This is a genomic window from Eubacterium callanderi (genome assembly GCF_900142645.1).
In the GTDB taxonomy this organism is placed as follows: Bacteria; Bacillota; Clostridia; order Eubacteriales; family Eubacteriaceae; genus Eubacterium; species Eubacterium callanderi.
In genome coordinates this window covers 1-57,671 of sequence record NZ_FRBP01000011.1, presented here as the reverse complement: position 1 = coordinate 57,671, position 57,671 = coordinate 1, and the positions used below count along the sequence as shown (strand labels likewise).

General features: G+C 46.2%; 55 protein-coding genes and 1 other annotated feature (1 of these 56 running past the window's edge). Of the genes, 6 read left to right on the top strand and 49 right to left on the bottom strand.

Going from position 1 to position 57,671, the window contains the following annotated elements; translation table 11 throughout:
* From BUC22_RS15260 to BUC22_RS15225, 8 genes are all read right to left on the bottom strand, one after another.
* A protein-coding gene (locus BUC22_RS15260; protein ID WP_013380939.1) for an ABC-F family ATP-binding cassette domain-containing protein crosses the window boundary here: on the bottom strand, positions 1–1,176 show its 5' portion. The gene continues 423 nt to the left of window position 1, outside the view; the window shows 1,176 of its 1,599 coding nt (coding positions 1–1,176); its start codon is at positions 1,174–1,176; the stop codon falls past the left edge of the window.
* Between the two features lie 157 nt (positions 1,177–1,333).
* Positions 1,334–2,377, bottom strand: coding sequence for an RnfABCDGE type electron transport complex subunit B (locus tag BUC22_RS15255; protein WP_013380940.1), 1,044 nt, complete (start codon positions 2,375–2,377; stop codon positions 1,334–1,336).
* Positions 2,378–2,390: 13 nt separating this feature from the next.
* Positions 2,391–2,966 (bottom strand): electron transport complex subunit RsxA, encoded by a 576-nt coding sequence (gene rsxA, locus BUC22_RS15250; protein ID WP_013380941.1) that lies wholly within the window; start codon positions 2,964–2,966, stop codon positions 2,391–2,393.
* Entirely contained in the window at positions 2,963–3,589 is a 627-nt protein-coding gene (rsxE, locus tag BUC22_RS15245) for an electron transport complex subunit RsxE (protein WP_013380942.1), read from the bottom strand. Before rsxE ends, rsxA begins: the two co-directional genes overlap by 4 nt.
* Positions 3,589–4,218 carry an RnfABCDGE type electron transport complex subunit G gene (locus tag BUC22_RS15240; RefSeq protein WP_013380943.1) on the bottom strand — a complete coding sequence of 210 codons (630 nt, stop codon included), beginning with the start codon at positions 4,216–4,218 and terminating at the stop codon, positions 3,589–3,591. The genes rsxE and BUC22_RS15240 overlap by 1 nt, the downstream gene beginning before the upstream one ends.
* On the bottom strand, positions 4,211–5,191 hold the full coding sequence (locus BUC22_RS15235; protein WP_013380944.1) for an RnfABCDGE type electron transport complex subunit D: 981 nt from the start codon (positions 5,189–5,191) through the stop codon (positions 4,211–4,213). The genes BUC22_RS15240 and BUC22_RS15235 overlap by 8 nt, the downstream gene beginning before the upstream one ends.
* A 12-nt stretch (positions 5,192–5,203) precedes the next feature.
* Entirely contained in the window at positions 5,204–6,544 is a 1,341-nt protein-coding gene (rsxC, locus tag BUC22_RS15230; protein ID WP_013380945.1) for an electron transport complex subunit RsxC, read from the bottom strand.
* A 186-nt stretch (positions 6,545–6,730) separates the two neighbouring features.
* On the bottom strand, positions 6,731–8,173 hold the full coding sequence (locus tag BUC22_RS15225; protein ID WP_013380946.1) for an aminopeptidase: 1,443 nt from the start codon (positions 8,171–8,173) through the stop codon (positions 6,731–6,733).
* Between the two features lie 131 nt (positions 8,174–8,304).
* Here BUC22_RS15225 and BUC22_RS15220 point away from each other — a divergent pair, with 131 nt between their 5' ends.
* The gene (locus tag BUC22_RS15220; RefSeq protein ID WP_041690265.1) at positions 8,305–9,117 is read left to right on the top strand and encodes an MBL fold metallo-hydrolase; all 813 of its coding nucleotides are present in this window, start codon (positions 8,305–8,307) and stop codon (positions 9,115–9,117) included.
* Positions 9,118–9,141: 24 nt separating this feature from the next.
* Here BUC22_RS15220 and BUC22_RS15215 read toward each other — a convergent pair whose 3' ends face one another.
* From BUC22_RS15215 to BUC22_RS15200, 3 genes are all read right to left on the bottom strand, one after another.
* Positions 9,142–10,035 (bottom strand): methyltransferase domain-containing protein, encoded by an 894-nt coding sequence (locus BUC22_RS15215; RefSeq protein WP_013380948.1) that lies wholly within the window; start codon positions 10,033–10,035, stop codon positions 9,142–9,144.
* Positions 10,025–11,347: a methionine gamma-lyase family protein gene (locus tag BUC22_RS15205; RefSeq protein ID WP_041690267.1), complete on the bottom strand. Its 1,323-nt coding sequence runs from the start codon at positions 11,345–11,347 to the stop codon at positions 10,025–10,027. Before BUC22_RS15205 ends, BUC22_RS15215 begins: the two co-directional genes overlap by 11 nt.
* A 77-nt stretch (positions 11,348–11,424) precedes the next feature.
* Positions 11,425–13,206: an ABC transporter ATP-binding protein gene (locus BUC22_RS15200; protein ID WP_013380950.1), complete on the bottom strand. Its 1,782-nt coding sequence runs from the start codon at positions 13,204–13,206 to the stop codon at positions 11,425–11,427.
* A gap of 172 nt (positions 13,207–13,378) precedes the next feature.
* Here BUC22_RS15200 and BUC22_RS15195 point away from each other — a divergent pair, with 172 nt between their 5' ends.
* Together BUC22_RS15195 and BUC22_RS15190 are read left to right on the top strand one after the other, a co-directional pair.
* On the top strand, positions 13,379–13,741 hold the full coding sequence (locus tag BUC22_RS15195) for a demethoxyubiquinone hydroxylase family protein (protein ID WP_013380952.1): 363 nt from the start codon (positions 13,379–13,381) through the stop codon (positions 13,739–13,741).
* A gap of 12 nt (positions 13,742–13,753) precedes the next feature.
* The gene (locus BUC22_RS15190; RefSeq protein ID WP_013380953.1) at positions 13,754–14,563 is read left to right on the top strand and encodes a family 1 encapsulin nanocompartment shell protein; all 810 of its coding nucleotides are present in this window, start codon (positions 13,754–13,756) and stop codon (positions 14,561–14,563) included.
* Positions 14,564–14,640: 77 nt separating this feature from the next.
* Here the strand turns inward: BUC22_RS15190 and BUC22_RS15185 are convergent, their stop codons facing one another.
* The 12 genes from BUC22_RS15185 to hflX all read right to left on the bottom strand — a co-directional run bounded on the left by BUC22_RS15185 (position 14,641) and on the right by hflX (position 30,728).
* Positions 14,641–16,086 (bottom strand): TrkH family potassium uptake protein, encoded by a 1,446-nt coding sequence (locus BUC22_RS15185; RefSeq protein ID WP_013380954.1) that lies wholly within the window; start codon positions 16,084–16,086, stop codon positions 14,641–14,643.
* A 9-nt stretch (positions 16,087–16,095) separates the two neighbouring features.
* Positions 16,096–17,460 carry a Trk system potassium transporter TrkA gene (trkA, locus tag BUC22_RS15180; RefSeq protein ID WP_013380955.1) on the bottom strand — a complete coding sequence of 455 codons (1,365 nt, stop codon included), beginning with the start codon at positions 17,458–17,460 and terminating at the stop codon, positions 16,096–16,098.
* 193 nt (positions 17,461–17,653) lie between these two features.
* A complete protein-coding gene (gene msrA, locus BUC22_RS15175) occupies positions 17,654–18,172 on the bottom strand; it encodes a peptide-methionine (S)-S-oxide reductase MsrA (protein ID WP_050814109.1) in 519 nt (172 codons plus the stop codon).
* Between the two features lie 96 nt (positions 18,173–18,268).
* Positions 18,269–19,204, bottom strand: a complete 936-nt coding sequence (gene miaA / locus BUC22_RS15170; RefSeq protein ID WP_013380958.1) for a tRNA (adenosine(37)-N6)-dimethylallyltransferase MiaA — start codon at positions 19,202–19,204, stop codon at positions 18,269–18,271.
* Complete coding sequence (gene mutL, locus BUC22_RS15165; protein ID WP_013380959.1) at positions 19,205–21,154, bottom strand: DNA mismatch repair endonuclease MutL; 1,950 nt, start codon at positions 21,152–21,154, stop codon at positions 19,205–19,207.
* A 24-nt stretch (positions 21,155–21,178) separates the two neighbouring features.
* Complete coding sequence (gene mutS, locus BUC22_RS15160; RefSeq protein ID WP_394806801.1) at positions 21,179–23,797, bottom strand: DNA mismatch repair protein MutS; 2,619 nt, start codon at positions 23,795–23,797, stop codon at positions 21,179–21,181.
* A 191-nt stretch (positions 23,798–23,988) separates the two neighbouring features.
* Positions 23,989–25,308, bottom strand: coding sequence for a tRNA (N6-isopentenyl adenosine(37)-C2)-methylthiotransferase MiaB (gene miaB, locus BUC22_RS15155; RefSeq protein WP_013380961.1), 1,320 nt, complete (start codon positions 25,306–25,308; stop codon positions 23,989–23,991).
* An 8-nt stretch (positions 25,309–25,316) separates the two neighbouring features.
* Positions 25,317–26,813, bottom strand: a complete 1,497-nt coding sequence (locus BUC22_RS15150) for a bifunctional ADP-dependent NAD(P)H-hydrate dehydratase/NAD(P)H-hydrate epimerase (RefSeq protein WP_013380962.1) — start codon at positions 26,811–26,813, stop codon at positions 25,317–25,319.
* 194 nt (positions 26,814–27,007) lie between these two features.
* A complete protein-coding gene (locus tag BUC22_RS15145; RefSeq protein WP_013380963.1) occupies positions 27,008–27,379 on the bottom strand; it encodes a hypothetical protein in 372 nt (123 codons plus the stop codon).
* A 30-nt stretch (positions 27,380–27,409) separates the two neighbouring features.
* A complete protein-coding gene (locus tag BUC22_RS15140; protein ID WP_013380964.1) occupies positions 27,410–28,135 on the bottom strand; it encodes a YebC/PmpR family DNA-binding transcriptional regulator in 726 nt (241 codons plus the stop codon).
* Between the two features lie 127 nt (positions 28,136–28,262).
* Entirely contained in the window at positions 28,263–28,904 is a 642-nt protein-coding gene (locus tag BUC22_RS15135; RefSeq protein ID WP_013380965.1) for a YigZ family protein, read from the bottom strand.
* A gap of 12 nt (positions 28,905–28,916) precedes the next feature.
* Positions 28,917–30,728, bottom strand: a complete 1,812-nt coding sequence (gene hflX / locus BUC22_RS15130; protein WP_013380966.1) for a GTPase HflX — start codon at positions 30,726–30,728, stop codon at positions 28,917–28,919.
* Positions 30,729–30,941: 213 nt separating this feature from the next.
* Here hflX and BUC22_RS15125 point away from each other — a divergent pair, with 213 nt between their 5' ends.
* Positions 30,942–33,764 (top strand): transglycosylase domain-containing protein, encoded by a 2,823-nt coding sequence (locus BUC22_RS15125; protein WP_013380967.1) that lies wholly within the window; start codon positions 30,942–30,944, stop codon positions 33,762–33,764.
* A gap of 292 nt (positions 33,765–34,056) precedes the next feature.
* Here the strand turns inward: BUC22_RS15125 and BUC22_RS15120 are convergent, their stop codons facing one another.
* Complete coding sequence (locus tag BUC22_RS15120; protein ID WP_013380970.1) at positions 34,057–34,662, bottom strand: DUF2284 domain-containing protein; 606 nt, start codon at positions 34,660–34,662, stop codon at positions 34,057–34,059.
* 154 nt (positions 34,663–34,816) lie between these two features.
* Positions 34,817–36,355, bottom strand: coding sequence for a sodium:solute symporter family protein (locus BUC22_RS15115; protein ID WP_073383138.1), 1,539 nt, complete (start codon positions 36,353–36,355; stop codon positions 34,817–34,819).
* Between the two features lie 110 nt (positions 36,356–36,465).
* Positions 36,466–36,724, bottom strand: a binding site (T-box leader).
* A gap of 140 nt (positions 36,725–36,864) precedes the next feature.
* Between BUC22_RS15115 and BUC22_RS15110 the strand changes: the two genes are divergently transcribed.
* Positions 36,865–37,560 carry a HesA/MoeB/ThiF family protein gene (locus BUC22_RS15110; protein ID WP_013380973.1) on the top strand — a complete coding sequence of 232 codons (696 nt, stop codon included), beginning with the start codon at positions 36,865–36,867 and terminating at the stop codon, positions 37,558–37,560.
* 10 nt (positions 37,561–37,570) lie between these two features.
* Positions 37,571–38,074, top strand: a complete 504-nt coding sequence (locus BUC22_RS15105) for a MogA/MoaB family molybdenum cofactor biosynthesis protein (protein WP_013380974.1) — start codon at positions 37,571–37,573, stop codon at positions 38,072–38,074.
* A gap of 6 nt (positions 38,075–38,080) precedes the next feature.
* Here BUC22_RS15105 and BUC22_RS15100 read toward each other — a convergent pair whose 3' ends face one another.
* The 24 genes from BUC22_RS15100 to BUC22_RS14985 all read right to left on the bottom strand — a co-directional run.
* A complete protein-coding gene (locus tag BUC22_RS15100) occupies positions 38,081–38,638 on the bottom strand; it encodes a YcbK family protein (RefSeq protein ID WP_073383244.1) in 558 nt (185 codons plus the stop codon).
* A gap of 68 nt (positions 38,639–38,706) precedes the next feature.
* Positions 38,707–38,946, bottom strand: coding sequence for a DUF2922 domain-containing protein (locus BUC22_RS15095; protein ID WP_013380976.1), 240 nt, complete (start codon positions 38,944–38,946; stop codon positions 38,707–38,709).
* Positions 38,947–39,127: 181 nt separating this feature from the next.
* Entirely contained in the window at positions 39,128–39,355 is a 228-nt protein-coding gene (locus BUC22_RS15090) for a DUF1659 domain-containing protein (protein WP_013380977.1), read from the bottom strand.
* 94 nt (positions 39,356–39,449) lie between these two features.
* A complete protein-coding gene (locus BUC22_RS15085; RefSeq protein ID WP_013380978.1) occupies positions 39,450–40,061 on the bottom strand; it encodes an RNA polymerase sigma factor in 612 nt (203 codons plus the stop codon).
* A 12-nt stretch (positions 40,062–40,073) separates the two neighbouring features.
* Positions 40,074–40,286, bottom strand: a complete 213-nt coding sequence (locus tag BUC22_RS15080; protein WP_371720675.1) for a hypothetical protein — start codon at positions 40,284–40,286, stop codon at positions 40,074–40,076.
* A 129-nt stretch (positions 40,287–40,415) separates the two neighbouring features.
* Positions 40,416–40,820, bottom strand: coding sequence for a hypothetical protein (locus BUC22_RS15075; protein WP_013380980.1), 405 nt, complete (start codon positions 40,818–40,820; stop codon positions 40,416–40,418).
* An 8-nt stretch (positions 40,821–40,828) separates the two neighbouring features.
* On the bottom strand, positions 40,829–41,359 hold the full coding sequence (locus BUC22_RS15070; protein ID WP_013380981.1) for a BRO-N domain-containing protein: 531 nt from the start codon (positions 41,357–41,359) through the stop codon (positions 40,829–40,831).
* Between the two features lie 19 nt (positions 41,360–41,378).
* Positions 41,379–41,999, bottom strand: coding sequence for a hypothetical protein (locus BUC22_RS15065; protein ID WP_013380982.1), 621 nt, complete (start codon positions 41,997–41,999; stop codon positions 41,379–41,381).
* 427 nt (positions 42,000–42,426) lie between these two features.
* Positions 42,427–42,867: a hypothetical protein gene (locus tag BUC22_RS15060; RefSeq protein ID WP_073383135.1), complete on the bottom strand. Its 441-nt coding sequence runs from the start codon at positions 42,865–42,867 to the stop codon at positions 42,427–42,429.
* Between the two features lie 197 nt (positions 42,868–43,064).
* A complete protein-coding gene (locus BUC22_RS15055; RefSeq protein ID WP_013380985.1) occupies positions 43,065–44,480 on the bottom strand; it encodes an oligosaccharide flippase family protein in 1,416 nt (471 codons plus the stop codon).
* Positions 44,481–44,485: 5 nt separating this feature from the next.
* Positions 44,486–45,676 carry a DegT/DnrJ/EryC1/StrS family aminotransferase gene (locus tag BUC22_RS15050; protein WP_013380986.1) on the bottom strand — a complete coding sequence of 397 codons (1,191 nt, stop codon included), beginning with the start codon at positions 45,674–45,676 and terminating at the stop codon, positions 44,486–44,488.
* Positions 45,663–46,427, bottom strand: a complete 765-nt coding sequence (locus tag BUC22_RS15045) for a cytidylyltransferase domain-containing protein (RefSeq protein ID WP_013380987.1) — start codon at positions 46,425–46,427, stop codon at positions 45,663–45,665. Before BUC22_RS15045 ends, BUC22_RS15050 begins: the two co-directional genes overlap by 14 nt.
* A 12-nt stretch (positions 46,428–46,439) precedes the next feature.
* On the bottom strand, positions 46,440–47,336 hold the full coding sequence (locus tag BUC22_RS15040) for an aldo/keto reductase (protein WP_013380988.1): 897 nt from the start codon (positions 47,334–47,336) through the stop codon (positions 46,440–46,442).
* The gene (locus tag BUC22_RS15035; protein WP_013380989.1) at positions 47,337–47,882 is read right to left on the bottom strand and encodes a GNAT family N-acetyltransferase; all 546 of its coding nucleotides are present in this window, start codon (positions 47,880–47,882) and stop codon (positions 47,337–47,339) included.
* Complete coding sequence (locus tag BUC22_RS15030) at positions 47,876–48,946, bottom strand: N-acetylneuraminate synthase family protein (RefSeq protein WP_013380990.1); 1,071 nt, start codon at positions 48,944–48,946, stop codon at positions 47,876–47,878. The genes BUC22_RS15035 and BUC22_RS15030 overlap by 7 nt, the downstream gene beginning before the upstream one ends.
* 9 nt (positions 48,947–48,955) lie before the next feature.
* The gene (locus BUC22_RS15025; RefSeq protein WP_013380991.1) at positions 48,956–49,816 is read right to left on the bottom strand and encodes an SDR family oxidoreductase; all 861 of its coding nucleotides are present in this window, start codon (positions 49,814–49,816) and stop codon (positions 48,956–48,958) included.
* Positions 49,817–49,820: 4 nt separating this feature from the next.
* Positions 49,821–50,816, bottom strand: a complete 996-nt coding sequence (gene pseB / locus BUC22_RS15020) for a UDP-N-acetylglucosamine 4,6-dehydratase (inverting) (protein WP_041690271.1) — start codon at positions 50,814–50,816, stop codon at positions 49,821–49,823.
* 5 nt (positions 50,817–50,821) lie between these two features.
* On the bottom strand, positions 50,822–51,253 hold the full coding sequence (locus tag BUC22_RS15015; RefSeq protein WP_013380993.1) for an acyltransferase: 432 nt from the start codon (positions 51,251–51,253) through the stop codon (positions 50,822–50,824).
* 93 nt (positions 51,254–51,346) lie between these two features.
* Entirely contained in the window at positions 51,347–52,759 is a 1,413-nt protein-coding gene (locus BUC22_RS15010) for a hypothetical protein (RefSeq protein ID WP_013380995.1), read from the bottom strand.
* Positions 52,746–54,017, bottom strand: coding sequence for a hypothetical protein (locus BUC22_RS15005; RefSeq protein WP_013380996.1), 1,272 nt, complete (start codon positions 54,015–54,017; stop codon positions 52,746–52,748). Before BUC22_RS15005 ends, BUC22_RS15010 begins: the two co-directional genes overlap by 14 nt.
* Positions 54,018–54,037: 20 nt before the next feature.
* A complete protein-coding gene (locus BUC22_RS15000) occupies positions 54,038–54,937 on the bottom strand; it encodes a glycosyltransferase family 2 protein (protein WP_013380997.1) in 900 nt (299 codons plus the stop codon).
* A 6-nt stretch (positions 54,938–54,943) separates the two neighbouring features.
* Complete coding sequence (locus BUC22_RS14995) at positions 54,944–55,519, bottom strand: acyltransferase (RefSeq protein ID WP_070081244.1); 576 nt, start codon at positions 55,517–55,519, stop codon at positions 54,944–54,946.
* On the bottom strand, positions 55,520–56,494 hold the full coding sequence (locus tag BUC22_RS14990) for an SDR family oxidoreductase (protein ID WP_013380709.1): 975 nt from the start codon (positions 56,492–56,494) through the stop codon (positions 55,520–55,522).
* 3 nt (positions 56,495–56,497) lie between these two features.
* The coding region (locus BUC22_RS14985) for a nucleotide sugar dehydrogenase (RefSeq protein ID WP_073382841.1) at positions 56,498–57,671 on the bottom strand (1,174 nt) is incomplete at its 5' end.

Genomic DNA, 57,671 nt, shown 5'->3' with positions numbered 1-57,671 from the left:
GGTATTATCCTGTGGAAAATAGGAGGTCGAAACTGTTTGCCCCCACTTAAAGCTGCCCTCGTCTGGTTCCATTTCCCCCATCAGGATTTTAAACAGGGTCGTCATGGCAATCTCATTTTCAGCGACAAAACCAACCTTATCCTCTTTGTTAATTCTGAAGCTCACATTGTTTAAAACCTTCACGCCATCAATTGTTTTAGAAAGGTTTTCTACCTCTAAAATTTCTTTTCCAGGTTCACGGTCCATATTAAAGCCGACATAGGGATATTTTCTGGACGAAGCCGGCATTTCTTCAACGGCCAGTTTATCAAGCAGCTTTCTTCTGGAGGTTGCCTGCTTGGATTTTGACTTATTCGCCGAGAACCGAGCTATAAAGTTTTGCAGTTCTTTGATTTTATCCTCTTTTTTCTTGTTCTGATCCTTCAGCATTCTCTGAACAAGCTGGCTGGATTCATACCAGAAATCATAGTTCCCGACATACAGTTTAATTTTCCCAAAATCAATATCCACAATGTGGGTACATACGTTATTCAGGAAATAACGGTCATGAGACACCACAATGACGGTTCCGGGATAATCCATCAAAAACTCTTCCAGCCAGACCACTGCCTGGATGTCCAGGTTATTGGTGGGTTCGTCAAGCAGGATAATATCCGGCTTGCCAAAAAGGGCCTGGGCCAAAAGAACCTTGACCTTTTCATTCCCAGTCAGACCGCCCATCTGCGCGTCAATGATGGATGCGTCCATCCCAAGCCCTTGTACCAGACGAGAAGCGTCTGATTCGGCTTCCCAGCCACCCAGATCCGCAAATTCTCCCTCCAGCTCTCCAGCCCGGATTCCATCTTCGTCGGAGAAGTCCTCTTTTGCGTAAATGGCGTCCTTTTCCTTCATGATGCCATAAAGATGCTGATTTCCCATAATAATGGTATCTAACACCGAAAAATCATCAAAAGCGTAATGATCCTGCTTTAATACGGACATACGCAGCTCTTTAGGCATAATGACATCGCCGCTGGATGGCTCAAGATCGCCGGACAAAATTCTTAAAAAGGTGGATTTCCCCGCTCCGTTGGCACCAATAATTCCGTAACAGTTTCCCGGTGTGAATTTTATATTAACATTTGAAAACAAATTGCTTCCATCAAAATTTAAACTTAAATCAGATACTGTAATCATTCTGTGATCTCTATACTCCTCTGGTTTGAAAAATGTGGCGCTTTGGCCCATGAGTTTCTATTATAGCCTAAACCCAATGCTTTTTCCAGTTCTTTCTGCTGGAAATTATCGTCAATTCAAAAAAGGAGCGCCGGAATTTTTACGGCACTCCTCGATTCTATTTCAGATCGCTGATTTTAAACTCGACCTTATCTTTTTCATCTTCTGTCTGTTCTTCCGCGGGATCAGCTGTTTTTTCAGATTGCTCCACACTTTCCGTTGTTTCCAGAACCTCGATTTCTTCGCTGACCTCCACAAATTCTTCTTCTGGCTCAGCATCAACCTGCATGATCGCTTCCATTTCCTCATTCAGATCTTTTTCCGGTTCCAGCTCAATGACAGTAGTTTCATCGCCAATGACAATGCGCTGTTCCAGTGTGATGGCGCCTGTCGGGCATTTTTCAAAACAAGCCTGGCACTGGGTACACTTGTCATAATTGATGGAGGCCAGATTATTTTCAACCGTAATGGCTTCCGCCGGGCAAACCTTCACACAGGCTTTACAGGCAATACATCCAATATCGCAGACCGCCCGTACCAGCTTGCCTTTGTCGGTATTGCGGCAGTCCACATGTACCAGCTGGTCTCCCGGAATCAAATCGATAATTCCCTTTGGACAAGCATCCCGGCATTTACCACAGGCCGTACATTTATCAACATCTACCTCCGGCAGTCCGTTATCACCAATGGATAACGCACCAAACATACAGGCGCTGACACAGGTACCGAGCCCCATGCATCCATGCCGGCACGTCTTCACACCGCCGCTCGCGATCATCGCCTGACGGCAGTCCTGAATGCCATAATAATCTGCACGGTTGGGCGAATGGGTACAGTCTCCGTTGCAGTGAATACAGGCCACCATCGGCTCGCTGCTGCCAACGCTTTCTCCCATAATTTCGCCGATGGCCATGGCTGTGGCTGCGCCGCCTACCGGACAGGCATTAACCGCCGCCTCGCCGTTTACGATGGCCGCCGCAAGAGCATCACAGCCTGGAAACCCGCAGCCGCCGCAGTTTGCCCCCGGAAGGGCATCTCTTACCAATGGGACCCGTTCGTCGGTTTTAACCTCAAAAACCTTTGAGGCGATGGCGAGACCCGCTCCAAAAATCAATCCCATGGCACCTAAGATACCAACGGGAATCAGTAATTCCATTATCATTTCCGGCACCTCCTTACAGCATTCCGGAGAATCCCAGGAATGCTATGGCCATCAGGCCCGCTGTAACAAGCGCAATCGGGAATCCCTCAAAGGGTTTTGGAATATCAGACAGCTCCAGACGCTCACGGATACCGGCAAACAGCACGATCGCCAGCGTAAAACCAAGGGCTCCGGCAATTCCATTGAAAACTGTTTCGATAAAATTGTAGCCATACTGGATATTTAACAACGCAACCCCCAGCACCGCACAGTTGGTTGTGATCAGAGGAAGGTATACCCCCAACGCCTGATAAAGAGACGGGCTGGTCTTTTGGATAATCATTTCAACCAGCTGCACCAGGGCCGCAATAACCAGAATAAAGGCAATGGTCTGTAGGTATCCAAGACCCAACGGATCCAGAATAGCATACTGTACCACATAGGTGATCGCCGAAGCCATGGCCATTACAAAGGTAACGGCAATCCCCATCCCCACTGCTGTTTCGATTTGTTTGGAAACGCCGAGGAAAGGGCAAATACCGAGGAATTTTGACAAAATAAAGTTCTGGACAAAAATGCCGCTGACTAAAATCAGGAGTATATTGGTCATGACAGGCTATCCTCCTTATTTGATTTTTTCGCTTCTAGTTTTTCTGTAATCTTATTGATGGCGGCGATGCCAACACCCAAGGTCAGGAACGCTCCCGGCGGCAGGATAAATATAAGAACCGGTTCATAGCCTGCGCCGAAAATGCTCAGGCCAAAAATTGCACCTGCGCCGATAATCTCACGGATTGACCCCAGCACGGTCAGGGAGAGCGTAAAGCCGAGGCCCATTCCCGCACCATCTGCAAAGGACGCCAAAACAGGGTTAGAAAACGCAAAAGCTTCCGCACGTCCAAGAATAATACAGTTAACAACAATCAGAGGAATATAAATCCCTAGCGCGGCATCCAGAGCCGGCACATAGGCCTTCATCAGCATGCCGACAATGGTTACGAAGGATGCGATGATGACGACAAAAGCCGGGATACGGATTTTGTCTGGAATGATTTTCCTTAAAGCTGAAATAACAACATTTGAACCGATCAGAACAACGGTGGTCGCAAGCCCCATACCCAGACCGTTTATCGCCGAGGTCGTAACCGCCAAAGTCGGACACATCCCCAGCAGCAGGCGAAAGGTTGGGTTTTCCTTGATCAGCCCGTTTGTAAAATGTTTAAAACTACCCATTATTGTGCGCCTCCTTCCCTCGCAAGCGCTTCATAAACTTTTTCAGATGCATTGACACCTGTTGTGACGGCCTTTGAAGTAATTGTTGCACCAGTGATAGCAGTTATCTGGCTGTCGGAAGCTTCGCCGGATTTGATAACCGCGATTTCTTTTTTAGCATCTTTCCCTTTAAACTGCTCCTGAAAAGCCGGCTCGGTAGATTTCGCACCCAGACCCGGAGTTTCATTCTGACTTAAAATCGTGATGCCTGTAATTTTGCCCTTTGCATCAATACCGGTCAGTACTTCCACCTCTCCGCCATAGCCGCTCGGAGCTGTTTTTATGGTATAGCCGGCCAGCTCGCTGCCTTTATAACCAATGTAAGCTTCCTTAATAATACTGGCTTCATTTGGCGCCGCAGCGGCCGCGACCGCCTCGATATTTTCTACTGTTTCAAATTTATCGGCATCCGGCAAAACAGCCTGTCTTGCCTCTGTGTTGGCCTGCTCATTGCGCTGGTCGATCACATCGGATGTGACATAGTTCGTCATTGCGAGGCAAAGAGATGCGATCGCCGTGATCACAAAGAGAATAACGGCCAGCTTGATGACGTTTTTCCAGTCGATGGATATTTTTTCTTTATTAGCCATTCACTTCCACCTCTTTATTCTTTTTTTCCTTTTTCGGCGCGCCGTAAATACGCGGACGGGTAAACCGTTCGATGAGCGGCGCCGCCACATTCATCAGAAGGATGGAATAAGATACCCCCTCTGGATAGCCGCCGAACATTCGTATAATCATGGTTATCAAGCCGCATCCAAAGGCAAAGATTATCTGCCCCACCGGCGTGCTCGGGGATGAGACATAGTCGGTCGCCATGAAAAAGGCGCCCAGCATCAAACCGCCAGAGCAGAGCTGGAAGATCGGATCCTGACCGAATACAAGGGATAAAATGGCGACGGTCGCAAGATAAACCGCCGGAATACGCCAGCTGATAACACCGCGGACAATCAGATAGATGCCGCCGATCAGCAGCGCCAAAGCGGATATTTCCCCAATGGAGCCATAAACGCCATTGATGCCAAGAAACATATCCAGATTACTCGGCAGCGCGGTCAAATCCATACCTTCTTTTAAAATTCCCAGCGGTGTGGCCGTCGTAAAGGTGTCGGCTGCCGGGATGTAGGCTGTGCCAGTCATATGCGTTGGCCATGACGCAACCAGAAAAGCCCTGGCTGCCAAAGCCGGGTTCATAAAGTTATGTCCAAGGCCGCCAAAGCACTGCTTAACAAGGGCGATGGCAAAAACAGACCCGACAATACACATCCACCATGGTGCTGTGATGGGCAGGTTAAAGGCCAGCAGCAGGCCTGTAACAACAGCGCTCCAGTCACTGACAGTAATGGGTTTTTTCATCAGCTTTTGGATAACCGCTTCCGTCACAACACAGCTGGCGACACAGATCGCCACAATCAGAAAGGTTCTCATGCCAAATACATATCCGGCAACTGCGAGGGCCGGTAAAAGCGCGACGATAACACTCTGCATAATACTAGAGGTATTATGCTTTGCGCGAATATGTGGTGATGAGGATACAGTCAGTGTTAAATCTAATTTACTCAATTGCTCCTCCTCCTATTTCTTTTCTTTCTTTTTTAATGCTGTTACCTGACGTTTGGCCACACGGATGGACGAAACCAGTGTCCGCTTGGCGGGACAGATAAATGAGCAGCTGCCGCATTCGATGCAGTCGAGAGCATGGTATTCCTCGCACTTTTCCCAGCGTTCTTTTTCTGAGTAAGCCGCCAGGTAAAGGGGCTGCAAATGAATCGGGCATGCCTCCGCACATTTTCCACAGCGGATACAGTTAGAAGGCTCAGGGATATACGCCGCGCCCTTTGTCAGGCACAGAATTCCTGATGTTCCCTTCATCACTGGGACATCTGTGCTGAACAGGGTCACGCCCATCATTGGGCCGCCGGATATGACTTTGTAAGGCTTTTTGGCAAACCCGCCACACTGGTCAACAACCTCCTGATAGGGTGTCCCCACCTTAACCTCCATTGTCCGGGCATTTTTCACCGCATTTCCCGTACAGGTCAGCAGTCGTTTGTGCAGAGGTAAACCGGTTTCAAAGGTAATGGCAATCTGGCAGGCTGTGCCCACATTCAACACCACAACCCCCGCGTCGGCCGGTAAGCCGCCGGATGGTACCTCACGGTCTGTAACCGCCTTAATCAGCTGCTTTTCAGCCCCCTGCGGATACTTTGTTTCCAAAACCACTACCTCGATATTATCCTTCTCAGTGATGGCTTTTCTGAGCTTTTCGATGGCGTTTGGCTTGTTGCTTTCCACGCCGATATAGCCCTTGTCGACCCCGACTGCCCGCATGGCGATTCTTAACCCCTGGACAATACGCTTTGGCCGGGCCAGCATCAGATGATGATCTGCGGTCAGGTAGGGTTCACATTCCGCGCCATTAAGAATCACACTGTCCACCGTTTTGTCGGGCGGAATGCTCAGCTTAACATGCGTTGGGAAGGTAGCGCCCCCCATACCGACAATTCCTGCATCGCGGATAATGTCGATAATCTGCTTAGGCTCATACTTTCTGAAGTTGCCATAAGGCTTGATCGAAGGGTCAACCGTGTTTTTACCGTCGGACTCAATGACCACAGACATGATCATCTCCCCGTTGGGATGCGCCCGCTCCTCTACCGCGATAACCGTACCGGATACGCTTGAGTGCACAGGTGCTGAAACAAAACCGTTTGCTTCTCCAACTTTCTGGCCGAGGTAAACCATATCTCCCTTTTTCACAACCGGTGTACAGGGCGCACCGATATGAAGGGACATTGGAATTGTTACAACCTTAGGTTCGGCTGCAACTTTAACCGAGACGGATGCCGTTCTCTTTTTCCTGTAAGGCGGATGGATTCCGCCCCGGAACGTTTTTTGTTTTTCCTTTAATTCCAATTCACACACCTCTTGCTTCTTTTTTTAACTTTACGTTACATGTAATCTATTTTAACATCTTTACCATACTAAAGACAAGAAGAAATTTTATCAGTAGTGTAATAAAGATTTCTTGTTTTAAGGAAATAATAAAAGCCAAAATTTCCACTTACCAGCGGAAACTTTGACTTTCAAGATTTACGTGTCTCAGCAATGGTCGAAGAATGCTTTATAACCCTTATAGGTCATATAAACATCCGCTTTTGAACAGAGCTCAAAAGGAGAGTGCATGCTCAAAAGCGCCGGACCGCAGTCTACCACGTCCATACCGTATTCTGCCAGCATATAGGCAATGGTACCGCCGCCGCCAAGATCGACACGGCCAAGCTCGCCCATCTGCCAGGTGACGTCCGCCGCGTTAAAGCATTCGCGCAGCTTTCCTAAAAACTCAGCGTGCGCATCGTTGGAGCCAGACTTTCCTCTGGAGCCGCCATATTTTGAGATGACCAGCCCCTTGCCCGCAAAAGGCGCGTTGTACAGATCATGTGTTCCGGAGAAGTTCGGATCATAGGCTGCTGTAACGTCTGCAGATAAAAATTCCGAGTTTTTAAGGCAGCGTCTTAAGGTCAACTCCGGTTTATGGTCCTCAGTCAGATCGATAAGCTCTGCCATTTCATTTTCAAAGAATTTCGACTGCATCCCTGTACTGCCATAGCTGCCAATCTCTTCCTTGTCGGCCAGAATCGTGCACAGGGTACGCTTAGGCGGTTTCTTTTCATCCTGGTTTAAAATTGCCATGGTCGCTGTAAAGGCGCACACACGGTCGTCTTGTCCATAGCTTCCCACAAAGCTGCGGTCAAAGCCCACATCTCTCGCGGCGCCGGCTGGTACAACCTCCAGCTCTGCGCTGGCAAAGTCTTCCTCGATAATGCCATAGGCATCATTGAGCTGTCTGAGGATATTCAGCTTTACCGCATCCCCGATATCCTTGTCCTCATACGGAATACTGCCAATGATGAGGTTGAGTCCCTCGCCCTTGATCCCCTCAGCCATTTTTTTCTGATTCTGCTCCTGTGAAAGATGAGGCAGCAAATCGGTGATGCAGAAAACAGGCTCTTCATCTTTTTCACCCAAAGAAATGTTGAGGATCTCGCCATCTTTTTTAACGACCGTGCCATGAAGCGCCAACGGCATGGTTACCCACTGATATTTCTTAATTCCGCCATAGTAGTGCGTTTTAAAATAAGCCATATCAGATTCTTCATAAAGAGGCGCCGGCTTTAAATCAAGCCTTGGCGCGTCGATATGCGCGCCAATAATCGACATGCCATTTTCCAGCGCCTCCTCGCCCACAACAAACAGTAGAACGGTTTTCTTTCTGAAAATAACATAAATTTTGTCGCCGGGTACGACCTTGCCCTTGGCCTGATAATACTCCAGAGGTTTAAAACCCCTTTCTTCTGCCAGAAGCACGGTATAGGCCGCGCACAAACGCTCAGTTTTTGAAACGGTCAGATACTCTTTATAGCTTTCACAAAAATCATCGACCATTGTTTTTTCATCGTTTTCCAGCGCATGCCATGCAAGCTCAAACTTTTTAGTCAGAGATTTCTGGAGTTCTTTTGCTTTACTTTCTTTATCTTTGCTCATAAATGAACCTCCTTTTACAAGTTTTGTCTAACCCTATTTTACCTTTTGTTGAGAGTAAGGTAAAGTCCCAATTGATGAAAAAAAACTTCTATGATAAACTGGTTAAGGAAAATTTAAAAGGAAGTGACGATATGAAAACAGAAAAACTGATTGTCCTCGGCACTGGAAATGCCATGGTGACCGAGTATTATAATACCTGCTTCGCGATTAAAAATGGAAAAGAATATTTTATGGTGGACGCCGGAGGCGGAAACGGTATTCTCAGGCAATTGAAAAAAGCATCGGTCAACCCCGCGCATATTCACCATCTCTTTATCACTCATGGTCATACCGACCATGTGCTTGGCGTGGTTTGGCTCATACGGCAAATCGCCTCGATGATGCTGGATCAAAAATATAAGGGCACCTTTAAAATTTACTGTCACGATGCGCTCATTAAAACCGTAGTGACCATCTGCGACCTGACCCTTCAGAAAAAGCTCACAGCCCTTTTTGGCAGCCGTATCCTTCTGGTCCCGGTTCAAGACGGGCAGACCGAAAAAATCCTTGATTATTATGTCACCTTTTTTGACATCCACTCCACCAAGCTTAAGCAGTTCGGCTTTACCATCATGCTGAGAAACGGGCAAAAGCTGACCTGCCTTGGCGATGAACCCTTCAATCCGCTCTGCAAAAAATACGTTCTGGATACAGACTGGCTGCTCAGTGAGGCTTTCTGCCTTTACAGTGAACGGGATATTTTTGACCCCTATGAAAAGCACCACAGCACGGTCCGGGAGGCCTGTGAGCTGGCCGAGGAGATGAAAATTGCCAATCTGGTTCTCTGGCATACCGAGGAAAAAAACCTGCTAAACCGAAAGAAACGCTATAAGGCCGAGGGAAAGCAATATTTCAAAGGGAAAATCTATGTTCCGGAGGATCTTGACATTATTAAATTAAAATAAGAAAAGCGGCAGACGCCGCTCTTCTTATTTTTTGCCTTCTACACAAATCCAGTATTTTCCATCCTTTAAATGGATCTTTGTTTCTTTATAGCCTGTCTTTTCAAAAAGTGCCTTAAACTCGTCAACTGTCAGGTTCCGCAGCTCAAATTTCCTGGCCATTTCAATGTGATGTTCATCCAGATCGTCATTTAAATACATTTCTGCAATCAGCATAAAGGTGCCACCCTCTTTAAGGACACGGAAAACCTCACGCATATCTTCCTCAAGGTCTGGCCAGAAGTAGTAGCTTTCTACTGTGATGATAGCGTCAAACAGATTATCTTCAAAGGGCATTTTAGAGACAGAGCCCTGATGGATTTCCATTTTTCCGCTTTCAATATCCGCCTTATTCAGTTCCTTTGAGGCCTCAACCGATACTTCTGAATAGTCAATACCATAGAGCTTACCGCCGTCAATACGTCCTGAGAGACGTTTCAGTGCCGCTCCGCCGCCGCAGCCAACGTCAAGCACCTTATCGGTGGGCTTTAAGTTCAGTTTATCGAGCGCCCAGGCCGTCATTTCAGCATGGCTTTCATTCATACGCTCAATCATCATTTTACCCGCCTCGCCCTGGGGTTTTCTTGGGTTGCCCGCTTCGGTAACGGACATTCTCTCTTTACGTTTAGCGTCCTCATATTCAACCGCCAGCTTTTCATTCATCTCCGCGATATGTGTCTTATCTTCCTCGGTATAGCTTTCTTCATAATCCGGACTCATGATTTCAATGCTGTCCAGTTGGCTTTTCAAATTTGCCCGGACCGCTTCCAGATATTCGGCGCGCAGGCTCTGTTGTTCTTCCAGCTCTTCTGCAGTCAGGCCTTCGGCCTTTTTCTTTCTGGCTAAAAAATTAATGCGTTCTATTTTATCTTTATTGATCATATCCGACCTCCTGTAAATTTTTAATAATTCCTGCTTCCATCAAGCGCTGCAGAGTAAGCAGCAGACCGAGCTTTCCATGATAATGGGTGAGCCCGCCCTGAAAATAAGCGATGTATGGTTCGCGCATGGGGGCGTCAGCGCTGAGCTCAATGGACGAGCCCTGAATAAAAGCGCCGGCTGCCATGATAATCGGGCAGTTATAGCCCGGCATATCCCAGGGCTCTGGCGTCACAAAGGAATCCACCGGCGCAGCCTCCTGGACCGCGCGGCAGAATACCTTAACAGCCCCGGGGTCACAAAGCTTGATGCTCTGGATGATATCGCTGCGGTAATCTCCTACCCCTGGGCAGACCCCAAAGCCAAGCTTATCATAGACCGCCGCCATGAGCACAGCGGTTTTTATGGCCTGCGCGACTACTGTCGGCGCCAGAAAAAGTCCCTGGAGCAGAGTGCGGTTAATATCCAGCGTAGCGCCTGTTTCCTTGGCGACACCCGGCGCCGCCAGACGGCAGGCCGCCATATAGACATACTTTTCTTTCCCCGCAACATAGCCGCCAGTCGGAGCCAGTCCGCCGCCCGGGTTTTTGATGAGCGATCCGGCCATGAGATCTGCGCCCACGGCCACAGGCTCTTTATAATCGAGAAATTCGCCGTAGCAGTTATCCACAAACACCACCACATCCGGTTTAACGGCCTTTATCTTCGCGATAATTTCCGCCATATCCGAAATCTTAAGGGCCTTGCGCCAGCTGTATCCGGTTGAGCGCTGCATGTAGATCATTTTTGTGTTTTCATGGATACTGGACAGAACTTTTTCCTCGTCGATTTTTCCATCCTCTGTCAGCTCAATCTGCTTGTAGTTTACCCCAAAATCCTTAAGGGTACCATTTCCGGCGTCCGCTTCCTCAATGCCGATAACGGTGCGCAGGGTATCATAGGGGCTTCCTGTAATGGATAAAAGCTCATCCCCTGGCCGCAGGACACCGTAAAGGCACAGCGAAATGGCATGGGTGCCCGATGAAATATGGGGCCTCACCAGCGCGTCCTCCGCGCCAAAGATATCAGCGTAAATGGTTTCCACCACCTCGCGGCCCACATCGTCATAACCATAGCCTGTGGCCGGATGGAAGTGGCGGTCGCTCAGGTTTGCGCGCTGCATTGCCCTGATCACCTTATACTGGTGGTACTCTGCCTTTTCGTCGAGCTCTGCAAGGCGCGGTTCTATCTCTGCCTCCACCTGATCGACAAAACAGATAACATCCTTTGAAATATTAAATTCTTCTTTTAAATAAGCGTTTTTCGTGTTCTCCATATTTTCCTTCATTCTTGTACTCTGAACCAAATTCTCAGTTCAGTCTAACATATTTTTAGTTTTTTGTGTAGTCCCTTTTAGAATTCTTCATTGAGATCGCTGTCTTCTGTATAAAGCTGATAAAGGTCGTGATAAATACCGCCCCTTGCCATCAGCTCCCTGTGGGTTCCCTGCTCTACAATGCCATCCTCTGTGAGCACCAGAATAATATCGGCATTTCGAATGGTGGTCAGGCGGTGGGCGATGGTAAAGGTGGTACGGCCGACGGTCAGTTTTTCAAGGGATTGCTGCACAATCCGCTCGCTTTCATTATCCAGCGCCGAGGTGGCCTCATCAAGAATCAGGATCGGCGGATTTTTCAAAAAGACCCGCGCGATGCTGATACGCTGCTTCTGACCACCGGAAAGCTTAACGCCGCGCTCGCCAACATAGGTATCGTAGCCCTCAGGCAGGCCCATGATAAAATCGTGGGCGCCCGCCTGTTTTGCTGCTGTCTCCACCGCGTCTTTGTCCGCCCCGGGCAGACCGTACGCAATATTCTCAAAGACCGAGCCCGCAAAGAGGTAGACCTCCTGCTGTACCATACCGATTTCAGAACGCAGCGAATGCAGGGTTAAATCTTTAATGTCCTGCCCGTCAATGAGAATCCGACCAGAGGTCACATCATAAAAACGTGGGATCAGGTTACAAAGCGTACTCTTTCCGCTGCCAGAGGGGCCGATCAGGGCAATGTTTTTTCCCGGCTCCACATGCAGGTCAATGTTGGACAGCACCTCGGTATGATCGTCGGAATACATAAAACCGACATGGTCAAACCGGATATCGCCTTTTACATTTTTCAGCTTTTTGGCGCCCGGTGTGTCCACAATTTCCAAAGGCTCGTCCATAATCTCGATAAAGCGCTCGATACCCGTCATGCCCCGCTGAAACTGCTCGGTAAATTCAACAACCCGGCGGATTGAGGTGAGCAGTGTCGTGACGTAGAGCAGATAAGCCATCAGGTCACCCGGCGTAATCTTTCCGCCGATCATAAACAATGAACCAGCTACAACGACCACAATATACATCACCCCGTCAAACAGACGGGTCATGGTCTGGAACCCGGCCATATAGCGGTACATCATTTTTTTAATGTTCAGAAATCCCGCGTTGCCCTCATTAAATTTTTCTTCTTCAATGGCTTCATTGGCAAAGGATTTAACGACCCTCACTCCCAGCAGGCTGTCCTCTACCTGCGCGTTGATATCGCCAGTGACCACACGGCCCATTTTAAAGGCCCGGCGCATCCGTTTATTAAACCAGATGGAGCACAGCAGCATAATGGGAATGACCGCAAAAATAATCAGGGTGAGTGTGACATTCACATTGGCTAAAATCACGAAAGATACGGTAATTTTCAGGGCGGCGATAAAAAATTCCTCGGGACAGTGATGGGCAAACTCTGTCACGTCAAACAAATCGCTGGTAATCCTGGCCATAATCTGACCCACCTTTGTATTGCTGTAATAGGAAAAGGAGAGCTTCTGAAGGTGCTCAAACAAATCCCGCCGCATATCCGTCTCGATCCTCGCGCCCATCACATGTCCAATGTTCGCCATAAAATAGTTGGCAGCCGCGTCAATCAGCCTCAAAATCAGATAAAAAAGCCCCACATATAGAATGAGCTTGACGGACAGGCTGGCCATATCGTTCATGCCCTTGTCGGTAATAAAACGCACGATCAGCGGCAGCACCAGCTCACAGATCGTCGTCAGCGCTGCGCAGAAAAGGTCCAGCACCAGCACCCAGCGGTACTTCTTAAAATAAGGCGCAAACCTTTTGATCAGGTATCCTGTGCTTATTTGTCTTGTCTCTTCCATAGATTCTCCCTCCACTCCAGCATTAAAAAATTCCAAAGGCTGTCAGAGCCGTTGGAATTTTCAAATTAACAACAACCTGATTATAACACAAAAAACTTTTTTGATAAATGGTTATTCTTAAATAAGAGAGGGTATATATCATTGCAGATAAATTGAAAGGAGTGAACAGATTATGCCAGCATTTGGAGATCCGTTTGCAGGAAACGTAGAAAGAAAAATGACCAAGAAGGAATTAGCGCAGGCTATCCGTCTTGATCTCGCAGGAGAACTGGAAGCCATTTATTTATATGACGCCCATGTACAGGCAACTGACAATGTCGTTGCCAAGAAAGTACTGGCCGATATTCGTGATGAAGAAAAAGCCCACATTGGAGAATTAACCACTCTGATGCGTTACTTAGACCCTGAAGAAGCAAAACTTTTTGAAGATGGTGCCGAAGAAGTACATGAAATGATGGAAGAATTAGGCATCGCAACCGGAAGCAGCGACGCTCAGTCCCCTGAAGGTGCTACCATCGGCAGTCTCATTGAGTAGGAGGCGTTTTACATGGATTATTTAGCAAGAACAACTGCTCCCTTCGGAGATGACCTTTGGGAACAGATTGACAGCACTGTAGTGGAAGCCGCCAAGAAATGTATTGTCGGCCGCCGCTTTTTACCGCTTTACGGCCCTTTAGGCGCCGGAATACAGGGTGTTAATGTTGATGCCCAAACAAAAGAAGAAGAATTTGAAGATGACTTTGTGCGTACTACTGGCAGAAAATTTGTTGAGCTGCCGCAGCTCTACGCCGATTTTATGATTTTATGGCGCGATCTGGAAGCCAGCCAGAGAATGGGTACTCCCATTGATCTGTCCGCTGTCTCCAGAGCCGCACAGGCTTTAGCCAAAGCTGAAGACAAAATGATTTTCTTTGGCAACAAAGCCTTAGGCCTGGAAGGTCTTTTAAACGCTCAGGGCATTACCACCATGAAGCGTGAAGACTGGGGAACCGGCGAAAATGCCTTTTCAAACATTGCTGCCGCTGCTGCCCTTTTAGATGAAAAAGGCATCATCGGCCGTTATTCTCTGGCTATGGGTCCAGACCTGTATTACCAGCTGCAGCGTATCCAGCCAGGTACCGGAATGATGGAAATTGACCGTATCCGCGAGCTGTTAGGAGGACGTGTATTCAAGAGCAACACACTGGCAGGCAAGGCCCTTCTGGTCTGCTCCGAAGCACAGTACATGGATCTGGCCGTTGGTCAGGATATGGCCGCATCCTATCTCGAGCTGGTTGACTTGAATCATCATTTCAGAATTCTCGAAACTGTTGCGCTCCGTGTTAAAAACGGAGAAGCCATTGTCGTTTTCGAATAACTTAAATTTAGCATACTACTTTCCCTTAAAGATTAAAAAAGCATGGACTCCCCCAAGTCCATGCTTTTTATTTGTTTTTAGTTTTTCCATGTGTGTGGTGCAAACAGCATTAAAATCGGAAAGATTTCAAGGCGTCCAGCCAGCATGTTAAAACAGAGCACCAGCTTGGATACCACTGAAAAATCCGAAAAATTCTCAATGGGCCCAATGGCGTTAAAGCCCGGGCCGACATTATTAATACAGGTCGCTACCGCTGAAAAGTTTGTCAGAAAATCATACTGGTCAAGGGAAAGCACCAGCAACGAAGCCGCAAAGATCAGAATATAAACAGCCAGATAGGTGTAAACACTGGCAACCACCTGCGCTCCCAGAGGCTTGTCCTCAAATTTGACTGTTGTGACCTGGCGGGGACGGATCATTTTTTTAAGCTCATTGGCCGCTGTCTTAACAATAATCAGCCAGCGCGAAACCTTGATCCCACCGCCGGTGGAACCGGCGCAGGCGCCGACAAACATCAGGAAAAGCAGAATATATTTTGAAAAGCTCGGCCACAAGTCAAAATTGGTCGTGGCGAAGCCCGTCGTTGTGATAATAGAGGCAACCTGAAAGGATGAATACCTCAGCGTCTCCAAAACACGGTTTCCATACTGCGGCAGAAGATCAATGGTAATCAGCGCAATGGCCACTGCCACAATGCCAATAAACCAGCGAAGCTCCTCGCTTTTGAAAAAGTCTTTTCCCTTTTTAATGAACACCAGATGGTAAAGATTAAAATTCACAGCGAACATGAGCATAAAAATTGTCAGGACCACATCAATATAAGCGCTGTTGTAATAGGCAATGCTGTCATTCTTTAAAGAATATCCGCCTGTACCGGCTGTCCCCATAGCGTTGATAATGCTGTCGAACAGTGGCATACCCCCGATAACCAGCAAAATGATCAGCAGGATTGTCATTCCCAGATAAATCCCATACAGAATCCGCACTGTCGGACGCACCTTGGAAACCAGCTTTTCCACAGAGGTGCCGGGCATTTCCGCCCGCATGAGATAGATGGAATTCCCTTCTGTTTTCGGCATGATGGTCAGGACAAAAACCAGTATCCCCATGCCGCCGATCCAGTGGGTAAAGCTGCGCCAGAACAGCATGCTGTTGGGCAGGGCCTCTATGTTCGTCAAAATGGTGGAGCCGGTTGTGGTAAAACCCGAAACTGCTTCAAAAAAGCTGTCGACCAGCGAGGGGATCTGGCCGCTTAAAAAGAATGGCAGCCCACCAAAAAAGGACATGACAAGCCATGAAAGCGCCACCACCACAAACCCCTCTCGGGCATAAAAATTCCGGTATTCCGGCATTTTATTGCTGAGTATAAAGCCAAGGGATACCAGTATGAACATGGGAATAACAAACCAGACAATGGTGTCGGCCTCTCCGTAGACAAGCGCCACAATGATTGCCAGCAGCATCAGCGCCGCCTCGCTCTTCATCATATTCCCAATGACGTAAAAAACCATTCGATAATTCATATTGCCGTCCTATTCCCTGCTGTCCAGTATGTCCTTAAGATGCTTCAGGCTCTGTGTCGTGGTGACCACCACCACATTATCCCCCGTTTCCATGACAGCATCACCGTTCGGAAAAATAATGCGCCCCTTTCGGATAATACAGGCAATCAGGTTGTTTTTACGGATATTGAGCTCGCGAAGAGGGTGGCCCACAAAGCCCGAATCCCGTGTTACCGGAAATTCGATGGCCTCGGCCTGCCCGTCGACAATTTTATACAGGGTACGGATACTGTTATCCTCTGTGGTCTCCATGGCCCTTACATAGCGGACAATATGGTTGGCCGTCAGCATTTTAGGCGAGATAACACTCTCGATCCCCACATCCTGCATAATCTTGAGCAGCGGAATCCGGTTGACCTTGGTAATAATCTTTTCAACCTTCTGGGTGCCTGCGTACATGGAAAGAATAATGTTTTCCTCGTCGTTATCGGTCAGCGCCACACAGGCGTCCACATTGCGGATCCCCTCCTCGGTTAAAACCGCCTGGTCTGTCCCGTCTCCATAGACCACGGTCGCCTTTGGCAAGAGCTCACTGAGCTCCCGGCTCCTCTGCTTATTCAGCTCGATAATCTTGACATTGACCTTCAGGCTTATGAGCTGTCTGGCCAGATAATAGGCAATTTTTCCACCGCCGATGATCATCACCTTGCGGATTTTATGGCTGATAATGCCCGTTTCTCTAAAAAAGCGATCCAGCTCTTTAGAGGTTGCAGAAATAAAAATTTTATCACCGCACTGCATGACAAAATCGCCGTCCGGTATGATCACCTCACCCTTGCGCTCAACCGCGCAGATCAGGATATTGGCCTTAAAAAAGTTCGAAAGCTCAGCAATGGCCTTTCCGTTCAGCTTTGAGTTTGGCTGAATCCTCACTGCGACCAAATCTACTCTGCCCTTTGAAAAGGAGTCAACCTCCAGAGCCTGCGGCAGCCTTAAGACACGAAAAATTTCATTGGCCGCCTCAAATTCCGGATTAATGGACATACTGAGGCCCAGCTCGTCCCTCATGTAAACCAGCAGCTTTGTGTACTGTGGATTACGGACTCTCGCGATGGTGTGCTTCGCGCCCATTTTTTTGGCCAGCATGCAGCTTAAAATATTCATCTCATCGCCGGAGGTTACGGCTATAAAAAGATCGGCCGTTGCCACCCCCGCCTGCTGCAATACATCGTAAGAACCACCGTTGCCACAAATTCCCATCACATCATAGGCATTGACAACATTCTCAATAACCCGTTCATCGTTGTCGACGATAATAATATCGTGTCCTTCTCTTGCTAGCTGAACCGTCAGTGTGGTGCCGACTTTACCATTTCCCACAACGACAATTTTCATTCCATTCCTCCGTCATTTTTACGTTATTTTTATGCAATCTTTATATGATTTTCAATTTTCTTTATACTATCTTAACACAAAACAAAAAATAAACAAGGTATTGACAGCTACTACTTTTTTAATGATGATCCGAAAAAAGCCTGCCACTAAAAAAGACAGTGAAAACCATGTTCTCACTGTCTTTCTGTATTTTTTAAGAAGCCCGAAGCTCCCGATCCTGTGAATATCCCATTTTCCATTCTGGGATATGGCAGTAGCCACCGGGATTTTTATCCAAATATTTCTGGTGGTATTCCTCGGCGTCATAAAAGTTTCTCAGAGGTTTGATTTCTGTCGCGAGTGGCTTACGGCCTCCGAGCCTGCGGAAGGTCATGGTTGTCACATGCTCAATAACAGGTAAATCATCTGAATTGGTATAATAGATGCCGCTGCGGTATTGTGAGCCCACATCAGGACCCTGTCGGTTAACACTGGTGGGATCTATGACATTGTAAAAAGCAATCAGCAAAGCCTCCAGGCTGATAACGCCAGGGTCATAGACGACCTTTACGGTCTCCGCAAAGCCGGTACGGCCAGTGCAGACCTCTTTATAAGTAGGTTTTTCCTTGTTGCCGTTGGCATAGCCCACACGGGTTTCCACCACGCCGGTAATATTTTCCATGAATTTTTCCAGGCCCCAGAAGCATCCGCCGGCCAGATATATTGTTCTCAGTTTTTTCATCACTGTTCACTCCTTTCATCATTGTATCATCTCATATACCCTGAGTTAAGGATACCAAACATTCCTTAAAGATAAGTGAAGCGTGTTTCAGTGTACTGAGAAATAAACGCTCATGTCCTCTGCCATATCCACCCTTGTGTCGTAGTTTTCCACCTCAAACCAGCGGATACGCTGGTCCTTTCTAAACCACGTCAGTTGGCGTTTGGCAAAGTGGCGGGTATCCCGTTTCAGGATATGCAAAGCCTCCTCAAGGGACATTTCTCCCTTAAGATAAGGGAAAATCTCTTTATAGCCAATGGCTTTCATGGAAAGGAGCTCCTCGGTATAGCCCTGGTCTAAAAGGGACTTCACCTCGTCTATCAGCCCATCCCTCACCATGAGATCAATCCGCCGGTTGATACGCTCGTAGAGCAACGGGCGTTCCATGGATATTCCCATCAATACATAATCGTAGGGCAGCTCCTCTTTGGCAGCTTCCATGTCCAGACAGGATTTAGGCTTTCCGGTTACCTCGTAAATTTCATAGGCGCGGATCATACGCTTGACATTGTTGGGGTGCAGGGCCGCTGCTGTGACGGGGTCGACAGCTTTCAGGCGTTCATAAAACGCCTCCCTGCCCATCTCCTCCACCTCCCGCGCCAGACGCTCCCGTACCTTTTCATCTGTATCTTTTTCGCGAAAACCCCAGGGCATCGTAAGCCCATTGATGTATAATCCCGTTCCTCCTGCCACGATTGGCTGTCTGCCTCGGAATAAAATATCTTCGATTCTCCTGAGGGCTTCCTCCTTAAACCGCGCGACACTGTACTCTTCATCCGGGTCCACACAGTCGATGAGATGGTGTGGAATACCCTGCATTTCTCCCTGAGTAGGTTTGGCGGTGCCAATGGTCATCTGACGATAAATCTGCATCGAATCCGCAGAGATGATTTCGCCGTCAAGCTTTTTAGCCAGCTCGACCGCTGTGTCTGTTTTTCCGCAGGCGGTGGGTCCCACCAGCACGGCAATCTTTGGTTTTGTCATTTATACCACCCGTTTAAATAATTTTTTAAGCTCATACTCACGCAGCTTCAGGATAATCGGCCGGCCATGGGGGCAGGTATAGGGATTGTCCAGACGGCTCATTCCGTCAAGCAGCGTCTCGATTTCTTCCCGCGAAAGCTCCTGATGCCCTTTTACAGCCCCTTTGCAGGACATGGTAATAATGCGCTCAATAAGATTTCTTGGGTCCGAAACGTCCTCATAGACGCGGCCCTCAATGAACGCTTTTAAAAGCGATACATCCTGGGGTTCTCCCAAAATAATAGGCACACTGCGGACCATAAGTGTATTTTCGCCAAAAAGGTCACAGTCAAATCCATAGCGCATGAGCTCAGGCTGCAGCTCATCAAAATGGTCCGCCTCCCGCACGGAGATCTCCACAGGCTGGGGGACCATGAGGCTCTGGGCCGGAAAATCGGACTTCTGGTCAAAGCGCTCCTTCAGCTCCTGGTATAAAAAGGCCTCATGGGCTGCGTGCTGATCAAGCATAATAATCTCATCGCCCTTTTCAAGCAGAATATAGGTCGAGAAAAGCTGACCGATAATTTTTGCGTTTTTGAAATCCGGCCCTTTTCGACGCGGGTATTCTGGGGCAGGCTCGGCAACCCTTGGCGTCTCATCCGCTGTGGACTGGGTCTCGGTAAACACCGGGAGCGGCTCTGGGACGTCCGGCTCAGGGGTACGCGCCTCCATTTTTTCAACCGCCGGCACTTTCTGCGTCTGTCTCTCTGCTTCCTCCCTTACAGCTCCCTGCCGGACCGCTTTGGTTTTTGGCAGCTGAGGCACGGGCGGGCGATGTTCCTGTGCCTTACTTGTTTCATCGACCGGGGTAAAGTTTTTGCTCTCTCCTGACAGAAAGCTGACTGGCTCCTCCACAAGCTTTGTCCGGGCGGTCTCCTCAGGCAGTTCCGTCGCTGCGGTCACATCGCTCACATCCACCACCAGATTCTGCGCTTTCAGACAATCCCGTATCCCCTGCTTAAACAGAATGGAGACCAGACTTTCATTGAGAATCTGGATTTCTGTTTTTGCCGGATGAATATTGACATCCAGCATGCGGCCGGGCAGATCCATAAACACAATGCCGACCGGGTGCTTGTGCACCATCATATAACCCTCATAAGCGTCCTCAAAGGCCCGCGAAAGACTCTTGTTTTTCACAAAACGGTTATTGATAAAGAAAATCTGTTCTTCTCTGGTAGAACGTGTCAGGGTAAGGTCGCTGATATAGCCCCTCAGGCGCATGGGCGAATTTTCCACATTCAGCTCCCGGAGCCCTTTAAAAAAGTCCCGTCCATACAGGCTCTCGATCACATCCTTCAGATTTCCAGTGCCCAGCGTTTTAAATACCTCGCGTCCGTCGCTGATATAGGTAAAGCTTATCTCTGGGTGTGAAAGCGAAAGCTTTTCCAAAATATCCCTGATCAGCTTTTCCTCGTTTTTATCCTTTTGCAGATGCTTCTGGCGGGCAGGCGTGTTATAAAAGAGGTCTGTCACCATAATCTCAGTTCCGCGGTCATAGGTGCAGACACGCTGGTTAATGAAAGCTCCGCCCTCAAAAAAGCTTTGGCTGCCGATTTCCTCCTCCGCGGTTTTCGTGGTGATCCGAACCCGCGAAATGGCCGAAATACTGGAGAGCGCCTCGCCCCTGAAGCCAAGGGTATCAATGCTTTCGAGGTCCTCAATCTTTAATATTTTGCTGGTCGCGTGACGTTTAAAGGCCAGAGGCACCTCATTATAGGCAATACCAACACCGTTGTCCGTCACGCAGATACTGGTTTTTCCGCCCTTCTCCACCGCTACGGAAACGCGGGTGGAATCAGCGTCGATGGCGTTTTCCACCAGCTCCTTAATAACCGATACGGGCCTGACGATCACTTCCCCGGCCGCGATCTTGTTAATGGTCTCATTATTGAGCATTTTTATTTTCATGTTTCACCTCTTGGCTGCGCGCCCTTAATTATCCTTCAGCTTGCTCTGCAGGCCGTAAAGCTGATTCATGGCCTCCATTGGGGTCATCTCATTTATGGACAGGTCTTTTATACTGTTGAGCACTGCTTTTTCTTCTTCTGACATAGCAGGAATCCTGTCGAAGAAATTTATCTGAGCGCTCTCAAAGGACGGTTTTTCAGCCGCGATCATTCCCTCACGGTAGGTGTCCTCGCCCTGATCCAGGATATTCAAAATTTCCCTGGCGCGGTTGGTAACCGCCGGCGGGAACCCTGCGAGCCTGGCGACCTCGATCCCATAGCTCTGGTCTGCGCTGCCGGGCTTGATCTTTCTTAAAAAGACCACCCCCTCCGGGGTTTCCCTGACGCCAATGCTGAAATTTTTGATGCCAGGCTTCAGATGCTCGAGTTCTGTGAGCTCATGATAGTGGGTGGCAAAAAGCGTTTTAGCCCCGATAATCTGCTCGTCCCAGAGGTATTCCACCACCGCCCAGGCAATGCTGATACCGTCAAAGGTGCTGGTCCCCCGGCCGATTTCATCCAGAATGACCAGGCTGTCCTGGGTGGCGTTTTTGAGAATATTGGATACCTCGGTCATCTCAACCATAAAGGTGCTCTGCCCGGTCGCCAGATCATCGGAAGCTCCGACACGGGTGAAAATACGGTCGACAATACCGATTCTCCCGCTGTCTGCCGGGATAAAGGAACCAATCTGGGCCATAAGAGCAATGACTGCTACCTGGCGGATATAGGTGGATTTTCCGGCCATATTGGGTCCGGTGATCAGCATCATCCGGAGGTCCTTGCCGTCAAAGTGGCAGCCGTTGGTCACAAAATGATTGATACCGATGATCTCCTCTACCACTGGGTGACGGCCATTTTCGATTTCCAGCTCCGGTCCGTTTGTGATCTCAGGTTTTACATAGTTGCCCGCTATGGCAACCTGCGCCAGAGAATACAGGGCATCGATTTCGGCCACATCTCTGGCCCGTTTTTGGATTCTGGCGATCTGCGCGATGATTTTTTCCCGGACATCCTGGAAAAGCTCATATTCCAGCTGCGCCAGCCGCTCCTCTGAGCCGAGAATCCTGGTTTCCATTTCCTTGAGCTCCGGAGTGAAAAAGCGCTCTGCGTTGGCCAGGGTCTGTTTACGGATATAATCCTCGGGGGTCTGGTCCAGATTAGTCTTGGTAATCTCAATGAAATAGCCAAACACACGGTTGTACTTGACCTTCAGTGATTTGATGCCTGTGCGCTCCCGTTCCTTAAGCTCCAGGTCACGAATCCAGTCCTTCCCTTTTTCGCTGGCCTCGCGGTAGCCGTCAATCTCCTCATTGTAGCCGCGCTTGATGACCTTGCCATCCTTCAGGGCAAAGGGCGCGTTATCATCAATGCTGGCATCAATGAGCTCGTAAATATCGGTTAACAAATCTGCTTCTCCGTAGCGCTTTCTGAACACCGGAGCGTCAATGCCGGCAAAAAACGCCTGCAGCAGCGGCAGGGCAGAAACAGACTGCTTAAGCGACAGCATATCCTTGGGGTTACAGGTTCCAAAGGATATTTTCCCGCAGATACGCTCAAGGTCGTATACTTTTCCCAAAACGCCCTTTAAATCCTTCAGAGCTCCCGGATGGCGGTAAAGCTCCTCCACCATATCCTGCCGGGCTTCAATGGCCTTTTTTTCGAGCAGCGGCGCTTCCAGCCATCTTCGCAGCATTCGCCCGCCCATGGCGGTGACCGTCTTATCCAAAACCCAGAGCAGGCTTCCCTTCTTTTCCCCGGAGCGTATGGTTTCGGTCAGCTCCAGGTTGCGTCTTGTGGACAGGTCCAGAATCATATATTCATCATTCTTATAGTAGGATACATGGTTAATATGCGTGAGCACCCGCTTCTGGGTCTCGTCAATATAGCGCAGGAGCGCGCCAGCAGCCCGAACACTGTGCTCCCGCCGCTCCAGATCCAGAGCTGTCAAAGAATAAACGTCAAACTGCTCCTTGAGCCTTGACTCTGAAGCCTTGAACTCAAAATATCTGGCCGGATATAAATTGGTCATAATCCCAAATTTTTCTTCCAGCGTTTTAATGGTTCCGGTGTCCTTAAAAAGCGTGGGATTGACTAAAATTTCCGAGGGGCCAATTTTTCCCACCTCATCCATCAGCAGCGCCAGCGTATTTTTCCCTGAAATTTCCGTGACAAAAAAGTCTCCGGTGGAAATATCCAGATAGGCCAGGCCGATGGTGTTTTTTTCCTGGTACAGAGACATCAGATAATTATTCTTTTTTGATTCCAGCAGCTTCCCCTCAGCGATGGTGCCCGGGGAGATCACCCGGATAATCTCGCGCTTGACGATCCCCTTTGCCACCGAGGGGTCCTCCATCTGTTCGCAGATGGCTACCTTATAGCCTTTTTCCACCAGTTTGGTAATATAGCTTTCGGCCGCGTGGTAAGGCACCCCGCACATGGGCGCGCGCTCGTCCAGTCCACAATCTCTGCCGGTTAAGGCGATCTCAAGCTCCTTCGAGGCCTTTAAGGCATCGTCAAAAAACATTTCATAAAAATCCCCGAGCCGAAAAAATAAAATCGCGTCCTTTACCTTCTCGTGGGTTTCCAAATACTGCTGCATCATTGGTGTCAGGCCCAAATGATCACCCCTTTCTTGATTAATTGAAAATGGAGAATGGAAAATGGAAAATTTAAGACCCCTTTTTCTATCGAAAAAGCGATTAGACAGCGGCCGGCAGGCCGCTATTTTATTCAAAATGCGAGAGCATTTTGTTCCTATAATTCTCCATTCTCAATTCTTAATTCTCCATTGTATTAAATTTCCACTCCGGTCAGGCTAAAGCTGCCGGCCTTGGTAATTTTTACGTTTACGATCTTCCCGATGTTTTCAAAGCTCCCCTCAAAATTGACCAGCTTACCCGTTTCGGTGCGGCCGCTGAGGCGGTCGCTGTTGTTTTTGCTGGGTTCTTCCACCAGTACCGGGAGCACTCTGCCCTCATATTTACTGTTGAGGCCAAAGCTGATATCGCGCAGGACGTCCAGCAGGCGGTTTAGCCGGTCATGCTTGATTTCATCCGGAATCTGGTTCTCCATGGTGGCGGCCGGGGTGCCGGTTCTTATGGAATAAATGAAAGAAAAGGCGGAGTCAAATTTACAGGCCCGCATCACTTCCAGCGTATCCTGAAAATCCTCCTCGGTTTCCCCCGGAAAGCCCACGATAATATCGGTTGTGATGGCCACATCTGGTATTCTGCTCCGTACCTTGTCCACCAGATCAATGATCTGCTCCTTGGTATAGCGGCGGTTCATGGCCTTTAATACCCGGGTGCTCCCGGACTGGATGGCCAGGTGGATGGCCGGGCAGACTTTGTCACACTGGGCGATGGCCTCAATGACCTCGTCAGTCAGATCCTTCGGATGGGAGGTCATAAAACGGATGCGCTTAATTTTTTCGATTTGGTTCAGATCCCTGAGCAGGTCGGCAAAATGGTACCCTGTTTTCAGATCGTTACCGTAGGAGTTTACATTCTGCCCTAAAAGCGTGACCTCAAGACAGCCCTCATCGGCCAGGCGGGTCACCTCTTCGATGATCTTTTCCGGCTGGCGGCTGACCTCACGGCCTCTGGTATAAGGGACGATGCAGTAGGTGCAGAAATTATTGCACCCGTTCATAATGGTCACAAAGCTTTTAAAAGGGTATTTCCGATCCACTGGCAGATCCTCAATAATCTCATGGCTGTCGTCCCAGATTTCAAAAATCCGTTCGCCTCTTTGCAGATAATTTCCCAGCATCTGAGGAAACTGGTGAATATTGTGCGTTCCGAAAACCAGATCAACCTGGGGATATTTTTCTTTTATTTTTTTGACGATCTCCGGCTGCTGCATCATACAGCCGCATACTGCCAGCACAAGATCAGGATTTACTTTTTTGACGGATTTAAAGGTGCCCAGATTTCCAAACACACGCACATCCGCGTTTTCACGCACGCTGCAGGTATTCAGGATAACGACTCCTGCCTTATTGACATCCTCCTCGGGCGTGTAACCCATATTTTTCAGCAAACCCGAAATCTTTTCAGAATCATTTTCGTTCATCTGGCAGCCAAAAGTCATTATTTTATATGTCTTATTCATTAACCCTCCTAATTGAGTACATATTTAAACGAATCAATGATATTTCTCGCTGTCAGGGTGCTTTCACCATAACGTTTAGCGTAGTAATCGCCAGCGGCGCCGTGGTAAAAAACGCCGGCCTTCGCCGCCTCAAGCAGGTCCACGCTCTGTCCCGCAAAGCCTGCGATCATCCCGGCCAGCACATCGCCGGAACCGGCGGTCGCCATTCCCGGGTTGCTGGTTGAATTAAAAAAGACCTCGCCCTCCGGACTGCATATCATGGTTCTGTAGCCCTTAAGCACCAGCACTACCTGGTATTCCTCTGCAAAACGACGGCCATAGCTAATGGGGTCTTCCAGAATGTCTTCCCGGTCTACGCCGGTAAGCGTCGAAAATTCTCCAAAATGGGGCGTCAGGATCACCGGTGTTTTAGACTCTTTGAGTACGTCCAGGTTTCTGGACAGGTGGAAAAGCCCGTCAGCGTCGATGACTACCGGGACTGTGGTATTGTACAGCAGGTCGTTTAAAATAATACTGTAATTCTTTTTGCGGCCAATCCCTGGCCCGATGAGCACCACGCGCTTGCGGTCATGCTCGATATCCTCCCCGGTAATATTGCAGTCGTAGGTTTTGATCATGACCTCAACCGGGGAGCGTGCCGCCACTGGCAGATAAACCTCCAACGGGACATAGCTGGTAACCAGGCCTGCGCCGCTCTTCAGGGCGCCTTCGGTGGCCAAAAGTCCTGCGCCAATCATCCCCTTTGAGCCTGCAATAATCACCACTGAGCCATAATCGTATTTATGGGAATTCTTTTTACGCTTTACCGGACAGCGCAGGTTTTGCTTCTGCACAAAATATTTGTTGTTTTCGATGCAGTTTTCGTCAATTCCGATGTCCACAAGCACCGGCTCGCCCACACAGTCCGGACCGTCGTTCAGCAGACAGCCCACCTTATAGTTCTGGATAATAATGGTCTGATCTGCCTCCACGGCGGCCTCCAGTGTCAGCCCGTTATCCCCCCGCAGGCCAGAAGGAATGTCAATGGCGACAATGCGTTTTCCACACGCGTTAATGGCGTTCAGCAGCTTTTCGTACCATTCTCCCAGCGGGCGGTCCTTAAGCCCTGTTCCAAAAACAGCGTCCACCACCAGATCTGCTCCGGCCAGAGAGGCCTCAAAGCCTTCAAGGCCAGCCTCATGCGACAAAAACTGGACGACTGCACTGGTCTCCTGAAGACGGCTGTAGTTGGTCTGGCTGTCCGGAGACATCTTATCCGCGGGTTCGGTGAAGAACACCTGAACCGAAAAGCCCTTTTCGCTGAGCTGTCTGGCAATGACCTGACCATCGCCGCCGTTATTGCCTGGACCGCAGATTACACAGATCAGCATATCCTCCTTCAGCGTGCTTTCAATCACCTGGGTACACTCGGTACCGGCTTTTTCCATCAAATCAATTCCACTGATACCGGAAGCAATTGTTTTCTGGTCCATTTGTGCCATTTCCTGTGGCGTTACCACCTTCATTTTAGTCCTCTTTTCTTTATCGATCCTCCGGCCTGTAAGCTGTAAACGAAGTACGCGCAAACGCGTTTTTTTCATAAGGGCCGGGCGTCTTTATATCTTAAGATGATTAGATTATATCAGACTTTAACGTCTTGTAAAGCATAAAAAAGTAAGAACCGGTGAAAGTCCTTACTTCTCTTAAACAACCTTTATTTTTACTCGTTCTCTGCCGGGGTCGGCGTCGGATTTTCCTCTGGGGTGGCCTCCGGCGTCGCTGCTGTAGTCGGCTCCGGCGTTACCGTCGGCTCTGCTGTCGGCTGTGCTTTCTGTGTGGTCGTGCTCGAATTGTTTTTTTCCTTCACTTCTTCCACAAAGGTTGACTGGCCTATACTGGCCGCATATACTTCCTTCACACCTTCCGGTGTCATGACAATACGGTCTGCATAATTATAAACATCCTCCACAATAAAGGATGAGGTTAAAAAGACCATGACGAAAGCAATGATGATAAAGACCAGAAAGTCCTTACCCTTTCCCTGTTTCTTAACCTTTGGCTCTTTTACCGGCTTTTTTTTCTTTTTACTCATCTGGGTACCTCCAAATCGGCCCGCGGGTATTTATTCTTCGTTCCAGTTGTGCCATACTTCCTGGATATCATCGTTATCGTCAAACATATCCAGCATTTTTTCCATTTTTTTAGCGTCCTCTTCGCTTAATGAGGTTTCGGTAGATGGGATCATGGCAACCTCGCCGGATAACACCTCGATGCCGTTATCTCTCAAGGCGTCCATAACCGCCGCGAAATCCTCTGGGGTGGTGGAGATTTCGTAACCTTCATCTGAAGTTTCCATATCCTCCGCACCTGCGTCCAGGGCAACCATCATCAGTTCATCCTCGTCGATGACGTCGCTCTTTTCGATCATGATACGGCCTTTTTTGGTAAACATAAAGCTTACACAGCCGCTGGTTCCAAGGTTTCCGCCGTTTTTATCAAAAGCGTGGCGCACATCGCCCGCGGTTCTGTTTTTATTGTCAGTCAGACACTGCACAATAACCGCAACACCTGATGGGCCGTAGCCTTCATAGGTAATTTCTTCATACACAGCGCCCTGAAGCTCACCGGCACCCTTTTTAATGGCGCGGTCAATGTTATCATTCGGCATGTTGGCAGCCTTTGCCTTTGCCACGGCGTCGCGCAGTTTCGCGTTCATTTCAGGGTCTGATCCGCCTTCACGCGCAGCGACAGCGATGTATTTTGCCATTTTAGTAAAAACCTTACCCTTGGCAGCATCCTGTTTCCCTTTTCTGTTTTTAATATTGGCCCATTTTGAATGTCCTGACATATTATTCCTCCGTTTAAAGTTCAATCATCACTGCAACAAAGCGCGTTATACGCCTTTACTGCAATGCTTTATATAAATTCTTGTTCCGACTATTAATTGTATCATACACGTTTCGGTTCATCAACGCTTAATTTAAAAAAGGTATGTCCACGTAGCGCTGTTCCACAACCGCGTAATCAAAACGCCCGTTGGTGGTTTCCCGGATCAGCGCCAGGAAACCCTCGGTTTTCTTTACCTCGATTTCAAAGTCCAGACCCACCTTTTCGCCAAAGCTTTCGGCGGCTGGCTTATAGCCTGCGGCGGCCAGTACATTCATCAGTCCGCCGTAGCTCGTATAGTCGATCTCAACTTTAATAATGTCAGAAAACTGCTTCTTGACCACCTCGCACTGGTTCAGAACTTCGGCCGCTGTCCCGCTGTAGGCCCGGATAAGACCGCCAGCGCCCAGCTTGATCCCGCCAAAATAGCGGATGACCAGCACCAGTACATTTTTAACCGCGCGCTTGTTAATGACCTCCAGAATCGGCTTCCCAGCCGTTCCCGAGGGCTCGCCGTCGTCGCTTGCCTTCTGGCGGGCCGGAACCGTGTTCAGAACCCAGGCAGAGCAAACATGGGTGGCCTTGTAATGCTCTTTTTTTACCGCGGCGAGAATCGTATCCGCCTCGGTTTCATCCTGAATGGGGTAAACCCGCCCGATAAAACGGGATTTTTTAATCTCAAGCTCTGTCTCAAAGGGGGTGAGCACTGTCAGATAATCCTGCTGTTCCATTCTATCCTCCTGTTACTCAGCTTCTACTTCATACTTTTCATATTGATGCGCTGGAAAGTCTGCGTTTATGGAAACCCGGACCCGTGTGCCGCCCTCATCGTACCGGGTATCCAGAACCGTACTCTTTTCATGGAGCACGGCCATGGCGCGGCTGTCCTCATAAGGAATACAATAGGTCTTTTCAAGCGACATGCCCCTGAGATCACCGTCAATTATTTCTGTCAGTGCCCCGATATGCCATTTCTCCCTTGCAGAAATGCAGATGGCGTCGCCAGCCCGGGCGGCTCTGTTCTCAAAGCGCTCCCGCTCTTCAGGCGGCAGCCTGTCCATCTTGTTATAGACCATCAACACCTTCTTATGGCCTGACCCGATATCCCGCAGCACCTGATTGACCACCTCGATCTGGCTTTTATAATTAGGGTTGGAGGCGTCCACCACATGCAGAAGCAGGTCGGCGGTTTCCACCTCTTTCAAGGTCGTTTTAAAGGCCTTGATCAGCTCATGGGGAAGCTTCTCGATAAAGCCTACCGTATCGGATACCAGGTAGTCCCCGGCCTCGGGGCGTACCTTTCGGATGGTGGAGTCCAGGGTGATGAACAGCCCATCCTTGATGACCGCGTCGCTTTCTGTGAGCACATTAAACAGTGTGCTCTTGCCCGAGTTGGTATAGCCAATAAGGGAAACGGTACGGATATTGTTTTTCTTGCGTCCCTTGGCATTCAGCTCATTGGTCTGGTTGATTTTGGCGTTTTTGCGCTCCAGCTCGTCAATCTGCCTGCGGATATGGCGCCTGTCCGTTTCCAGCTTCTTTTCACCCGGACCGCGGGTGCCGATGCCCCCTCCGGTACGGGACAGCACAATCCCCAGGCCCTTCAAATGGCTGAGGCGGTACTTCTGCTGGGCCAGCTCCACCTGGAGCTTACCCTCCCGGGTTTTTGCCTGGCGGGCGAAAATATCGAGAATGATGGTGGTGCGGTCAATGGTTTTGACGCCGGTGATGCCCTCAATATTGCCGATCTGGTTGGCGCTGAGCTCATCGTTGGCCACAATCAGGTTAATATCCTTATTCTGGATTATTTTCAGAATTTCCAGAAGCTTTCCCCGACCAACATAAAAGACCGGATCAACCTGTGGCCGGTGCTGGGTTACCACCTCAGCCACATCGCCTTCAGCCGTTTCGACCAGCCGGGCCAGCTCTTCCATGGATTCCTCAAGGTCGATACCGCCGCGGCTGCCGTTCACCTCTACTCCGATGAGAAGCGCACGCTCCCTCTCACCCTCAAGGTCGAAGCCCGCACCCGGGTCCCGCCGCAGAGCGCGGTTAGCGGCCAGCACATAATTTTCCAGCGGAAAGCGGTTCAGCTGGCCCAGAGACTCGCAGATGCCCATGCCATAGACCACCTGCCCATCTTTGACCACCGGCGCGCCAATACCGAACAGTACGGGCTTATCTTCCCCCACGCCCACGGCCACCATACATTCCACTGACAAATGATCCGACGCTGAAAAATCCTCCTCTGACAGATGCGGGTTTCCGCCGGGATGGGTATGGATAACCCGGATGCGGTTCAGGCCTTTCCGGTTTTCCTGAACCCTGGAGTGGTCCAAAGGTACCTTGGATGCGTCGCCGATCCCCACATATTCAATTTTGCTTTTGTCATTGGTCATCACCAGAATTTCCCGTCCCAGGGTCTTCGTGAGCCGGACCAGCACTGCAAGCACATCCTCATCCAGGAGTACCTGGTTCTCCATGGTATAGCCAATCAGTTTATTCAGTTCTTCCAGGATGCTCCGGCGCACCCCTTCTGCCTTTACTTCAGTCATAAATACTTCCTTAATATATAGTAATCGCCGCTGCTGCCGCAGACAGTCTGCACAGACAGCGAGTTTATTATAACACGAATGCCTTAAAAAAAGGTCGGTAATTTACTTCATCTATTCTACCCTGGAATTCTCCATTGTCGATTTTATTGCTATTTTTTTCGTTTACAGATATAATAGTACGGTCAGAAACTTAAGTAAGTAGGAGGTTTTATAATGTTAGAAGATAAAACACCCCCTGAAAATGAACCCCGGAAAAAACAAAGTTCAAAACCGAAAACACCGCTCCGAAAAGACGCCGCCCCAAACGGCAGAAAAACGGAGAAACCAGTTTCCAAAAACCCTAAAAAAAAGAAAAAGGGCTGGGATGACCGGACCATTCCCCAAAAGGTCGGGTTGATTTTTATCATTCTTTTTGTTTTAGCGCTCGCAGGCGGCGGCGCTGCCTTTAGCGTGCTTTATGCCCAGACGCCGCCCCTTGACACCGACAATTTTAATTACATCGAAAACGCCCGTATCATGGATGTCAATGGCAATTTCTACCAGGACCTCCAGGGTGCTGAGCGGCGGGAGATCGTCTCCATCGACACCATTCCAGACCATGTGCAGAATGCCTTTATCGCCATTGAGGACCAGCGTTTCCGCAGCCACCACGGTGTGGATTACAAACGCTTTGGCCGGGCTCTGGCCGGTGTGCTTTTTTCGGGCGGAAGCCTGGACGGGCCGGGCGGAAGTACCATTACTCAGCAGCTCATAAAGCTCACGCACCTGACCTCAGAAAAAACCGTCACCCGCAAATTTCAGGAAATGGTGCTGGCCACTAAGTTGGAACGGGTCTATACCAAAGACCAGATTTTGGAGGCCTACCTGAACAAGATTAACCTCTCCCACGCATGGGGTGTTCAGGCCGCTTCCGAAATTTATTTCGGCAAAAGCGTCTCCGACCTGAATGTGGCCCAGGGGGCCATACTGGCCTCCATTGCGAACTCGCCGTCCTATTATGACCCTTATGTCTATACGACCGATGAGCAGGGCAATGATGTTTTTGCTACTGAGCCAGACGGCCGCTATACCCTGAACCCCAACAACATGGAACGCTCACTGCTGGTCATCGATAAGATGCTGGAGCTGGGTTATATTGACCAGGCTCAGTACAACGAGGCCAGTGCGGAGCTTTCTGGCAATCAGGTAGGGCTTGTCTATAATGAACCAGACAACACCTATTCCTATTTTACCGACGCCGTCTATGAACAAGTCGTAAATGATCTTCAGACAAAATACCGCTATACCGAAAACGAGGCGACGGATATGCTGCTTGGCGGCGGGCTCACCATTTACGCCACCGTCGACCCAAAGGTCCAGAGCGCCATGGAAGCAGAATCTCTGAACGAAGATCTCTACCCTTCCCAGTCTGGCTCGGCAGCGGCGGCCTCTGAGGCTAAAACGGCTGATACAGGCGTGGAAACAAACTATATTCCTGAGGTCGGCATGACCGTCATTGACAACAACACCGGCAATGTGGCCGGTATTGTTGGCGGCCGGGAAGAAAAGACCAACCTGTCTCTGAACCGGGCCACCCGGAAATTCCAGCCTGGCTCCTCAACCAAGCCCCTGACTGCCTATGGCCCCGGGATTGACACCGGAGCCATCACCCTCGGCACTGTTTTTGCCGATGTGCCAATCGCCTATCAGGGCTGGCGCCCAAACAACTCCAGCGGCACCTTTGAGGGCCTGACAACTGTGCGCGAGGGGATCACCAGCTCGGTGAACACCATTGCCGTCCAGGCCAATGTGGCGACCGGGCTCACCCAGTCTGCTCTCTACGGCACCCGTCTTGGCCTGGACATTGTACAGGACGGCGACGCCAATGACATGACGCCAGCAGCTCTGGCTCTCGGGGGCTATACCCACGGGCAGTCCTCACTGGCTATGGCCAGCGCTTATTCTACCTTCCCAAATATGGGCGTTCACAAAAAACCATCTTTCTACACAAAGGTCGTAGACCGAAGCGGAAAAACCCTGCTTGAAAAATCAGACAGCTCTGAACAGGTCTTTAAGCCCCAGACCGCCTATCTGATGACCGACGCCCTGAAAGGGGTTGTAAACGGCGGAACCACCAATATTTATGTGGACGGCCAGCCTGTGGCAGGAAAGACCGGTACCACCGATGAAAACCGCCATGCGTGGTTCTGCGGCTACACCCCCTATTATTCCATGGCGGTATGGTATGGCTATGATGAAAATGTCGTGGAAACCAACGAAGGCACCTATTATCTAAATATCGGTATCTTTGGCGGCAGCAAGCCCGGTCCCGCGTCCATGTTTGAGGCCGTGATGAACGATATTCACGAAAGCCTTGAGCCGGCTGCTTTCCCGGATAACCCTGGCGGCATTGTCACCGCGGCCATTGACCGCGTCTCCGGCAAGCTGGCCACCGATTTATCGGCCAGAGATCCAAGAGGATCCATGGTGTTTAATGAAATGTTTATCGACGGCACCGCCCCTACCGAAAAGGATGACTGCCATACACTGGTTACGCTGGATGTCACCACAAACAGCTACGCGACTCCCTACTGCCCGGCCAGCTCGGTGCAGAGTGTGGTGCGCCTGCAAAAGGTCAACCGGAATTTCCCCCAGGGGATCACGCCAGTAGATTCGGACTATATTGCCTCCTCCGAGGCGTCCGTCATGGTCCCGCCCGAATCCCAGACCTGCCCGGTCCACACCACCGCTCCCGGGGTTGAGATCACATTCCTGGTAAACGGCGGCGCTGTTGGGGGCACCCTCAACATGCAGTCTGGAAAATCCATCACCGTTACTGCCAATGGCCCCAACAACCCGGCCACAGTGGTTTCCGCAAGCGGCTCCTCCGCCTCGGTTTCCCAGAACGGCAATCAGATTCAAATTACCGCGGTCAGCCCCGGCGTTACCCAGGTCACTGTATCCCAGAAGGTCTCTGTCAACTATCAGCAGGGCAGCCAGGTAAAAACCTACGAAACCACCTACACACGCACGTTAAACATCAGCGTCACAAGCTAAAACGGCTTCTCAGCCCTTTTCAGGCTGTCAAAAAACCGAAAGCTTGATTCAAAGTTAAAGCAGAAAACTGTTTCAGGTGGAAATTGGAAGATGGAAGGTTCATGACCCCTTTGGCTGACGCCAAAGTGATTAAAAATGCGGCCATAGGCCGCATCACATCAAATCTGCCAGCGGCAGATTTGCACCTGAACTTTCCACTAGCCACTTTCAACTGAACCGTCCTCTCTTTAACGCTTCACCTCTTCATGACAACATTTGTCTACATGCTAAAAAGGGCTTTGCAGCCCTTTTTTTATTTCTTCAAAAGCCCGCCCATCAGTATAAAATAATCGGGCAGCCTCTCCTCAGACATCCACTGTATTTCCTGTTTCAGGTATTTCTTAACCGACAGCCCCACATTGCCGCCTACAGATTCTACCGAATGGCGCATTCTTTCCGGTCTCCTGCAGGGCTCTCCCAGAGGTCTGCTGCAGCCTGCTTCTCCACAGACATCGCAGCTGCCCATCGACAGCGCCACACTGCCCGGATACTGGGCTTCAAGCTTTATGAGCTCATCCTCGAGAGCGTGGCTCTCTTTTTTAAGGATCTGCCTGGAAATCTCTTTAAAATCCTCCACCGCATATTTCCGCCCAAGCTCCCGGGTATCAAAGACAATTTTCTTGCCGCTCATGTAAAAGCTCCGGTAGCCCAGCCAGAAATCCTGAACTGAAAAATCAAAGGGCGGGCAGGCCCAGGTTTTTTCATAGCTTGGACAGGCCTCGCAATAACCCAAAAAGGTGGGAATATCCACGCAGCTTTCCATATATTCGGGAACGGGTACCTCAGCCACGTAGGCCTCCACCCGGTATTCCGGCAGCTCAGCCGTCTCAAAGGTCCTGTCTTTAGCGTTATCTGCCATTGTTTTTCCTCCTGTAATCATTTACCTGTACTCAGTATAGTGACAAAAAGCCCGCTTGTCAAACCTTTTCAGTTTTTTAAAAAACGCATAAGGAACCGCCTCAGACATAAAAAACACCCTCTGCCAAAAGGCAGAGGGTGTCTTAAATATTGTTTTATTCTCCCAGATCTTCCTTAACCGATACAATGACCTTGGTATCGTAGGATGCAAAGGCGTCGTCCACCAGGCGCTTGCTGGGCGCTTTGGTCAGAAGACTGATGACCGGCACAAAGATCAGGCCCATAATCATGGCAAAGGCGCCCGCGTTGATGGGTGACTGCAAAATCGGCGGGAAAGCCGTGCGGAAGAGCATATTGCAGATCATGAGCACCGTGCTGAAAATAAAGGAAACCCAGACTGCTGCTTTGGTTGTCCGCTTCCAGTACAGGCCGTAAAGGAACGGTGCCAGAAACGCACCGGCTAAAGCACCCCAGGATATGCCCATGAGCTGGGCAATAAAGGTGACCGAGCTCTTGTACTGCACAATGGCAATAATCACTGAAATCAAAATAAAGACCACAATCAGGCACCGAATCGTAAAGACCTGCTTTTTTTCATCCATGTTCTTAATCAGGTTGTCCTTGATCAGGTCAAGGGCCAGGGTCGAGCTGGACGCCATGACGAGCGAAGACAGTGTGGACATGGACGCCGACAGAACCAGGATCACCACAATCCCAATGAGCAGGGACGGCAGATCCTCCAGCATGGTTGGGATAATGGCGTCATAGCCTCCTGTCGCAATGTCGATCCGGTCAGAGAACAGGCGGCCAAAACCGCCTAAAAAGTAGGAGCCGCCAGCGACAATAATGGCGAAAAAGGTGGAAATAACCATGCCCTTATTGATGGAGTGCTCATCCTTGATCGCGTAGAACTTACCGACCATCTGCGGCAGGCCCCAGGTTCCCAGGGAGGTCAGGATAATAACCCCCAGCAGCGACAAAGGGTCTGGGCCAAAGAAGGACGTGAAGGCCCCTGCCTGGCTGGAGACCGCCGGGTCATTGACATGGGACAGGGTATTGAGCGCCTCCATAAAGCCGCCGTTGTTCCCCAAAACCACGGCCACCACGGCAATGATCCCAAAGATCATAATAATCCCCTGGATAAAATCATTGATGGCTGTGGCCATATATCCCCCAGCTATTACATAAATCCCTGTCAGCACCGCCATGACGACAATACAGACGGTATAGTCAATATTGAAGGCCATGCCGAAAAGACGGGAGAGCCCATTATAAAGCGAGGCAGTATAGGGGATTAAAAACACGAAGGTAATGATAGACGCCCCGATTTTCAGCTTATTTGATTCAAAGCGCTTGCCGAAAAATTCCGGCATGGTGGCGGTATCCAGATACTGGGTCATGATACGGGTGCGCCGCCCGAGCACGACCCAGGCCAGCAGCGAGCCCAAAACCGCGTTCCCCAGGCCAATCCAGGTGGACGCAATCCCAAATTTCCAGCCGAACTGTCCGGCATAGCCCACAAAGATAACGGCGGAAAAATAAGAAGTCCCGTAAGAAAAAGCCGTTAACCACGGACCCACGGATCGGCCTCCCAACACAAACCCATTGACATCGGTGGAATGCTTCCGGCAGTAGAAGCCAACGATCACCATACTGGCAAAAAACGCCACGAGTAAAACAATCTTTTCTGTCATTTTAAACCATAATCCTCTCCTTTTAATTTGCGGATAACCCGCTTTACCAAAACGCCACAGAAACATCCGTCGGACAGGAAAATGCCAAATAAAAAAATCCCGTCCTCCAGACAGAGGACGGGAGCTAATATACCCGCGGTACCACCTCAATTTCGCGCCGCTTCACAGCGGACACGCTCACAGGGTACGGCGCACACACGCTTATACCCTTGCGCTCTAACGGGCGCTCCCGTTGCAGCCTACTCGGAAAACCCTTTCGGTACACAGCTCACAAAATGTATTCAAAACGCCGTTCTCACCGCCTCACACCAACCGGCAGCTCTCTGGGAGACTTAAGCATTCCTACTTCTTTCTGGTCACAGCCTTTAACATTGCAGTTTCGATTTTTAAATTCTATCATGTTAAAGTGTGTCTGTCAATCCATCAAAAGTAATTTTATGCAGGAAATCTTGGTTTTTCGTTATAAACCGTGCTATAATGGGCATATCAAGCATTGAGGAGGCCTTCTGATGAACCTTTTTACCAAAAGATACGACCGCAACTTTCCGGCCTTTTCGCCGGATGATTTTGCCATTATCCAGCGCAGCACCGTCAGCGTGGTGGGCTGCGGCGGCCTGGGAGGCTATATTATCGAGGCGCTGGCCCGCATTGGCATCGATGGGCTCATTCTGGTTGACGGCGATATTTTCGATGTCTCCAACCTGAACCGCCAGCTCCTGTGCACCGAGGAAAACATCGGCTGCCCAAAGGCTGAGGCTGCTGCCGCCAGAGTTCACGCCATTAACAGCGGCGTTACCGTCACCGTATATGATGTCTTTCTAAATGAGAGCAACGCTGAGGAATTTATTGCCGACAGCGACGTTGTCATCGACGCTCTGGACAACATCCCGGCGCGCTTCGCGCTCCAAAAAGCCTGTAAAAAGCTGGAAAAGCCTCTGGTACACGGTGCCATCGGCGGCTTCAACGCCCAGGTTACCACCATTTTCCCTGGAGACGATACCCTTTCACTGCTCTATAAGGTAAAGGAGGGCGACGAGGCCTACAAGCCCCAGAGCGGCGGGAATCCGGCGTTTACGCCCGCTTTGGCCGCCGCGGTGGAGGTCAGTGAGGCCCTGAAGGTCCTGACCGGAAAAGGGGAAATCCTGCGCAAAAAACTGCTGTATATCGATCTGCTCGACAACGAATTCACAACCTTTGAACTTTAAGGAGGACACCATGTTTACTGTAGCCATTCTAACCCTCAGCGATAAAGGCTCACGCGGAGAACGTGAGGATAAAAGCGGCCCGGTCATTGCCGGAATGCTGGACAAAGACCTGTACGAGGTGGTGCACACCGCCATCCTGCCCGACGAAAAACACATCATTGAAAGTAATTTAAGATCTCTGTGCGACGCCATCGACCCGGTCAATCTCATTCTGACCACAGGCGGCACAGGCTTTTCACCCCGTGATGTTACCCCCGAGGCCACCATCTCGGTCTGTGACCGGCTGACGCCGGGCATTCCGGAAGCCATGCGCTATGAAAGCCTGAAGATCACGCCAAAGGCCATGCTGAGCCGGAGCGCCGCCGGCATCCGCGGGCGCACCCTCATCATCAACCTGCCCGGCAGCCCAAAGGCTGTCCGCGAAAACCTGGCCGCTATCCTGCCCGCGCTGGATCATGGGCTTGAAATGCTGCTGAGCTCAGGCTCAGCCGACTGCGCCGCACCGGAAAAGTAAAGCTGCCTAGCCGTTGACCTCGACGTGCAGGTAGCCCTGGCTGTAGTAAGGCAGCACATTCATGCCCAGCTCTTTGGCCGCCAGCGCCAGATCGCCCACCGCCACGCCTGGGCAGTACAGGTCTGCCGCGCAGCCACGTTTATGAAAGGACCAGCTTACACCGCCTACCTCCTCGTTCCGCGCCACACAGCGCACACCCGAGGTAATGATGACCGGACAATCGAAAGTGCACCGCAGCGCCTCTATTTTTTCAAGCAGCTCTGGATTCATGTCCACAGGCCAGCCATCGCAGTAGCCCGCACAATCGCAGGCATATTCCGACATCAGAAAATGTGTGGACGCGCGAGGCTCCAGGTCTTCAGGCGGCGCTGGAGCTTCCGGCGCAGATGGTGTCTCCGCGCCCATCTCCTCCGCAGGCCGGGGTGCCGTAGTTTCCGGCTCCGGCGCTGATACCTCTGGCGCCGACTTTGGCATGTCCTGAAAATTTGCGAAAAACACCGCGCTGGTAACAACGACCAGCGCAGCGGCCAGTGTGATAAAAATACGTTTATAAAATTTTTTCATATATTCCCCTTCCACACTTCTGTCTGTAATCTCTAATCCCATCTAAAAAAGGGGCTTTCGCCCCCTTTTTATGCCGCATCCTCAATGACCACATCGGTTTTGGTGGTATCGGTTTTGACGGCTCCGGTTACTTTTGCCAGGGCGAAGCCATCGGGCTCAAAGGCGCCCTGGTCGACGATGGCCTGTGCTCCAGTCTGGATCTCGGTATTAGTGATGCCTTCTTTATAATCTGGAATGGTAATCTTATGAGGATTTCCATCGGTCCGCTGAAAGGTAATGGTTAAATCTTTGCTGGTTGTTACTGCCATGTTTTGATCTCCTTTAATTTTAAATTTTGATGCCTGTTTGCGGCACGACGAGGACGTCGTGCCCTACCTTTAGGCTGTAGGGAACCACGCCCACGGGATCTGCCCCCGAGGCTTGACGCCTTATGGTCAAGCCGAAGCGGGTATGGTTCCTCGCCCATTAATTTTTAATTGTGGAAGTCCACTACGCCACTTCCACCAAATCCTCTGCTGTCACCTTTACCTGCTTTTCCCTGATGGGCTCCTGCATACTGGTGATGGCGGCGGCGGTTGCCAAAAAGGCTTCGTCTGTCACGCCCTCCTTGATGTCACCGTAGGTTTTTGAAGTCTTTACAATTTTTCCGTCCACTTCGCCATGATTGACGGTGATCTTCATTCCCACCGATTCTACGCTTTTCTGAATGGTTGCCATATTGTTTTCCTCCTGTGTTCGATTCCGGCAGCGCTGCCTTACACCTTACAATATGGCAAATTCCCAAAACACCCAACCCGGCTTTAAGTTTTATTTAAGTTTCCTCAACACCATAGGCTTTGCGCAGACCCTTCATGGCTTTATTCAGGGTCTTCGCCACACACTGCTCGCTGACGCCGCGGTCTTTTGCGATGGCCCGGTAGGTCTGCCTCCTGTAATAATGGGCTTCAATGCACTCCCTCTGAGCCTTTGGCAGCTGGGCCACCCGCAGCTTTAAAAAAGCCCGGTGGCGGTCTTCTCTTTTTTCCCTCGCGCACCGTCTTTCATCGGTCTCTGCGCTCTCCTCAGCCGGCAGCGCCTCTGCCAGGCTCACGCCCTCCGCTGTCTCCACGTCCAGCGAAAACGCCGCCTGAACCGAGGTTCCCGGCCGTTTTTTAGCGTTCTGGACAAAGGCGTAAAAGAGCTGTTTTTTGATATAGGCTGGAAAATAACCGGGCTGCTCTGATTTAAAATCCTTTAAACGTTCCATAAAAAGGACGCAGGCCTCCTGATAGGCATCCTCCATCTGGGTTTTATCGTAAACATACTCGCTAATGGTGGCTAAAATCAACGGTTTAAAGGTCCGCAGCAGCGTTTCCGCTGCCGCCTTGCTTCCCGCCTGAGCCCTTGTGACCAATGCACCGATCTCTGCATATTTTTTACTCAAGCACACCCTCCTTTACTCACCTTCGCAAATGGATATAATCTCCAAAACGGCCTCGGGGAAATGATCCTCCACCGCGCCAGCCTCCTCGTAAAAGAAATCCTCAGCCTCCTCGCGGCTTCTGGCCGGCAGCACCTTGCGCACCCGGCATGCCGCTTCCACTGTGTAGGGTCTTATCCGCCCTGTACAGGGTCTTCCTGCTCCGTATCGGTTTGTGTACAAACGCACCTCCTGAATTAATAAAGATTAATATATAATATTATTTATAATATTACTAATGGCGGACACCTGTGTCCGCGATGTTGCCGCAATATGGCTCTTTTTGTCCACATTGCGGTCATATCTGGCCGCTTTACCCTATCCGGCGTACTTATCCACAAGGCCGAAAACCGACACTGTTTCATCCGCCAGATTCTTCAGGCGTGTGGGCGCCACATTATCGGCAAAAGGAACCAGGGTATAAAGTCCCTTGCGCCGGTTTTTAACCGCCTTCTGATATTTCAGCCGTCCGGCGTCTACCAGCTCCTTGCGGTAGCGGCGGATATTGCGTTCGCTCCGCCCAAAGAAGTGCTCGATGCCCTCTGGCCGCACAAAGAACTCCACCCGCCACAGCCACCGTCCATCAATGGACGGCAGCGCGCAGCAGTTGCACCGGTAAAGCAGGTAAATCCAAAGCGCCACAGCGCCCTCCGAAAGCTTGCAGTCTGCAGGCAGATCGGATTGCCACTCGATGAAAGATTCCAGCTCCGAAAAAAAGTTCATGCGGCCTCTCAGGCAGCTGCTGTTTGCAAAAGGCGCTCTTCCACTATTTCGAGCCGCGTTTCAAGCTCCTGATTTTTAATGACCTGGAAGGCCAGAGCGCTTGAGAGCATCCGGATGGCCTCCTCCATATTCTCTTTTTCCTCCTGATCCTTGTGTGTTTTTTCGCTTTCAGGCAGCATGATCCGGGCTGTGTCGATCTCACGCCGGATCACGGGGATCACACAGGTTTCAAGGTACCGCTTAAACCCTGTGGCTGCCTTATGGCTGCAGTGTTTTAACAGGGCCAGAACCCCCTCCTCGCTGACCAGCAGCATTCTGTGCATCCGCCCACCACTGTTCTTAATCAATCGTTTCTGGACCGCTGACGCCGGCAGTTTTTTCAAAAGCCTGTGATAGCTTTTACAGCCCATGTAACTGCCGATCTCTTTCAGGACAAAATGGCTCTGACTGCCCTCCTCGTAAAGATCGGTATATACTCGCAGTTTATGATAATCACTTCCAAAACACTGTTTCAAAGTCGCTAAAACGGGTTTGTTCATCTTGTTCTACCTCCGGTTATTATACATTCAATAAAGACAGGCCGCCGAAAAAACGTTTTGCTATCTGCGGCATCCATTTAAAATAAGTCCGGCTGATCCACTTCCAATCATTGCTAAAGAAACGCATCCGGTCCTCGGCTTCAGCCTTTTCAAAGCCCGCAAGGGCCATCCGCCGCACGCCGTCAGCCGTCATGTAAAAGTCTCGGGGGCCATTATCCTGCCGAGGCACCAGCATCTGGAGAAAATCCTGCTTTTTGATATGTTTAAGCAGAAAAATTTCTGTTTCATGGAACTCAAAGCCAAAAACATTCCCCATGTCGTGTACATTGTAGAGCAGCGGATCCTCAATGAGCCAAATATTGTTCAGCCAGATCATTCGTACCTCCCTGAAATCTGGCGTCTCTGCCCTGAGCAGACGCTTTTCAATATCGCTCATTTCCCGCTCGATTTTGCGGCTCACAAAGGGCTCTCCCTCCCTGTGAAAACACCGGCACTGCCCCTGCACGTCTAAAAAGCGGCAGTACAACCTACAGTGTGTTTCATCTGCCCGGTAAGCGCATTCTTTGCAGCCCTCAGACATCTGCTTTAAATCATACCAGGGCTCTTCATAAAACGCATTTCTTTTTAAATCTTCGTTCATACCATTTCCTTTCGGTTACTTTCGCCAGCGCTGACGTTAGGTTTAATTATAGCGTCTTTTTGAGAAAGGGCATCTCGGCCCCAGGGGATGATAAGCAGTAAAAAAACATAAAGCGCCGCGTTTTATGCCTTTTTATGGCAATATTTTTTTCTTTAAAGTTTAAAAATTACCGTTTTTTAAATTCTTGTAAACCTCTGCATCTCCGTGGAACAATTTTTTATTTTATGCGCTTCCGGTAAAACCGAAAAAGCTTCGTTGGGCGACGCTGTTTGATGATGCCACTCAAGGCATACGCTTTGAATCCCGCATGTTTTACAGTGCAGCCATTCCCCGTAAACGGGCCAGTGCCGCTCGATAAACATTTCCCGGACACGCCAGCCCTCGTCCAGCTTTTCCTGCACCCTGCCAGGCCGCTGCCGGTAAGGGATCACAAGGCCCGGGGCGGTGACCAGCGCTCTAGCCCTGCGGTCATGCCCTCTGTATACCGATAGCTGAACTGTTTTGCGCTCACCCAGGGCACATCCACCTTGACAGGGACATACACAAGCCCTGCCCCCAGAAAAATGACGTTGTTGTTTTTTTTGCCCACCAGTCCCGTGGTGGTCCTTCGCCGTCTTGCCATGTTCATATCCAGATACTCCCCGATACAGTCCAGAAAATAGCGGGTCTCCACCGGGATGATAAAGGCCTGTCCATCCCCATACAGCACCACCGTGCCGCTGCCCTTTGCCTCACAGCACCGCAAAAGCCCCAGCGGCGCGCCCGAAAACCGTAAAATTCTGCCGATGTTCTCATCCGTCAGCCTGACCTGTCCGTTGTCGAAGCCCATGGGAAGGGATTCGTATTTTAATTCTGTTATCGATTTCATTTTTTGTTTTAAATACTCCTTTTTATTATTATTTCATTCCAACATGACCGTCCATACATTTCCAACCCCATCATCCTGGTGCAGGCACCAAGGGAATCACCGCCTTTCTGAATGCTTTTGACAAAAAGATAAAACCGGCATGTTGAGTGCGAATGCGCCCGCATGCCGGTTGATTGGGGATGTGTCCCGGAAACCATCTAATCACTTTTATCTTTTTTCAAATACTGATTAACCTGTTCCTTGATCATTTTACGGTTAAAATAAACTAATCCGAATCCCAGCAATAAAATAATGATCCACCGCAGAACCGGAAAATTATAGGTCAGATTGATGACAACAAAGCCAACGCTGACAATGCCAATACCGTATAAATACAGGTGTTTTGAGATATTAAATCCACCCAGCCTTGTCGCGATAATATTGTGAAATACGAACAGCGCAAAATAAGATATCAACGTCGCAACAGCGGCCCCCATGCCGCCAAATTGGGGGATTAACAGCAGGTTAAGCCCTACGTTAACAGCCGCGGCGCAAATGCTGCCAACCGCGATCCAACGTGTGTTTTTGCTGTAAAATTCATAGTTTACCGCAAAAGTATAGAGAAAATTAAAATAGATGCCGAACACCACCATCGCGATCACACGCCCCGCAGACCAGTACTCCTGCGGGCCCAGTATTTTCATGACTTCCGGGGTCATGAGCATAATGGCACAGGTTCCTAAGCTAAAGAGAAGGATGTACTTTTTTGCGAGTTGATTGATGCTTTTTGTGTTTTTTGCTTTTGTATTTTCGTAATACCATGGTACCCATGCGTTATTGGTCGCGCTCCACAAAAGCGACAATACCGATGCGATTGTGTAGGCAAATGAATATATCCCTGCTTCATAATTTCCAGACATGCTTTGCAGCATGACACGATCCGACTGGCCAAGCACCAAGCCTGATAACATGTGTAAAATAATCGGTAATGCTAATGGCAGGCAGTATTTCCAATACTTTAAAGAAATCAATTTCTTCCCTTTTGCCATGATGACAAAATATAAGCATAATCCAAATAAACAGGCGATAATGGCGTTGCCTAAAATCTTTCCATAGTACCTGTCAGTATCCATATGGGAAATGAGGAACAGCGATAATCCAATGGTTAGAAAAGAATAACTGACCGATAAAATCAAGGATTGTAGTGGCTTTTTGGTCTGTATTAAATAACTATTATAAAATTGTTGAACATAGCCTAAAAAAGATTGTAAAACCAATATAATCAATAATCCTATGGATAAATTTAGAAGACTTGCTATTTGATATTTAAAAATAAAACAGATGCTCCCAATAATTAGAAAGCTCATCGTCGACAAAAATAATATTGATGATAGATATTGATTAAATTCTTCCTTTTTGAAGTGGATATGTGCCGTTGCAATGGTACTGGCCGACTGAACACCGATAAATATGGTAAACACACTCACCCAGGTGGCAAAAACCGAGGTAATACCATAGTCTTCTGGGATCAATAGCCGAGTAAAGATTGGTGTAGTGATAAATGCTAAACCGCTGGTTAAAAAACTGCCTAATATATAAATAGCAGAAGATTTTAAAAAAGATGTTTTCTTCATTATATTTATTTAGAAAAGAATTTTATTGTTTTTTCTAAATAGTCAGCCTGCATTTTTACACCCTCAATATCCCAATAATTTGTTTTAAATTGTAATAATCTTGACTGTAATCTTTCAGCATTTGGACATAGTCCTTTTGTATATTCTTTTTGGGTTAGATACTTTTCTCTTCCTAAAAATGCTAACTCTTGAAACATTGGTTCTAAATAAGTCAGTTGCCAGGCAGAATAAATTCCATCTCCCCCATATTCCATAAATTTATCTCTAAAATCATACCAAGTGATATCTTGACGATCAATTCTAGCAACAAGTGTCCAATAGGTATGCTCAATCCTCTCTGGTACATATTGCGGTGTCAACCAATCACAAGCCTTTATACTTTCGAGCAAAAGGTTTGCTGCTTCTATCCTTTTTTGCACTAGTTCCTCAACTTTTTCTAATTGAGCAAGCGCAACTGCCGCACACAATTCTGGCATCCGATAATTCCAACCTAAAGAAACATGTCTACAATAATCAGGACTTTGGATATCTCTTTTGCTGATTTTACCTTTGTTAGCACCCACACCAGCATATCCTAGCGAACTTACGCGTCTGATTTTTTCGGCTAACTCCAAATCATCTGTAACGATCATTCCACCTTCTCCAGATGTAATATGCTTTGAGCTTTGAAAACTGTAGCTTGATGCCTGACCAAAAGAGCCAACCATTCTTCCTTTATATTTGCCAAGCATACATTCCGCGTTGTCTTCTAAGACAAAAAGATTATTTTTATCCGCAATTTTCATAATTGCATCGTAATCTGGAGCTAATCCATAGAGCGAAACCGGTATGATGGCTTTTGTTCTTTCAGTTATATTCTTTTCAATAGAATGAGGATCAATTAAAAAAGTATTCATATCAACATCAGCAAAAACAGGCGTCGCTCCTGCCTGCAACACTGGGAAAGTCGTACTTGCCATTGTTAATGGTGGAACAATTACTTCATCTCCCGGGCCAACCCCTATTGCCTCCAATACCGCATGCATTGTCTGTGTCCCATTAATAAAGGAAATGGCGTATTTGTGCTTTAATTTCTCTGCAAAAGCTTTTTCAAAACGTGTCATCATTGTTGAGCCTTCGGAACTTCTAAACTCGCTTTTCAGCACTTCTTCAAGATACTTCAATTCATTTCCGTAAATTCGTTTATTTCTTTCCAATTTTGTTCTCCTCATTAACTGATTTAAGATAACCTTCATTTCGGATATGGTTTTGGTTAATTTCTATTAAAGAGGGTTTTTCTTTTAATAGCTTCAATACCTCTTCTATATGAAAGATTGTGTCTTTTTTATAAAGATATCTGTAAATCTCTTTAATAAAAATCAAATCATCTTCGCTATCTAATGTCCACCTTAGGCTAGACAAATCTCTATCATTCTCAATATTATAAATATTAAAAAGTTCTGGATGCTTCCATATATACGGCGTTACATGTTCTTTTTCAGATTGTAGTTTGGCTTGATTAAATGCCTTTTCTAAACTCTCAAAAGTAAAAACCTCAACATCAATCCCTTCTGGATAAGTTGGTTTTATGGTATTACTGACGTAACTGTAATTTCCACTTAATAGTTTTAAAATTGCCTTGTCGATAACTCTAGGTTCTTTTAAAGGATCATCTGCCGTAATTCTTACAATTGTGTCTACCCTAAATTTTTTTGCTGTTTCATAGTATCTTTTTAAAACATTGTCCTGGTCTCCTCTGAAACAAGAAAAGCAATGTTCTTTACACAAATCTTCAATTTTATCATCTTCCGGGTTTGTTGTTGTCGCAATAATAATGCGATCAATATTTTCTGACGCTTTTACGCGGTCATAAATATGTTCTAACACTGTTTTATCTTCAATTTTTTTCAGAACTTTTCCTGGAAGGCGCGTAGACCCCATTCTAGCCTGTATAATTGCCGCGATCATTTTGCGCCTTTCTTATTTTGCCCACAAACTCGGCATTACTAAATCCGCATCTAACGCATCAAAGTCTTTAGCAATTTCGGATAAAAGACTTTGATCGATTGTATCTCTGTTAAAAAAGCAAATATTCTGTTTAAGCTGATCTAAATTATCGACACCAAAAACCAGATAATCGATTTGAGTCTGCTGTTTTACAAACTGTATTGCTAATTCAACACGATTAATATTTTCTTTACAACAAATTTCTTTGATTTTTTGAATAATCGGTTTGGCTTTACTTAAATGTTCAGGAACCTCTTCCTCATCCATAAGTATAAGCCCCTGCAAAAAAGCACTTCTTGAAAAAATTTCTTTTTCAGATACTTCTTTTCTTTTGAAAAAGTTTTCTTTTAACAATCGTTGATCAAAAATACTAAACGGTATCTGTATAGCATCTATCATTGGAAGTTCAGCCGCTTTTTTCGCTTCCTCTGGTTCGTAAATCGAAACGCCTATTTTATGTACAAGTTTCTTTTCTTTTAAGCGCTCTAATTGTTCCACAATACGCTCATCAAATATATAGCGTGAACTATGAAGTAAATAGCCATCAAGATAATCTGTTCCCAAACGCTCTAAAGACTCCTCTAAATTTTGAATTATAAGAGCCTCCCAATTCACAAATGGTTCATCATCTAAAATATTAGGTTTTAATTTTGAAAATATTTGCAAATTCTCTCTCTTGACTTTTGTTTGTTTCAAAAAAGCGCCGACAACTTTTTCTGCATCGCCATAATTATAGGCTGTATCGATGGTGTCAATACCATTTCTAACTGCATATTCAAGGATTTCTATAGACTCGTCTAATGTTGGTTTTTTTTGATTTCTTATTCCATAATCCATTCCAAACTGGACTGTTCCTAAGCATAGTTCCATTTAATTACCTTCTTTACTTTGATACTCTTCCTGTAAAATTGACATCAAATAAGCGTCCCACCATTTTCCGTTATAATAACAATTATCTCTAAACAAGCCGTCAGTTTTCATTCCTAATTTATCGTATAATTTCTTTTTCTTTTCATCAAAGACATATATTTCTGTCCAAATTTTATGTAAGTTCAACTCATTAAAACCATAATCAAATAATAAGCGACAGCTTTCCTCCGCAAAACCATCATCATCAATATATGCTTCTCTTCGTCCAATATACAACGATAGATCTGCGTTCCGCTGTACCCAGTTTATGTAGCATAATCCACAACAGCCCAAGAGCTCTTGGGTCTTAATATCCCGAATGGCAAACATAATGGTGCGATTATCATTACAAACCTGGTTTTCAAACCATCGCTTTTGCATACTTTGATTGATTTCTCTATATTCTCTAAAATGCTTTTTATAATACGGCAGATTGCGCCAATAGCGTAGCTGTTCTAAGTCATTTTCTTCAATAGTATCAAGATATACTTTCTTACCTTTTAGCATTCAAAATCCTCCTCCTGAACCGGTGCGTCCGCCTGTACATTTTTGGCAAGTATTCTTCCTAATAGCTGTTTTTCTTTATATGGCGGCAACTCATCAGGCTTAATAGGTCTTAATGCGATTAAATCCTGTTCGATAATTTTGTGTCCTTTTTGCAAATCTGTGCAGTAATAGAGCGCACGGCGCTGCACGACAGCCGTTTCTTTTTCGTTGTTTTCAATTTTTTTAATACCATCGCCTAAAGCATAAAATAATTCGTTCGAGGCTTTTACCATCTCTTTCCATTCATCTGGCAAGGTTGAAAATTTATGGTCAGGACCATTTCGTGTTTTGTCATCTGTAAAATGTTTCTCGATTACTCTGGCGCCATAAGCAATAGCTCCCAAGACCGTCGCATAACCGATCGTGTGGTCGGATAATCCCAATACAGCATCTGGAAATATTTTTCCGTACTCTTTAAGAACCGCTAAATTGATATACTTAAAATTTTCCGGATCGGCCGTATAATTAGTATTGCATTGCATTAAGATAAGCTCACTATTGTATTTTTGAATGCTTTCAACAGCCCTTTCTACATCCTCCATTGATGACGCGCCCGTTGCTAATATAACAGGCTTGCCTTTACACGCAATGTATTCAATAATCTGTGTCCACGTGATATCCCCTGAACCAATTTTATAAACATTTAAGTACGGGGCTGCATGATCTACACTGGCATAATCATAAGGACTTGTCATATACTCAATGCCAACTTCATCACATTTTTCTTTCAGTAAGGCTGTCCAGTCATCTGGTATGCTCGCATCCTGATAAACTTCAAATACAGACTTTTTCCATGCAGCCTGATGCGACAGCTGTCCACCCATTTTTTCAAACCCGCTTTTGCTGACAATAGTTTTTGCCTTGAAATTTTGAAATTTTGCCGCGTCAGCTCCCGATTCTTTTGCCAACTCAATTAGTTTAAAAGCTCGGTGAATATCTCCATCATGATTTGCTGCAACATCTGCAATAAAATACGGCTGATGATTAAGTCCAACTGTTTTTGAACCAATTTGTATCTCTTTCATAATTAACTCCTAATCTTCAAAATATTGAGTATAAATTTGGGGATGGTTTTCCATCCAATCATGGAGCCTCAAAAGCTGTTCCTCTAAAGTTTTTATTGAATATCCAGAATAATCGGATAAAACCAATGTATGATCCGATTGAATTTCTGTATCTTTTATTATCTGGATTTCTGTTTTATTAAAAACCTTTTTAATATTTTGAAGAAGCTCATATTTAGAATATGCATTACTCGTCCCTAGATGTTTTATTCCTGTAAGTTCATTTTCAATTGCATACTCAATAAATTCTGCCGCTTCTAAAGAAGTAACCCCATTTAAAATAACCGCTTCAAAGCCTTTTACCAAGCCTTTTTGTGTCATAAACCAATGAAATAAACTATTATTCCCATTGTGAAAATTAGGTCCAAAAAAAGTAGCTCTTATCGTTAAATCTTTTGGATTATCCAGTTCTCCCAATATTTTCGTTTTCCCATAAAAAGTAGTTGTATCTGGTTTCCTGTCTTCTTCATATGGGCTTTTATCACCATTAAAAACACCATCAGAACTAAGCTGTATTATTTTTGTTGCACTATCTTTGTAGAATGCTTCTAAAAAATGTGGAATATAACTGTTAATAAAAACAGCATTATTTTTACTTTCTTCACTCTGATGCACCAAAATGGCTGAACAATTCACGATAATATCAAAATCATTTTGTTCTAAAAATGTTTTTAATGTCAATTCATCTTTTAAATCCAATAAGATTGTATCTTTGAAAATCTTCTGGGAGCGTGTTAATGTAGCTACCTCGTATCCTTTTTCTTTAAAATATAAAGAAATGACGTGCCCAACCATTCCAGAGGCGCCAATCACTAATATTGTTTTTTTCATTATACTAATGGATATAATTGGTCTTAGCCAATAATTCTTTTAAATCCTCAACATTTAACCATTCTGTGTTATTGCCAGAATTGTATTCAAACCCCTGATTTACTTTTATACCACCAGGGATCATTTTGCTTTCATTCCACCAGTCCATATGAGGGTAAATGATAAAGTGCTTATCATATTCGTAAGTATGATGTGAGTCTTCTTTTGTAACCATGACTTCATGAAGCTTTTCACCTTCGCGGATGCCGACTTCAGGCATGTCACAGTCAGGTTTCATTGCTTTTGCAAGATCGGTAATCTTAAAGGAAGGGATTTTGGAGATAAAGGTTTCTCCTCCTTGTGATTCAGCTAAAGCCTTGATAACCAACTCGACGCCTTGTTCCAGATCGATCCAGAAACGTGTCATCCGGTAATCGGTAATGGGCAGTTCATTTCCGCCATTGTCAATAATATTCTGAAAAAATGGAATGACTGAACCACGGCTTCCGGCCACATTTCCATAGCGTACGATTGAAAAACGAATATCCTTTGTACCAGAATAAGCATTGGCTGCAATAAAAAGCTTATCTGATACCAGCTTGGTACCACCATAAAGGTTAATCGGATTGACTGCTTTATCTGTTGACAGGGCGACAACTCTTGTGACATTGCTGTCTAAAGAAGCGTTTATGACGCTTGTTGCGCCATCAATATTCGTTTTAATGGCTTCAATTGGATTGTATTCACAGGCAGGCACCTGTTTCATGGCGGCTGCATGAACGACATAGTCAATACCATTGAGTGCTCGTTTCAGGCGCGGCTCATCACGGACATCTCCGATAAAAAAACGTAGTTTATCCTGGTAGTCTTTGAATTTATTAGCCATGATGAATTGTTTGTACTCATCTCTTGAATAGATTACAATCTTTTTGGGATTGTAGTGTTCTAGAATATATTGTGTAAAGTAATTTCCAAACGAACCGGTTCCTCCAGTGATTAAGATTGATTTATCTTCAAGCATTTTATTCATTTTTTCTCCTTTTGTTTTAATGGAACATTTTCTTTTAACAATTGATAATGCTCCTTATTTCTGTATTTAAAAACTTTTGCGGGATGACCACCTGCAATTGCATATTTAGGAATACTGTTAACCATGACACTTCCCTCTTGTATTACACAACCTTCTCCCAGAGTTACACCTCCAAGAATTATAATTCTACTCCCTATCCACACATTATCTTCAATAATGATATTTTTTGTAATATAAGTTTCATCATAAGGTAGCTTATCACCATAATCATAATGATGATTTGATGTAAAAAATAAAATTTGATTTTCTGAATAAAAATTATTTCCGATTATTACCAGTCCATTTCCTGGTATTTTTAATCCGTTAAAATTACAGTTAGTACCCAGCTTTGTATTTTTAGTTAACCGCGTGTAATCATTTACTGTCACACATTCATAATTTCTATCAAGTTTTGTCTAGCTAAATAAGTAAAAAATTTTGTTTTTAATATCTTTATTATTTTTTTATTATTTTTCTTGTATTTAGAGATATTTATCAATTTCGCGAGAAATATTTTTTAAAGAATTCTTTTCCCAAATAAAGTCTAAATTAACAGACTTATTTTTATTTATCGTTCTTATTTTTCTAAATAAATCTACACTATTTGTGAAAAAAACAGCATATTTAGTATCAATTAGATAAGACATATATATTTTTGACATTTCTGTTTTATAAATATACGTCCTTAATCCAAATGCTAGCCCTTCATAAATAGCTGTAGATGTAATCCCAATTTGAATGTTACATTTTGAAAAATATTCATAAATAGGGATTGTACTGTTATCTATCACTGAAATTTCATCATTATATTTTGTATATTTTGCGAGTTCTGGATAATTATTTTTCCATGTATCAGTTTCTAGAGGATGTAGTTTATAAAATAATTTGCATTCTATTTTTTTGTTTTTAAATAGTTTGTATAGTTCTACAGCTAACCTACTTAATCTTTTAGCCTGATCATCATTTTGAGAAATAAAAAGAATGTTATAGGCGCCTTCTACTTTTTCTGTAACCTTTTTAAGTTCCCTTTCTATATAATTAAATCCAGTTATCACCTGATTGTCTGCATTAATCGGAAATAATGTACATGATTTCCAATATTGTGAATATAAAAAAATTTTGTCTGGGAAATATGGTAATTTCTGCTTTTCTAAATAATTATATGCAATGTGTCCTCTTCCGATTACACCATGCTGTAATTCTATAGTCGGAATTTTTAACTCTTTGGCAATTTCATTTACGATCATTTTATTTGTTTCATATCCAACTACCTCTAATATGACTTTAGGATTTGCTCTTTCTACTATTCTTTTTAAATGTTTTTTCTTGTAGTAATGCCAATAATATCTTTTGATGATCATTTTCTCAAGATAGTCTTTTTTAATATCTGTTTGAAATTCTCTTTTCAATAAATCATACAAATACGAAGCAGAGCTTCTTAACTGATTTACTGTTTTTTTATGAAATCTCCCAAATAGTAACCTTTCAATTACCGGAAAAATGTCAACATAATCAAGGAAGGTTATGTTATCAATTTTCGACGGTATAAAGTGTTTTCCTTTATATAAAAATTCAAAAACATTCGTATCATTTTTGTATAATTTTGATATCTCATCAGTATAAATACATTCATAACAACCATTTATTTTCATTTTACGAGGATGATTAAAAACTAAAATCTTTTTTTCTTTTATTTTTATTGGATATCTATAAATCGCTTTAACTAACATCCAAATCTTCTTCTTTTTACCGGCTCCACTATTATAACTTTGCTGTCCAGCTAAAATTTTGTATATATTAAAACGAATATAACCCCAAATACAAAAACCGTTAATTTCTTTTTCTATCAGTTTATATTTCTCTTCAAAATTTAAAAATTTATCAATAATATCCATTTCCTAATTTTCCGTTTTCTTTATTTTTATAAAGGAGATCCAATATATAATACGAAAAGATCCATATAAAATATACAAATAAAACTGACTTAATCATTCCAAAAACTTGTACATAATCTAAACGATTTATATAAAAAGAGCAATAAGAAGCTATTGTTAGAATAAAACAGGATTTATTTTTCAACATATAGAAATACTTATTACATTTAAACAAAACTAGCATCCAAATAAATTGAGCTAAAAAAATCCCTTTAATTCCCCACATCGCATAACTTTCAGCCCAAAAGTTACTTGCTAAACCATAAGTTGTATTAAAAACATTATTCATCATAATTGTCGAAAATCGTACGCTTAACGTAGTATCAATAAAATCATTAGCTATCGGAAAAATTGACATAACTCTTGCAAAAGTATCCACATTGCTTAGTTGGAAATTATTAGTAATAACATAATTATAAATTGAAAATACAACTCTTGATTCAGCGTTATCTGATAGTGTATCAATATACGTTTGAGAATTTAGTAATATACTTGCGACTTTATTAAAGTCAAAATCCTTAACATAAATGTATATCTCTTTATATACTAAAATAGCAAATAATAATAGCCCACCAATTACAAATAACTTTAAATTTGTTTTTATACTAAATTTAATTTTCTCCCAATTGTAGACCAGCACAACCACAATCGCCGTTGTTACATATGCACGAGATCCTATAAACAAAGTTAAAAATAATGGTATTATCGAGAAAAAAAATAATTTTTTTTTATTATTTAACAAAGCATAAATAAATACTACTAAGGAACCAACAACTGCGAGAGAAAAGAAAAAATTCAAACTCATATCGCCCTTACTTAAAGTGAAAACCGATATACCGTTTTGTACAATATTCGTTCCAATAAATGCATAGGAAATTGCTAATAATATTTGATAGCTTTTTTCTGATAAAACAATATTATGATGTAATGTTTTTAACTTGATTTTCTTTAAAAATTTGTATTTTTTCTTTAAAAAATCACAAAGAGTAATAAAGATCATAATAAAAATCAACTGAAAACAAACTATTGTATATAACTTCTCATTAATGTTACTATAATAATAATAACTATTTGTTCCTCTTTCTATCCAAACTTCTCCTAATGCACAATTAATTGTATAAATAATCAATCCTATTGCACCTATGCTTAATAAGTCGATTTTTCTAAAAAAAATAATTAAAAGAAGTATCAAAACTAAAAAAATATAGATTATGTTCATTCAATTCCCACTTTTTTCTTTTAGTGATTTAGTTTTAAATATTTAAATTGCCAAAATTTATATAGCAAATATCCAAATGCTTTTGAATATAATGGAAAACACAAAACGTCAATTCCAAATTTTTCAACTTTCTCTATTGATAGACCGCTAATATAAAAATATGCCATTCCAATAGTACTAGAAATTATTTTTTTTTTCATACGTTTTGTTCCTAAAAATTGTAATTGCGAATACCTTGTCATACCTAAAGGATTTTTTAACCGCAATTTTCTTCCAAATTTTGTTAATCCATTTTCTTGATATTCTGCTATCCCTATTATTTCGTTTGTAAAAGCTATTTTAAACTCTTCAGCCATATCCATCTGTAATACAGTTGGCCCTACATAATTTTCATCTGGATATTCAGGATATCTATATTTTTTAACTGCACGTTGAAAATAACAAATGACTCCATCATCTTTTGAATACTGATCATCGTGATCATTTCTACTTAATATCTTTTCTTCACGCAAAAAATTCTTTCCTGAATGAATTGTTGTACTTGTTTTATCCATGTATCTAAAATAAATTGCGCCAACATCCAAAAAATCTTTATATTTTAAATATTTTGTTTCTATTAATTCTATTGCATCAGGCAACAGATAATCATCGCTATCAACTATTACATATAAGTTACTATTACTTACTAACGAAAAAGCACGGTTAAGGGCTCTGGCTTTTCCCCCATTTTTCTGTTTATAATATATAATTTCAAAATTGTTGTTTTTGAGGTTTTTAATTGTTTCCTCAGTATTATCAAAGCTTCCATCATCTATAACAACCCAGTTGAAATTATAGTTAGTTTGTTTTAATAAACTATTATACAATCTAACTATTAAACCGGCTCTATTATAGGTTGGTGTGACTACTGAAATCTCCATATTTTATTACTCCTGCTCCCTTTTTTTTAGGACTTTAACTGGTATACCTCCAACAATTAATCCAGGTTCAATATTTCTATTAACTAATGAATGAGCACCTATTATACTTCCGTTTCCAACTATAACGCCATTAAGAATTGTTGCCTTTGTTCCTATCCAAACATTTTCTTCAATAATAACTTTATTATAACTTATTTTCTGATCTTTTATTATTGTTTTTAAATCTATATAATTGTGAGTAGTACTTATAATCGAAGTAGCATGTGCCAAAGATACATTATCACCAATTTCAATTTCTCCTGCAGCTTCCAAATAACACATAGGATGAATACTTACATTGTCACCTATACACATTTTCTCCGGGCTGAATATAAAGACATTAGGATGAATGCTCACATTATCACCACATTTTTTCGCAAGACTTTTCATGAAAATATAACGTATTGCTAAACCTTTTTTTCCTTTAATGTTTCTTGAGCTTTCAAAGAGCTTTTTTCTTAATATAAATGGAAGAATTGATATTATTTTCGTCATAAAATAGATCAATCTCTTATATTTACTAAATTCTTCTCTTCCTCTCATTTACAACATCTCCCGATACCACGCAATCGTCAACTCAATCCCCCGCTCAAAGCTATACTCCGGCGCATATTTTAGAAATTTTCTCGCCTTGTCAATATCTGCATTGGAGTGTTTGATATCCCCTGCCCGTTCCGGGCCATAGACCGGCTCGATCTTTTTACCCAGCAATTCGCTGAGCTTCTGGTATAGCTCATTGAGGTTAACCTGCCCGCCGTAGGCGATGTTGAAGGCTTCTCCGGCGGCTTCCCTGGGAGCCTGCATGCCTTTCAAATTGGCTTCAATGACATTTTCAATATAAGTGAAGTCCCTGGACTGGGTGCCGTCTCCATTGATCTTTGGTGCGATGTTATAAAGCAGTGAACTCACAAACTTTGGGATGACGGCAGCGTAAGCGCCATCGGGGTCCTGTCTTCTGCCAAAGACGTTGAAGTAGCGAAAACCGATGGTTTCCAGGCCATAAAGCTCGGTGTAGAGCCTGGCGTATTCTTCATTGGTTCTTTTGGTCAGGGCGTAAGGAGAGAGCAGATTGCCTTCTCTGCCTTCTTTCTTGGGCAGGGTGGGCTCATCGCCGTACACGGATGAGGAGGAGGCGTAGACGAACTTTTTCACGTTGTTCTGTCTGGCGGCTTCGAGCATGTTGAGGGTGCCTTTGATATTGATTTCTTCGTAGACCAGGGGCATCTCGATGCTTCGGGGCACGCTTCCCCAGGCGGCCTGGTGGGAGACGTAGTCGATGTTCTTGCAGGCGTTCATGCAGGTGTCGAGGTCTCGAATGTCGCCTTTGATGAATTCGAAGTTTGAGTTTTCTAAAAAGGGCTGGATGTTTTCTGCTTTTCCGGTGGAGAGGTCGTCCAGGCATCGGACAAAGTGTCCGCGTTTTAGCAGGGCTTCGCAGAGGTTGGAGCCGATAAAGCCTGCGCCGCCGGTGATCAGAAATTTGGTCTCTTGGGGGAAGGTGATGTTTTCATATCCCATTTTTTATAACCTCCAGTAGGTATAGTTTTGCTTTTCACAGGTTTGTTTATCCAGGATGCCTTTCAGGTCCATGAGGATTTTGGCTTCTGGATTTTGATAGAGTTTGTCGAAGTCCTTGAGGGTTTTGTCTTTAAAGCTTTGGTGGGCAACGGCGATGACGATTAAGTCGATATCTTTCAGGTCTTTATAATCCGTAAATGTGACGCCGTATTCTCTTTTGGCTTCTTCGGCGTCGGCTTCGGGGTCGCAGAGGATGGGCTCAATGCCGTAGTCTCTGAGCTCTTTGACGATGTCGATGACTTTTGTGTTTCGGGTATCGGGGCAGTCTTCTTTGAAGGTAAAGCCCAAAATGGCGACTCTGGCGTTTTTGACGGAGATGTCTTTTCTCAACAGCTGCTTGACGATGTTTTCGGCCACATATTTGCCCATGTCGTCGTTGATGCGCCGTCCGGACAGAATGATCTGGGAGTGGTAGCCTAACTGTTCGGCTTTGTAGGTCAGGTAGTAGGGATCCACCCCGATGCAGTGACCGCCGACGAGGCCTGGGAAAAAGTTCAGGAAGTTCCACTTGGTGCCGGCAGCTTTTAGAACAGCCTGGGTGTCGATGCCCATCTTGTTGAAGATAATGGACAGCTCGTTCATAAAGGCGATGTTGATGTCCCGCTGGCTGTTTTCAATGACTTTGGCGGCTTCGGCGACTTTGATGCTCTCGGCCCGGTGGACGCCGGCGTCGACGACGAGCTCGTAAACTTTGGCAATGGTGTCTAGGGTTTCTGCGTCCATGCCAGAGACAATCTTGACAATGGTCTCGAGGCGGTGGACTTTGTCGCCGGGGTTAATGCGCTCTGGGGAATAGCCGACTTTGAAATCTTTACCGCATTTTAAGCCGGATGCTTTTTCTAAGATGGGGATGCAGACTTCTTCGGTAACGCCGGGATAAACAGTGCTTTCATAGACCACGATGGAACCTTTGGTCAGGTTTCTCCCCAGGGTGTGGCTGGCGCCTTCCACGGGGGTCAGATCTGGTGTTTTATCCTCGCTCACCGGGGTTGGAACGGCCACAATGTGAAACCTGGCTTCTCGAAGTTTTGTCTCGTCGTTTGTAAAATCCACGGTACAGCTTTTAATGGCTTCATCCCCTACCTCTTTGGTGGGGTCAATGCCTTTTTGATAAAGC

Excerpts from the sequence above, each read along its gene's own strand:
- BUC22_RS15110 (WP_013380973.1), top strand. The coding sequence starts at position 36,865 with ATGAACCTTTTTACCAAAAGATACGACCGCAACTTTCCGGCCTTTTCG.
- BUC22_RS15150 (WP_013380962.1), bottom strand. The coding sequence starts at position 26,813 with ATGAAGGTGGTAACGCCACAGGAAATGGCACAAATGGACCAGAAAACA.
- BUC22_RS15070 (WP_013380981.1), bottom strand. The coding sequence starts at position 41,359 with ATGAACAAACCCGTTTTAGCGACTTTGAAACAGTGTTTTGGAAGTGAT.
- BUC22_RS15065 (WP_013380982.1), bottom strand. The coding sequence starts at position 41,999 with ATGAACGAAGATTTAAAAAGAAATGCGTTTTATGAAGAGCCCTGGTAT.
- BUC22_RS15195 (WP_013380952.1), top strand. The coding sequence starts at position 13,379 with ATGCCAGCATTTGGAGATCCGTTTGCAGGAAACGTAGAAAGAAAAATG.
- BUC22_RS15255 (WP_013380940.1), bottom strand. The coding sequence starts at position 2,377 with ATGATAATGGAATTACTGATTCCCGTTGGTATCTTAGGTGCCATGGGA.
- BUC22_RS15105 (WP_013380974.1), top strand. The coding sequence starts at position 37,571 with ATGTTTACTGTAGCCATTCTAACCCTCAGCGATAAAGGCTCACGCGGA.
- BUC22_RS15135 (WP_013380965.1), bottom strand. The coding sequence starts at position 28,904 with ATGGAACAGCAGGATTATCTGACAGTGCTCACCCCCTTTGAGACAGAG.
- BUC22_RS15010 (WP_013380995.1), bottom strand. The coding sequence starts at position 52,759 with ATGGATATTATTGATAAATTTTTAAATTTTGAAGAGAAATATAAACTG.
- BUC22_RS15100 (WP_073383244.1), bottom strand. The coding sequence starts at position 38,638 with ATGAAAAAATTTTATAAACGTATTTTTATCACACTGGCCGCTGCGCTG.
- rsxA (WP_013380941.1), bottom strand. The coding sequence starts at position 2,966 with ATGACCAATATACTCCTGATTTTAGTCAGCGGCATTTTTGTCCAGAAC.
- BUC22_RS15220 (WP_041690265.1), top strand. The coding sequence starts at position 8,305 with ATGAAAACAGAAAAACTGATTGTCCTCGGCACTGGAAATGCCATGGTG.
- mutL (WP_013380959.1), bottom strand. The coding sequence starts at position 21,154 with ATGAAAATAAAAATGCTCAATAATGAGACCATTAACAAGATCGCGGCC.
- miaB (WP_013380961.1), bottom strand. The coding sequence starts at position 25,308 with ATGAATAAGACATATAAAATAATGACTTTTGGCTGCCAGATGAACGAA.
- trkA (WP_013380955.1), bottom strand. The coding sequence starts at position 17,460 with ATGAAAATTGTCGTTGTGGGAAATGGTAAAGTCGGCACCACACTGACG.
- BUC22_RS15095 (WP_013380976.1), bottom strand. The coding sequence starts at position 38,946 with ATGGCAGTAACAACCAGCAAAGATTTAACCATTACCTTTCAGCGGACC.
- BUC22_RS15200 (WP_013380950.1), bottom strand. The coding sequence starts at position 13,206 with ATGGAAGAGACAAGACAAATAAGCACAGGATACCTGATCAAAAGGTTT.
- hflX (WP_013380966.1), bottom strand. The coding sequence starts at position 30,728 with ATGACTGAAGTAAAGGCAGAAGGGGTGCGCCGGAGCATCCTGGAAGAA.
- BUC22_RS15225 (WP_013380946.1), bottom strand. The coding sequence starts at position 8,173 with ATGAGCAAAGATAAAGAAAGTAAAGCAAAAGAACTCCAGAAATCTCTG.
- BUC22_RS15125 (WP_013380967.1), top strand. The coding sequence starts at position 30,942 with ATGTTAGAAGATAAAACACCCCCTGAAAATGAACCCCGGAAAAAACAA.
- miaA (WP_013380958.1), bottom strand. The coding sequence starts at position 19,204 with ATGACAAAACCAAAGATTGCCGTGCTGGTGGGACCCACCGCCTGCGGA.
- BUC22_RS15215 (WP_013380948.1), bottom strand. The coding sequence starts at position 10,035 with ATGATCAATAAAGATAAAATAGAACGCATTAATTTTTTAGCCAGAAAG.
- BUC22_RS15145 (WP_013380963.1), bottom strand. The coding sequence starts at position 27,379 with ATGAGTAAAAAGAAAAAAAAGCCGGTAAAAGAGCCAAAGGTTAAGAAA.
- BUC22_RS15185 (WP_013380954.1), bottom strand. The coding sequence starts at position 16,086 with ATGAATTATCGAATGGTTTTTTACGTCATTGGGAATATGATGAAGAGC.
- BUC22_RS15140 (WP_013380964.1), bottom strand. The coding sequence starts at position 28,135 with ATGTCAGGACATTCAAAATGGGCCAATATTAAAAACAGAAAAGGGAAA.
- BUC22_RS15115 (WP_073383138.1), bottom strand. The coding sequence starts at position 36,355 with ATGACAGAAAAGATTGTTTTACTCGTGGCGTTTTTTGCCAGTATGGTG.
- BUC22_RS15205 (WP_041690267.1), bottom strand. The coding sequence starts at position 11,347 with ATGGAGAACACGAAAAACGCTTATTTAAAAGAAGAATTTAATATTTCA.
- BUC22_RS15120 (WP_013380970.1), bottom strand. The coding sequence starts at position 34,662 with ATGGCAGATAACGCTAAAGACAGGACCTTTGAGACGGCTGAGCTGCCG.
- BUC22_RS15055 (WP_013380985.1), bottom strand. The coding sequence starts at position 44,480 with ATGAAGAAAACATCTTTTTTAAAATCTTCTGCTATTTATATATTAGGC.
- BUC22_RS15045 (WP_013380987.1), bottom strand. The coding sequence starts at position 46,427 with ATGATCGCGGCAATTATACAGGCTAGAATGGGGTCTACGCGCCTTCCA.
- BUC22_RS14990 (WP_013380709.1), bottom strand. The coding sequence starts at position 56,494 with ATGGGATATGAAAACATCACCTTCCCCCAAGAGACCAAATTTCTGATC.
- rsxE (WP_013380942.1), bottom strand. The coding sequence starts at position 3,589 with ATGGGTAGTTTTAAACATTTTACAAACGGGCTGATCAAGGAAAACCCA.
- BUC22_RS15190 (WP_013380953.1), top strand. The coding sequence starts at position 13,754 with ATGGATTATTTAGCAAGAACAACTGCTCCCTTCGGAGATGACCTTTGG.
- pseB (WP_041690271.1), bottom strand. The coding sequence starts at position 50,816 with ATGCTTGAAGATAAATCAATCTTAATCACTGGAGGAACCGGTTCGTTT.
- mutS (WP_394806801.1), bottom strand. The coding sequence starts at position 23,797 with ATGATGCAGCAGTATTTGGAAACCCACGAGAAGGTAAAGGACGCGATT.
- BUC22_RS15060 (WP_073383135.1), bottom strand. The coding sequence starts at position 42,867 with ATGAAATCGATAACAGAATTAAAATACGAATCCCTTCCCATGGGCTTC.
- BUC22_RS15035 (WP_013380989.1), bottom strand. The coding sequence starts at position 47,882 with ATGCTAAAAGGTAAGAAAGTATATCTTGATACTATTGAAGAAAATGAC.
- BUC22_RS15005 (WP_013380996.1), bottom strand. The coding sequence starts at position 54,017 with ATGAACATAATCTATATTTTTTTAGTTTTGATACTTCTTTTAATTATT.
- BUC22_RS15240 (WP_013380943.1), bottom strand. The coding sequence starts at position 4,218 with ATGGCTAATAAAGAAAAAATATCCATCGACTGGAAAAACGTCATCAAG.
- BUC22_RS15030 (WP_013380990.1), bottom strand. The coding sequence starts at position 48,946 with ATGAAAGAGATACAAATTGGTTCAAAAACAGTTGGACTTAATCATCAG.
- BUC22_RS15090 (WP_013380977.1), bottom strand. The coding sequence starts at position 39,355 with ATGGCAACCATTCAGAAAAGCGTAGAATCGGTGGGAATGAAGATCACC.
- BUC22_RS15040 (WP_013380988.1), bottom strand. The coding sequence starts at position 47,336 with ATGGAACTATGCTTAGGAACAGTCCAGTTTGGAATGGATTATGGAATA.
- BUC22_RS15025 (WP_013380991.1), bottom strand. The coding sequence starts at position 49,816 with ATGAAAAAAACAATATTAGTGATTGGCGCCTCTGGAATGGTTGGGCAC.
- BUC22_RS15000 (WP_013380997.1), bottom strand. The coding sequence starts at position 54,937 with ATGGAGATTTCAGTAGTCACACCAACCTATAATAGAGCCGGTTTAATA.
- BUC22_RS15075 (WP_013380980.1), bottom strand. The coding sequence starts at position 40,820 with ATGAACTTTTTTTCGGAGCTGGAATCTTTCATCGAGTGGCAATCCGAT.
- BUC22_RS14995 (WP_070081244.1), bottom strand. The coding sequence starts at position 55,519 with ATGAGAGGAAGAGAAGAATTTAGTAAATATAAGAGATTGATCTATTTT.